43 protein-coding genes, 1 other RNA gene, 2 pseudogenes and 3 CRISPR repeat arrays are annotated in these 53,016 nt (G+C 40.5%); of the genes and pseudogenes, 37 read left to right on the forward strand and 9 right to left on the reverse strand.

Annotation, left to right across the window (positions count from 1 at the left end; all coding sequences use genetic code 11):
* The first annotated feature begins 185 nt into the window (after positions 1-185).
* The 4 genes from ssrS to L1765_RS08380 all read left to right on the forward strand — a co-directional run bounded on the left by ssrS (position 186) and on the right by L1765_RS08380 (position 2,566).
* Positions 186-365: non-coding RNA, 6S RNA (gene ssrS, locus L1765_RS08365), on the forward strand.
* 123 nt (positions 366-488) lie between these two features.
* Positions 489-1,265 carry an alpha/beta hydrolase gene (locus L1765_RS08370; protein ID WP_236406285.1) on the forward strand — a complete coding sequence of 259 codons (777 nt, stop codon included), beginning with the start codon at positions 489-491 and terminating at the stop codon, positions 1,263-1,265.
* A 158-nt stretch (positions 1,266-1,423) separates the two neighbouring features.
* Positions 1,424-2,197, forward strand: coding sequence for a tRNA threonylcarbamoyladenosine dehydratase (locus tag L1765_RS08375; protein WP_236406286.1), 774 nt, complete (start codon positions 1,424-1,426; stop codon positions 2,195-2,197).
* A gap of 144 nt (positions 2,198-2,341) precedes the next feature.
* Positions 2,342-2,566 carry a hypothetical protein gene (locus L1765_RS08380; protein ID WP_236406287.1) on the forward strand — a complete coding sequence of 75 codons (225 nt, stop codon included), beginning with the start codon at positions 2,342-2,344 and terminating at the stop codon, positions 2,564-2,566.
* Between the two features lie 65 nt (positions 2,567-2,631).
* Here the strand turns inward: L1765_RS08380 and L1765_RS08385 are convergent, their stop codons facing one another.
* Both L1765_RS08385 and L1765_RS08390 read right to left on the reverse strand, forming a co-directional pair.
* On the reverse strand, positions 2,632-3,288 hold the full coding sequence (locus tag L1765_RS08385) for an SdpI family protein (RefSeq protein WP_236406288.1): 657 nt from the start codon (positions 3,286-3,288) through the stop codon (positions 2,632-2,634).
* Entirely contained in the window at positions 3,285-3,563 is a 279-nt protein-coding gene (locus tag L1765_RS08390) for an autorepressor SdpR family transcription factor (RefSeq protein WP_236406346.1), read from the reverse strand. The genes L1765_RS08385 and L1765_RS08390 overlap by 4 nt, the downstream gene beginning before the upstream one ends.
* A 162-nt stretch (positions 3,564-3,725) precedes the next feature.
* On the opposite strand from L1765_RS08390, the gene L1765_RS08395 reads away from it, so the two are divergent.
* The 19 genes from L1765_RS08395 to L1765_RS08480 all read left to right on the forward strand — a co-directional run bounded on the left by L1765_RS08395 (position 3,726) and on the right by L1765_RS08480 (position 22,456).
* Complete coding sequence (locus tag L1765_RS08395; RefSeq protein ID WP_236406289.1) at positions 3,726-4,289, forward strand: 5' nucleotidase, NT5C type; 564 nt, start codon at positions 3,726-3,728, stop codon at positions 4,287-4,289.
* 190 nt (positions 4,290-4,479) lie between these two features.
* Positions 4,480-5,817: an AAA family ATPase gene (locus L1765_RS08400; protein ID WP_236406291.1), complete on the forward strand. Its 1,338-nt coding sequence runs from the start codon at positions 4,480-4,482 to the stop codon at positions 5,815-5,817.
* A gap of 15 nt (positions 5,818-5,832) precedes the next feature.
* Positions 5,833-6,246, forward strand: coding sequence for a cysteine metabolism transcriptional regulator CymR (gene cymR / locus L1765_RS08405; protein WP_236406293.1), 414 nt, complete (start codon positions 5,833-5,835; stop codon positions 6,244-6,246).
* A 31-nt stretch (positions 6,247-6,277) separates the two neighbouring features.
* On the forward strand, positions 6,278-7,438 hold the full coding sequence (locus tag L1765_RS08410) for a cysteine desulfurase family protein (RefSeq protein ID WP_236406295.1): 1,161 nt from the start codon (positions 6,278-6,280) through the stop codon (positions 7,436-7,438).
* 64 nt (positions 7,439-7,502) lie between these two features.
* Entirely contained in the window at positions 7,503-9,749 is a 2,247-nt protein-coding gene (recD2, locus tag L1765_RS08415) for an SF1B family DNA helicase RecD2 (RefSeq protein WP_236406296.1), read from the forward strand.
* A gap of 49 nt (positions 9,750-9,798) precedes the next feature.
* On the forward strand, positions 9,799-10,287 hold the full coding sequence (locus tag L1765_RS08420; protein WP_236406297.1) for a PRC-barrel domain-containing protein: 489 nt from the start codon (positions 9,799-9,801) through the stop codon (positions 10,285-10,287).
* A 14-nt stretch (positions 10,288-10,301) separates the two neighbouring features.
* The gene (locus L1765_RS08425) at positions 10,302-10,505 is read left to right on the forward strand and encodes a hypothetical protein (RefSeq protein WP_236406299.1); all 204 of its coding nucleotides are present in this window, start codon (positions 10,302-10,304) and stop codon (positions 10,503-10,505) included.
* 13 nt (positions 10,506-10,518) lie between these two features.
* On the forward strand, positions 10,519-10,707 hold the full coding sequence (locus L1765_RS08430; protein WP_236406301.1) for a hypothetical protein: 189 nt from the start codon (positions 10,519-10,521) through the stop codon (positions 10,705-10,707).
* A gap of 89 nt (positions 10,708-10,796) precedes the next feature.
* The gene (locus L1765_RS08435) at positions 10,797-11,861 is read left to right on the forward strand and encodes an AI-2E family transporter (protein WP_236406303.1); all 1,065 of its coding nucleotides are present in this window, start codon (positions 10,797-10,799) and stop codon (positions 11,859-11,861) included.
* A gap of 35 nt (positions 11,862-11,896) precedes the next feature.
* Positions 11,897-12,076, forward strand: coding sequence for a hypothetical protein (locus L1765_RS16260; protein ID WP_456238229.1), 180 nt, complete (start codon positions 11,897-11,899; stop codon positions 12,074-12,076).
* 156 nt (positions 12,077-12,232) lie between these two features.
* On the forward strand, positions 12,233-14,881 hold the full coding sequence (alaS, locus tag L1765_RS08440) for an alanine--tRNA ligase (protein WP_236406305.1): 2,649 nt from the start codon (positions 12,233-12,235) through the stop codon (positions 14,879-14,881).
* A 52-nt stretch (positions 14,882-14,933) separates the two neighbouring features.
* Complete coding sequence (locus L1765_RS08445; protein WP_236406306.1) at positions 14,934-15,197, forward strand: IreB family regulatory phosphoprotein; 264 nt, start codon at positions 14,934-14,936, stop codon at positions 15,195-15,197.
* Between the two features lie 38 nt (positions 15,198-15,235).
* Positions 15,236-15,652 carry a Holliday junction resolvase RuvX gene (gene ruvX, locus L1765_RS08450; RefSeq protein ID WP_236406308.1) on the forward strand — a complete coding sequence of 139 codons (417 nt, stop codon included), beginning with the start codon at positions 15,236-15,238 and terminating at the stop codon, positions 15,650-15,652.
* Positions 15,653-15,654: 2 nt separating this feature from the next.
* Entirely contained in the window at positions 15,655-15,939 is a 285-nt protein-coding gene (locus L1765_RS08455; RefSeq protein WP_236406310.1) for a DUF1292 domain-containing protein, read from the forward strand.
* 298 nt (positions 15,940-16,237) lie between these two features.
* Positions 16,238-17,293, forward strand: coding sequence for an endolytic transglycosylase MltG (gene mltG, locus L1765_RS08460; protein WP_236406312.1), 1,056 nt, complete (start codon positions 16,238-16,240; stop codon positions 17,291-17,293).
* A gap of 372 nt (positions 17,294-17,665) precedes the next feature.
* Complete coding sequence (locus L1765_RS08465; protein WP_236406314.1) at positions 17,666-18,340, forward strand: O-methyltransferase; 675 nt, start codon at positions 17,666-17,668, stop codon at positions 18,338-18,340.
* Positions 18,321-19,253: a peptidase U32 family protein gene (locus L1765_RS08470; RefSeq protein WP_236406316.1), complete on the forward strand. Its 933-nt coding sequence runs from the start codon at positions 18,321-18,323 to the stop codon at positions 19,251-19,253. The genes L1765_RS08465 and L1765_RS08470 overlap by 20 nt, the downstream gene beginning before the upstream one ends.
* 86 nt (positions 19,254-19,339) lie before the next feature.
* Positions 19,340-20,596: a peptidase U32 family protein gene (locus tag L1765_RS08475; protein ID WP_236406318.1), complete on the forward strand. Its 1,257-nt coding sequence runs from the start codon at positions 19,340-19,342 to the stop codon at positions 20,594-20,596.
* A gap of 66 nt (positions 20,597-20,662) precedes the next feature.
* Positions 20,663-22,456, forward strand: a complete 1,794-nt coding sequence (locus tag L1765_RS08480; protein WP_236406319.1) for a peptidoglycan D,D-transpeptidase FtsI family protein — start codon at positions 20,663-20,665, stop codon at positions 22,454-22,456.
* 70 nt (positions 22,457-22,526) lie between these two features.
* On the opposite strand, the gene gerQ is transcribed toward L1765_RS08480, so the two are convergent.
* A complete protein-coding gene (gerQ, locus tag L1765_RS08485; RefSeq protein WP_236406320.1) occupies positions 22,527-22,997 on the reverse strand; it encodes a spore coat protein GerQ in 471 nt (156 codons plus the stop codon).
* Between the two features lie 40 nt (positions 22,998-23,037).
* Complete coding sequence (locus tag L1765_RS08490) at positions 23,038-23,469, reverse strand: cell wall hydrolase (RefSeq protein WP_236406321.1); 432 nt, start codon at positions 23,467-23,469, stop codon at positions 23,038-23,040.
* A 185-nt stretch (positions 23,470-23,654) separates the two neighbouring features.
* Here L1765_RS08490 and L1765_RS08495 point away from each other — a divergent pair, with 185 nt between their 5' ends.
* The 12 genes and pseudogenes from L1765_RS08495 (at position 23,655) to L1765_RS08550 (ending at position 41,975) form a co-directional block, all read left to right on the forward strand.
* On the forward strand, positions 23,655-25,691 hold the full coding sequence (locus L1765_RS08495; RefSeq protein ID WP_236406322.1) for a molybdopterin-containing oxidoreductase family protein: 2,037 nt from the start codon (positions 23,655-23,657) through the stop codon (positions 25,689-25,691).
* 554 nt (positions 25,692-26,245) lie between these two features.
* Positions 26,246-26,647 carry a secondary thiamine-phosphate synthase enzyme YjbQ gene (locus tag L1765_RS08500; protein ID WP_236406323.1) on the forward strand — a complete coding sequence of 134 codons (402 nt, stop codon included), beginning with the start codon at positions 26,246-26,248 and terminating at the stop codon, positions 26,645-26,647.
* 138 nt (positions 26,648-26,785) lie between these two features.
* A pseudogene (locus L1765_RS08505) lies at positions 26,786-27,160 on the forward strand (RNA-guided endonuclease InsQ/TnpB family protein).
* A 362-nt stretch (positions 27,161-27,522) separates the two neighbouring features.
* Complete coding sequence (cas6, locus tag L1765_RS08510) at positions 27,523-28,266, forward strand: CRISPR-associated endoribonuclease Cas6 (protein ID WP_236406324.1); 744 nt, start codon at positions 27,523-27,525, stop codon at positions 28,264-28,266.
* 9 nt (positions 28,267-28,275) lie between these two features.
* Positions 28,276-30,330, forward strand: coding sequence for a TM1802 family CRISPR-associated protein (locus tag L1765_RS08515; protein ID WP_236406325.1), 2,055 nt, complete (start codon positions 28,276-28,278; stop codon positions 30,328-30,330).
* Positions 30,331-30,353: 23 nt separating this feature from the next.
* A complete protein-coding gene (locus tag L1765_RS08520) occupies positions 30,354-31,421 on the forward strand; it encodes a CRISPR-associated protein (RefSeq protein WP_236406326.1) in 1,068 nt (355 codons plus the stop codon).
* Between the two features lie 33 nt (positions 31,422-31,454).
* Positions 31,455-32,195, forward strand: a complete 741-nt coding sequence (gene cas5 / locus L1765_RS08525) for a CRISPR-associated protein Cas5 (protein ID WP_236406327.1) — start codon at positions 31,455-31,457, stop codon at positions 32,193-32,195.
* A 43-nt stretch (positions 32,196-32,238) separates the two neighbouring features.
* Positions 32,239-34,725 (forward strand): CRISPR-associated helicase Cas3', encoded by a 2,487-nt coding sequence (gene cas3 / locus L1765_RS08530; protein WP_236406329.1) that lies wholly within the window; start codon positions 32,239-32,241, stop codon positions 34,723-34,725.
* Between the two features lie 159 nt (positions 34,726-34,884).
* Positions 34,885-35,400 (forward strand): CRISPR-associated protein Cas4, encoded by a 516-nt coding sequence (gene cas4, locus L1765_RS08535; protein WP_236406330.1) that lies wholly within the window; start codon positions 34,885-34,887, stop codon positions 35,398-35,400.
* Positions 35,397-36,404 carry a type I-B CRISPR-associated endonuclease Cas1b gene (gene cas1b / locus L1765_RS08540; protein ID WP_236406331.1) on the forward strand — a complete coding sequence of 336 codons (1,008 nt, stop codon included), beginning with the start codon at positions 35,397-35,399 and terminating at the stop codon, positions 36,402-36,404. The genes cas4 and cas1b overlap by 4 nt, the downstream gene beginning before the upstream one ends.
* A gap of 13 nt (positions 36,405-36,417) precedes the next feature.
* On the forward strand, positions 36,418-36,681 hold the full coding sequence (gene cas2 / locus L1765_RS08545; protein ID WP_236406333.1) for a CRISPR-associated endonuclease Cas2: 264 nt from the start codon (positions 36,418-36,420) through the stop codon (positions 36,679-36,681).
* 197 nt (positions 36,682-36,878) lie between these two features.
* Positions 36,879-40,365: direct repeats of the CRISPR family, unit length 30 nt; unit sequence GTTTTGATCGTACCTATAAGGAATTGAAAC.
* Positions 40,366-40,499: 134 nt separating this feature from the next.
* Positions 40,500-41,975, forward strand: a complete 1,476-nt coding sequence (locus L1765_RS08550; protein ID WP_236406335.1) for an IS5 family transposase — start codon at positions 40,500-40,502, stop codon at positions 41,973-41,975.
* A 50-nt stretch (positions 41,976-42,025) separates the two neighbouring features.
* Positions 42,026-43,649: direct repeats of the CRISPR family, unit length 30 nt; unit sequence GTTTTGATCGTACCTATAAGGAATTGAAAC.
* A 287-nt stretch (positions 43,650-43,936) separates the two neighbouring features.
* On the opposite strand, the gene L1765_RS08555 is transcribed toward L1765_RS08550, so the two are convergent.
* From L1765_RS08555 to L1765_RS08570, 4 genes are all read right to left on the reverse strand, one after another.
* Complete coding sequence (locus L1765_RS08555; RefSeq protein WP_236406337.1) at positions 43,937-44,179, reverse strand: DUF5348 domain-containing protein; 243 nt, start codon at positions 44,177-44,179, stop codon at positions 43,937-43,939.
* 30 nt (positions 44,180-44,209) lie between these two features.
* On the reverse strand, positions 44,210-45,010 hold the full coding sequence (locus L1765_RS08560) for an ExeA family protein (protein WP_236406338.1): 801 nt from the start codon (positions 45,008-45,010) through the stop codon (positions 44,210-44,212).
* The gene (locus L1765_RS08565) at positions 45,003-46,262 is read right to left on the reverse strand and encodes a helix-turn-helix domain-containing protein (protein WP_236406340.1); all 1,260 of its coding nucleotides are present in this window, start codon (positions 46,260-46,262) and stop codon (positions 45,003-45,005) included. Before L1765_RS08565 ends, L1765_RS08560 begins: the two co-directional genes overlap by 8 nt.
* A gap of 164 nt (positions 46,263-46,426) precedes the next feature.
* A complete protein-coding gene (locus L1765_RS08570) occupies positions 46,427-46,960 on the reverse strand; it encodes a DUF6431 domain-containing protein (protein ID WP_236406342.1) in 534 nt (177 codons plus the stop codon).
* A 213-nt stretch (positions 46,961-47,173) separates the two neighbouring features.
* Positions 47,174-48,258: direct repeats of the CRISPR family, unit length 30 nt; unit sequence GTTTACGGATTACCTATGAGGAATTGAAAC.
* Between the two features lie 350 nt (positions 48,259-48,608).
* On the opposite strand from L1765_RS08570, the gene L1765_RS08575 reads away from it, so the two are divergent.
* Positions 48,609-50,045 carry a DDE-type integrase/transposase/recombinase gene (locus L1765_RS08575; RefSeq protein WP_236406344.1) on the forward strand — a complete coding sequence of 479 codons (1,437 nt, stop codon included), beginning with the start codon at positions 48,609-48,611 and terminating at the stop codon, positions 50,043-50,045.
* Positions 50,046-50,946: 901 nt separating this feature from the next.
* Positions 50,947-51,348, forward strand: a pseudogene (locus L1765_RS08580) (transposase); the annotation flags it as partial.
* Positions 51,349-51,568: 220 nt separating this feature from the next.
* On the opposite strand, the gene L1765_RS08585 reads toward L1765_RS08580, so the two are convergent.
* Complete coding sequence (locus tag L1765_RS08585; RefSeq protein WP_236406345.1) at positions 51,569-52,264, reverse strand: hypothetical protein; 696 nt, start codon at positions 52,262-52,264, stop codon at positions 51,569-51,571.
* Positions 52,265-53,016 lie beyond the last annotated feature (752 nt).

Raw genomic sequence — 53,016 nt, forward strand, 5'->3', positions numbered from 1 at the left:
TTGGGGAGATCGCGTTCAGTGGGAAAATACCGGCTTAAAAATCTGAAAATGATGCAGTTTTTCCCTTAGACATTGAGGAGATATTGTGGCGGCAGCCCACGGAAAAAAGCACATCGCAAAAAGCTCTTGTAGAGTAAATCTTGATATCTTTTTATCAGTGTGCTAACATAGAGTCAGAAAGATTAAGAGCCCTGGGATGCACGTGATGGACCGAGAGTTTATAACCAACACCATCACATAGGGAGTTCGGAGTCTTGACAGGGATTAGATGCCGTGCAGGAGCGGAACTATGAACTGGCGAGCAGAACACCCACCTGCTACGAGGCAGGTTTATAACTTAGGGAACACGACATGTTGGGGCTCTTAAATGATAACGCTTGCACTACCGACCTTTTGGGTCGGTTTTTTGTTCGTAAAAGAGCGGGAAAAAATTGACAATCGGTAAATAGTTTCGGTATTGTAGAATGGACGAAAGGGGGCTAGAAAAAATGAAGCAATATATCAAGAATAAAAAGGGTTTAATGATACATCTCATTGAAAACATCTTCGGTTCAAAGGAGCTTTTTATACTCTGTCATGGATTCACTGGAAGCGTTGAAAGTCATGTTATTTTGAAAATACGGGAATTATTATCCGAGTTAAAGCTAGACAATGTTTCTATTGATTTCACCAATAACATAAATGATTCGGGAGGTGACTTCTCCTTACATACCATTTCCGGGGAAATAGAAGATCTGCAAACGGTTTATGACAAATATCAGGCCCTTTACGAAAAAATATATTTAGTTGGCCATAGCATGGGTTGTTTTGTTACTACCCGTTTTGCCATCGGGCGTCCGCTAGATGGGTTAATTCTCGTTGCACCTCCTTATTCAATGAAAGAAACCATACAAAGGGCAGCAATGGCTCAGAATGAAAATCTTGATGAAGCTTTGGCTAAATGGAAGGAAAAGGGTTATACAATGATTTACAAGGAAAGCTTGCAGAAATCTTTCCCATTAAACTATTCTTTTTATGAAGATTTAACTCAATGGGAAGATATGGATCTTGCTAGTTATTATCAGAAGCTGGAATGCCCGGCTTTTGTTGTACTGTCATCGGACGACCTGGTTGTACCTCCTTGGCAGTCAAAAAAATTATTTTATTCTTTGGGTTCAAAGGAAAAAATATTGGTTGAAATCGCCGGGGCAACCCATTCCTTTGATAATGGTACAGACGGGAAATTAACGGAGGCCATAAGAGAATACTTGTCCGCCAAAATTTAGAGATAGAACTAAACGCTCGTGACTCTTCGGGTCACAAATTGATATGAAAATGTATTATTTTCATATCAATTTGCTAAGTGTAGCTTTAGATTCGTATTTAGCCAAGACCTATGAATGGAAATAAGCTAGATAACACTTGAACAACAGGGAGGAAATATATGCTACATCAATTTTCCCGCACTGAGTTAGCCATTGGACCGGAAGGTCTGGAAGCATTAAAAAAATCAACGGTTGCTGTTCTGGGGATTGGGGGAGTGGGTTCTTTTACTGTAGAAGCCCTGGCAAGAACTGCTGTAGGAAAACTTATTTTAATCGATAAAGACGTTGTTGATATCACCAATATTAATCGGCAAATCCATGCTAATTTAAACACTATTGGGCAGTCTAAAGCCGAGCTAATGAAAGAAAGAGTTAAAGCGATTAACCCGGAGTGTGATGTCATCACGATGAATATGTTTTACACCCCTGAGACAGCTTATCAGCTTTTTGGCCATTTTCTTGATTATGTGGCAGATGCCTCCGATACCATTTCGGGAAAAATCCATCTGATAAAGGAATGCTACTCAAGGAAGATCCCCATTATTTCCAGTATGGGAGCAGCCAATAAGACGGATCCTACTAAATTTAAAGTAGCGGATATATCGGAAACATCTTATGATCCTATTGCAAAGGTGATCAGACAAAAGCTAAGAAAGGATTATGGTATCCGAAAAGGGGTTAAGGTGGTATACTCCAAGGAAATACCTGTTAAGCAGCGTGAAGATGTGCTACAAAAAGTGGTTACCAATCCGGATTCACCGATTCGCAAAGCAAAAATGCCCCCTTCCAGCAATGCATTTGTTCCATCTGTGGCAGGATTGATCATGGCCTCGGTGATTATCAATGATTTGCTGGTCAAGGCGGGGATAGAAATTCCAAGGGTTAACCACTGAAAGGGAAGGATCATCTAAAGAAAATTTATATGATCATCGGTCACAATTTGATATGAAAATGTTTTTTCATATCAAATTTATTGTGTTTGGAGAATAGATTGTTAATATTTTGAGAAAATAAGGGGGTTAAGGAGGGATTGGTTGATGTTTTTAACACGTAGAGGATTTGTTAAGTGGCTGACTGCATCCATTCTAACCTTTCTCCTATACCCTTGGATCGGGGAATTTAATACCACTAAAGTATCTGCATTACCTTCTAATCCTTATACCGATCATCTTAGAAAGGGGATGGTTTGTCTAGGTGAGTTCAATCCAACTAAAGGGGAAAGATGGATGATTCAGTCAAATTGGCAACATGAAATTTACTAAAAAAATTCAGGCCTCTTTATGGTGGGGAGAGCGCCATTAAAGCCCATTGTCAAAAATGGAACTGGTTAAATCTTTTTATATAGAAGATACGAATATACAGTTATCATGATTACGCTGATCATGAGAGGAGTAAATAGAAGAATTGCTTTTACGGCCGGATCAAAGAATATGCCTGACAGGCCGATAATCCCTGTTAAAACAAATAATTTTCCGCCCAGCCGATGGGTTTTTTGCCAAACGGATTCATTTGCCAGGGTCCATGGAGTACGGATTCCAATAAAATAATTGTGGCGAAACCTTCCCATGTAGTTTCCTATAATGATAAATAAGAAGGATACGGCAATAGGAACGAACAGTGAGGCGTCCAGTGAAGCCTCTCCCCTCCCCACCCTTACTCCGTTCAAGACGGTGAAAAGCTGAAGAAAAATTAAAAGGACATGAATGGACCATCTCACAATGGTATAGCTGCCGATGAAAAGAGAATAATTATTTTTGCTCGGATCAATCTTGGGTAATAACAGAAATAGAAAAAACATCCCTAAATTAATTCCGGGAATCAAAAACAACAGAGTGTCTTTTGATAAATAATCATCAACCTCTCCACTTAAATTCCAATGGGAGGGAATTTGATCAGGCAATTGTTTGTACAGGAGAAAACCGGGAAGAAAACTGACTATAATCAACACAAACAGGACGAAATTACTCCCCTTAAAAATCTTCATAACTTTTTCTTCCTTTCTTTTGGATCTTTAAATTGAAGGAACCAGGCAACCAATTCCTGAAATACGGTGGTATTTAATGAATAGTAAATAAATTGCCCTTTTCTTTGATCAATTACGATATTGGCCTGTTTCAGTAAATTAAGATGATGAGATATACTTGGCTTTGTCATTTCAAAATGTTCCGCAATATCTCCTGCCGTCATATTCCTTTCCTTCAAGAGCTGGATAATTTGTCGCCGCGTTGGATCTGAAAGGGCCTTGAAGGTGTCATTCATTTGCATCACTCGCTTCATAATTTAGAGATTTAGATAAACTTCTAAATAAAATATATGCCAGATGCAAGCTCAAAGTCAATAAAGGCGTTTGCTTAATTTTACTCGTTAATTCCATTTCTCTTGGTGTAAAATATGTAATGAGAAAGAAAAGGAGGGGTTCCCTTGAAACTAGGAGTGGATATTGATGGCACAATCAAAAAAACGCAACAGGCGGCCATTCAGGTTTTTAATGAAGAATTGGGAAAAAATTTGACGGAGGAAGATATAGACAGTTTCTACTTGGACGAACCTTATGGATTAACCCAAAAAGAGGGAAAAAGGCTTTGGAGAAAATTGGAGCATCGAATCTATTCCCTTGGAGTTCCCATCGAGCAGGCGGCTGAAACGTTATCCCAATTGGTAAAGGATGGTCATGAAGTTTATTTTATTACAGCAAGGCCAGGAATGAAGCATATTCGAGAGGTAACCGTCAACTGGTTGAAAAAGCACGGATTTCCCTACAACGGTGATAACCTTTACATGAATTCCCAGGATAAGGCAAAGGTTGCACAGGAATTAGGAATTGATCTTTTTTTTGAGGATGCCCCTGATCATTTAGATCGACTTATTCATGCTAAAATTCCAACGGTTGTGGTGGATGCCGTGTATAACAGAGAATATACCGATATACCCCGTTTAACCCATTGGCAGGATGCCTATGGAATTATTTCTGATTTGCAGGACTAGCTTGATAAGTGGAACTAAAGATTTATACGTCCGCTAGTCGAGTTCGAGCAAAGAAGTGATTAAAGTTCGCTTCATAGCTAAAAAACGGAGCCCTCTAAAACATCTGGGGATTTCGTTTATGGAGTCAGTTTTCCCACCTTTACACTAGGAATTTAAAAACGTATAATGAACGGGAAAAGGTGGTAAGAAAATGGATTTATTCACATATTCTGAGGAACAGCAACGAGAAGCAAAAGGACCTTTGGCTGCCCGAATGAGACCCAGCAGCTTGGATGAGTTTGTCGGACAGCAACATATTGTAGGTCCGGGGAAATTGCTTCGGAGGGCTATTGAAGCTGACCAACTATCATCTGTTATTTTCTATGGGCCCCCCGGGACAGGGAAAACGACATTGGCCAGGGTGATCGCGAACACAACGAAAAGCACTTTTACCCAATTAAATGCCGTAACGGCAGGGGTCAGTGATATCCGGCAGATTATAACTGAGGCAAAGCAACGATTGGGTATGTACCAACAAAAAACGATATTGTTTGTAGATGAAATTCACCGGTTCAATAAAGCCCAACAGGATGCCCTACTTCCCTTTGTGGAAGACGGGGTAGTTATTCTAATTGGTGCCACGACGGAGAATCCCTTTTTTGAAGTGAATCCGGCCCTCCTTTCCAGATCACAAATTTTTTCCCTTACGCTGCTCTCAGAAGAGGATTTGCGACAGGTAGCAATAAGAGCATTAAATGATAGGGAAAAGGGATTGGGAAACTGGCAGGTACATATGGAAGAAGATGCCCTTCTTCATCTCATTCGTTATGCCGAGGGAGATGCAAGAAGAATGTTAAATGCATTGGAATTGGCTGTGGTTACAACCCCTCCCGATTATGAAGGAACCATTCATGTCACGTTAGATGTGGCAGTGGATTCAATTCAGCGACGGGCTGTCCGCTATGATAAATCAGGTGATAACCATTATGATACCATTTCTGCATTTATTAAATCGATTCGGGGGTCTGATCCTGATGCGGCCCTTTACTGGTTAGCCAGAATGATTGATGCCGGGGAAGACCCTAAATTTATCGCCAGGAGAATGATTATAGCAGCATCCGAGGATGTTGGAAATGCGGACCCGAGGGGATTGCAGGTAGCAGTTTCAGCCTTCCAGGCCCTAGATATCATTGGAATGCCGGAAGGAAGGATTCCATTGGCACAGGCGGTAACCTATCTTGCCTGTGCTCCGAAAAGCAATGCAGCCTATAACGGAATCAATCAAGCCTTGCGCTACATAAACGAGAAAGGCCATGGCGAGGTTCCATCCCATTTGAAGGATGCATCTTATAAGGGTGCCAAGAAATTGGGGCATGGAGTTGGATATTTGTATCCCCATGATTATCCGGGCGGTTATGTCAATCAATCCTACTTTCCGGATGGTGTGCATCAACAATTTTACCACCCGGTTAACCGAGGTTATGAGAAACAAATAGGATTATATCTCAATTGGATTCAAGAGCAAAAGAAAAAGGAAAAACTGGAATAGGGGGAGAAACTTTTTATGAAAGTTTCGACGAAAGGAAGATATGGATTAACCTTAATGATCGATTTGGCCAGCCATTTTGGAGAAGGACCCATTTCTTTAAAAAGCATTGCCCAGCGGAATGATTTGTCTGAGCATTATTTAGAACAACTGATCGCACCACTTAGAAATGCCGGGCTGGTGAAGAGCATGAGGGGGGCATATGGCGGGTACATTTTATCAAGGCCACCTGAAGAAATAACTGCCGGAGATGTGATTCGCGTGCTGGAAGGCCCTATTTCTCCGGTGGAATTTATTGACGAAGAAGAACCTGCCAAAAGGGAGCTGTGGATCAGAATCCGCGACAGCATTACAGAAGTATTGGATTCGACTACTCTGGCCGATTTGGCATCCCATGGTGATAAGGGAGATAATTATATGTTTTACATTTAATCTAGGATCTAGTGAAAAGTGGTGAACACATATGCAGCAGATATACTTGGACCATGCCGCAACAACGCCCGTTCATCCATTGGTATATGAAGCGATGGAGCCTTTTTTTAAGAAGATATACGGAAATCCATCCAGCATTCATGGGTTCGGAAGAACAGTTCGCCTCCATATCGATGAGGCCAGGGAAAAGATTGCCCGTTCCATTCACGCTGAACCCGGACAAATTGTGTTTACCAGCGGTGGAACGGAAGCGGATAATATGGCCATTATTGGTGTAGCTTTGGCTAACCGGCAAAAAGGCAATCATATTATTACATCACAGATTGAACATCATGCCGTTCTTCATGCCTGCGAATATTTAGAAAAAATGGGATTTGAAGTAACTTATCTTCCAGTAGACTTATCAGGAAAGGTAAACTTGAAAGATGTGGCAAAGGCCATCAAAGATCAAACGATCTTAATTAGTATCATGTATGGAAACAATGAGGTGGGGACTCTACAGCCCGTTTCAGAGATTGGTCATTTGGCTCGGGAAAAGGGGATTTATGTTCATAGTGATGCCGTACAAGCCTTCGGCACGATTCCCATTGATGTAAGCACATTACCGGTTGATCTATTATCCTTCTCTGCCCACAAAATGAACGGCCCAAAAGGAATCGGTGCTTTATATATTTCCAAAAAAGTTCTTATCTTACCCCATATCTTGGGTGGTTCCCAGGAGAAAAAACGAAGGGCCGGAACGGAAAATGTTCCTGGTATTATCGGGTTTTCCAAGGCTGTAGAAATTGCCATGGGAACCATGGAAGAAAAACGGGAGAAATATATCCGGTTCCGCAAGATCATGACAGATACATTTAGTAAAGAAGAAATCGTTTATCATGTAAACGGACATTCAGAAGAGTATCTTCCTCATATTTTAAATGTCAGTTTTCCGGGAACCAAAACAGAAACCTTGTTGATGGCACTGGATATGGAAGGAATTGCTGCCGCCAGCGGATCTGCCTGCTCATCCGGTTCCTTGGAGGTTTCCCATGTACTGCGTTCCATGTGTTTAAAGGAAGAATTGACCCAATCAGCCGTCCGTTTTAGCTTTGGATATGGCTTGACAGAAGAAGATATACAGCTTGCTGCTAAAAAAACTGCCCAGATAGTAAAGAGATTAATCATGAAAAAAGGAAAAACTCCTAAATAATACCATGGTTTATCACGTATATGTTATAATAAGTTTGGATAAATGGTAGCGGAGGACGGAGGAAATGAATGAAAGTGTCAAGGGCCAAATAATCCATGAAATATTTCACAATGAGGAGAATTGGTACACCATTACTAAAGTTAAGGTTCTAGAAACCTCCACTCCCATTGAGGATAAAGAAATTGTTGTTGTTGGCACTTTTCCTTCTGTCTATCCCGAAGATGTTTTTATCTTTACCGGTTATTGGAAGGATCATCCCAGGTTTGGCCGGCAATTTCATGCGGAAAGCTATGAGAAGGATTGGCCAAAAACCAGGGAAGGAATCATCAAGTATTTATCCAGCGATTTATTTCATGGGGTAGGGAAAAAGACGGCGGAAAAAATCGTTGACCACTTGGGGGAAAATGCTTTAACCGTCATCGCAGAAAATCCCGATTCACTTCATGAGATTCCCGGCATGCATCCTTCCCGTGCCAATGAGATATATCAGGTGATTATTGAGCATAAGGCCCTGGAACAGGCGATGGTTTTTCTTTATCGCTTTGGTATTGGTCCCAATCTGGCAGTCCGGATATATCAAGTATATTTGCAGGATACGTTGAGGATTCTTCAGGAGAATCCCTATCAGCTGATTGAAGACGTTCAAGGGATTGGCTTTAAAAGGGCCGATGAAATTGGACGGGGAGTAGGTATAGGAGCAGATTCTCCGCAAAGGTTAAAGGCAGCTATTTACCATTTGCTCAGTGAAGCCGCCCATGGTAGCGGTCATGTTTATCTTCCTCAAGATGTTTTGATTGAAAAATCCATTCAGCTTCTTTATGAAATTAATAATAGCTATCTTTTTGAGACATCACAGGTGGAAACTGGTCTGCTTCAATTAATTGAAGAGGGTAAAGTGGTCTTGGATGAAGAGAGGTGTTACCTACCTTCCCTTTATTATGCCGAGGTTGGTTTTGCCAGAAAGGTGTTGGATTTGTTACAAACGAAATTGGAGAGCAACCTATCAATGGCTGAGTTTTTCCAGGGTTTAGGAGAAGTGGAGGAACAGTTGGGAATCGAATTTGCTCCTACTCAAAGGGAAGCCATTGAAAAGGCAATGACCACACCGTTTATGATCTTAACCGGAGGTCCCGGTACGGGAAAAACAACGGTGATCAAAGGAATATGTCATTTGTTTTCCATTATACAGCAAATTTCCATCAACCCGGAGGACTACAGGGATCCTGAAGGAGATCCTTTCCCAATTTTGCTGGTGGCACCTACGGGAAGAGCTGCAAAACGGATGTCTGAAGCAACAGGACTTCCTGCGATGACCATCCACCGTCTTTTAGGGTGGAAAGGGGATTTTTTTGAGCGGGACGGGGATCACCCCATTGATGGAAAACTGTTAATTGTGGACGAGTCTTCCATGATGGATATGTGGTTGGCCAATCAATTATTTCGAAGTATTCCGGAGGGGATGCGGGTCATATTAGTGGGGGATGCAGACCAGCTTCCTTCCGTAGGCCCGGGGAATGTGTTGCACGACTTGATTCGTTCAGGACAGGTTCCCGTCATCCAATTAACGGATATTTATCGTCAGGCTGAAGGTTCATCCATCATTGAACTTGCCCATTACATTGGAAAAGGAGAAATTCCTCCTGATTTGGAATATCCAAAGAAAGACCGTCGTTTTTTTTCATGTACTCCATCAGAGACCGTTGAGTTAATTAAGCGGGTTTGCCAGGGAGCCATTGAGAAGGGATATGCTGTCCGAGATATTCAAGTTTTAGCTCCTATGTACAAGGGAAAAGCCGGTATTAATGAATTAAATAAAGAATTGCAGGAATTATTTAATCCCCATTCTGGGAAAAAGAGGGAAATCACATATGGAGAGACGACTTTTCGGGTGGGAGACAAAGTATTGCAATTATCCAACAATCCCGACCAGCATGTGTTTAACGGTGATATTGGAGAAGTGATGGCCGTTATTACTCCTGAGGAATCCAATGAAAAGGAACCGATGCTTGTTGTTCATTTTGACGGATTGGAAGTTATTTATGGCAGAAGTCAGCTTCATCAACTAACGTTAGCCTATTGTTGTTCGATACATAAGTCCCAGGGAAGTGAATTCCCCATCGTCGTGATTCCCGTTCTGTTAAGTTATTATCGGATGTTGAGAAGAAAATTGATTTATACAGCTGTCACCCGTGGAAAAACATATCTTATCCTGTGTGGACAAAGGGAAGCCTTGGAAAAAGCAGTGAAGGAATCTGGAGAAGAATTGAGATACTCCTTTTTGATACAACGCTTACACCAAATGCCTGATTAATTCTCCCTCTTTCCTAGAATACTAAGGATAGCGGAAGGAGGGTTTTTCCTTGCGCAAAGCCGAAGAAATCGTGGGTCTTCCGGTAATCAATCGTGAGACAGGTCAGCAACTTGGTGTTGTTCGGGATATTTATTTTGACGAAAAATGGACGATCCGGGGAGTAGCGATGGAAACAAAAACCTTCATTAGAAGGAATCGCTTTATCCCGTCTGAACAAATTGGGGCAATTGGGGAAGATTGTCTGGTTGTGGAAAATGAAGACCAGATAAAACCCATGGATTATGCCACCGGGTTTCACTCCATTTTTACCGGGAAAAAGAAGTTAAAAGGAATACCTGCGATCTTAGGAACCGGGATGGAACTGGGACTTGTGGAAGATGTTTACTTTATGGAAGAAATGGGCACAATTATAGGGTACGAATTGTCAGATGGATTGATATCTGATTTGACTGAAGGCCGGAGAGTAATAAAACGTCCCCGGCATGTGATGTTTGGGGACGATGCACTCGTGGTGGAACAAGAGAAGGATTCTTATTGATGGAGGTTCGCGGCATGGTTTTGTATTGCCCCAATTGTAAAGGAAAGGATATTGGCAAAATAGGAACTCACCAATATTATTGCTGGACCTGTTTTATTGAATTTAGCTTAGTTGGTGATGAGGTCAATGTTTTTCAGGTGGAAGAAGATGGAAGTCTTAGTTCCCTAAATGATCTCTTTGCCGATGACAATGGGAAGGTCACTTACAATCAACTGTAAGGGGGGACTTACCTTGTTAAATCGTGGTTGGTTCGGAACCATATTAACAGGTGGCGTTCTGGCTCTTATTACCGGAATAGTCGTAAAGCGCCGCAATATGAGGACGAATTTCTTCACCCGTAATTTGGGACAAATGTTACCGTTTTTGATGATGACAAGACAACGGCTGGGGAGAGTAATGGCAAAAATCGGTAGATCATAATCTTGTTGCCCTTTGAACCGGATACGGTTTAAAGGGCTTATTTTTCAGATCATTGAATGCATGAAGAGGACAAAGGATGGATAAGTAGGATGGAGAGATTTCTGAAGGAAAAATGGATCCTCTTTTTGATATATACGATTCTCATCTTAATCATTCTCTATTTTCTGATGCAGGTACAAGATATATTGATTTTTGTATGGGAATTTATTAAAAAGATGGTGGTTCCATTTTTTGCAGCTCTTATTATTTCTTATTTGTTATATCCCATTGTTGAAATGATCTATCGAAGGGGAGTCCCCCGGGCAATAGCTGTATTACTCATCTATGTCATTTTTCTTCTTCTTTTTATTGTTGTTTTATTGAATACGATTCCAGCCTTTTGGGGACAGTTTAAAGAACTGGTTTCTACCCTTCCACAGTTAGCTATTCAATATCAGAATTTTATTCATTCCTGGAGTCGAAATATTTATGCTCTTCCTGAGGGAATCCAAATGGGTTTAATTCAGGCTTTTTCCCAATTAGAGATAAAATTGGGGCAAATGGTTACTCATGTTGTGGACGGCGCTGGTAATTTTTTAGAGAAATTTTTTACCATACTCATTCTTCCGTTTCTTGTTTTTTATATTGTGAAAGATATGGGAAAGATCCAGAAAAATTTTTACTTCTTATTTCCATCAAGACATCGAAAAAAATTGGCCAGGATGCTACGGGATATAGATGACGCCCTGGGTCAGTACATAAGGGGTCAGTTGATTGTTTGTTTTTTCGTTGGCATTCTCTCCTATATTGGCTATAAATTAATAGGACTGCCATATCCTATTTTTCTTTCGTTTATCGTAGGATTAACCAACATTATTCCCTTTTTTGGTCCCATTTTGGGTGCAGCTCCTGCCATTTTTATCGGATTAACCATTTCTGTCAAAATGATGCTTTTGGTTCTTGCCGTCAATTTTATCATTCAAATGATTGAGGGGAATATCATATCTCCTCAGGTGATGGGTAAACAGCTACATATCCATCCATTAACGATTATTGCAGCTCTTCTTGTAGGCGGTGAAATGGGGGGAGTCATTGGATTAATATTAGCGGTTCCCATATTTGTGGTATCAAAGGTAATTGTCCAACACCTTTTTATCCATGTCGTGAAACGTTGACAGGAACGAAGGCTGTATATATAATATGGAACATAATGAAGATTGAAATCGATGAGGGAACGAGTACATCAACATTTTTCACCCAGAGAGGAAATCCTTGGCTGAAAGATTTCTGTAGAATGATGATGGAAGGCTACTCCCGAGTGCAGGCAAACCCTGCCGGATTAACCCGTTATCGTGATAAGCGACCAGGAAAGAAGGATAAAACAGACTAATAATATCAAAATCGACTTTTTCGCCGATATGAACCAGTCTGACCTCTTACTTCTGTCTTGGTAAGCAGGGTGGTACCGCGAAAGTAAAACTTTCGTCCCTGAGGGGGATGGAAGTTTTTTTATTTGGAAAAAATAGGTGATATGGAGGTAGGAGAAATGAAACATTTAACGTCTGCAGAAATCAGACAAAAATTTTTGGATTTTTTTGTGGAAAAGGGTCATTCCATTGAACCCAGTGCTTCCTTAATTCCAGTGGATGATCCATCTCTATTGTGGATTAATTCTGGGGTGGCCACTTTAAAAAAATATTTTGACGGTCGGTTGATCCCTGATAATCCCAGAATTTGTAATGCTCAAAAATCAATTCGCACCAATGATATTGAAAATGTGGGAAAAACCGCCAGACACCACACCTTCTTCGAAATGTTAGGCAATTTTTCCATAGGCGATTATTTTAAGGAAGAAGCAATTTTGTGGGCATGGGAATTTTTAACGGACCCCAAATGGATTGGATTTGATCCGGACAAGTTATACGTAACCATTCATCCGGAAGATGATGAAGCATTCACCATTTGGCATGAAAGGGTGGGGCTTTCGAAAGATCGGATTTATCGCTTGGAAGGAAACTTCTGGGATATTGGGGAAGGACCAAGCGGCCCCAATTCCGAGATTTTTTACGACAGGGGACCTGGCTTTGGCAATGATCCCAATGATCCCGAATTATATCCAGGGGGAGAGAATGAAAGGTATTTGGAAATTTGGAATCTGGTTTTCTCTCAATTTAATCATAATCCGGATGGCACTTATACTCCACTTCCAAAGAAAAATATTGATACCGGAATGGGATTGGAGAGAATGGCATCCATTTTGCAGAATGGAGAAACCAACTTTGATACCGATTTGTTCCTTCCCATCATTAAAGCCACATGTGAACTGGCTGGTATTGATTATCGGCAAAAGAAAGAATGGGATGTTGCTTTGAGGGTGATTGCCGACCATTCGCGAATGGTTACTTTTGCAGTAGGTGACGGTGCCCTTCCTTCCAATGAAGGAAGGGGTTATGTCATCCGCCGGTTACTTCGACGTGCATCCCGCTACGGAAAAGTGATTGGCATTGATAAACCTTTTCTCTATCAATTGGCTCCCGTTGTTGGTGAAATCATGAAGGATTACTATCCCGAAGTGTTGGGGAAAGCGGATTTTATTCAACGGGTGATCAAAAATGAAGAAGAAAGATTCCACGAAACCTTAACGGAGGGGATGGCAATTCTTGAAGAGATGATTTTAAATACCAAAAAAGAAGGCCGTAAAACCCTGTCAGGACCGGACGCTTTCAAACTATATGATACTTTCGGATTCCCTTTGGATTTAACAGAAGATTACTGTATGGAACACGGCCTTGACGTTGACCACCAAGGATTTGAAGCTGCCATGGAAGAACAGCGGATGAGAGCCAGAATGGCTAGACAGGAAGTGGACAGTATGCAGGTTCAAGGAGGAGTTCTTGGAGAAATCAAGGATAAAAGTGAGTTTGTCGGTTATGATGAACTGGTAACTATGGCTAAAGTGATTGCCATTGTTCATCAAGACCAACTGGTAGATATGATTTCCGAGGGAGAAGCCTGCCAGGTAATATTAGATCGGACGCCCTTCTACGCCGAGAGCGGAGGACAGGTTGCAGACAAAGGTTATTTGACTTCGGGCAGGACCCAGGTCCAGGTTGAGGATGTCCAAAAGGGTCCAAACGGACAGCATATTCATCAAGTGGTGATCAAAGAAGGAACCTTGAAAAAAGGGGATACCGTGGAGGCGGTCGTCAGACGGGATTCACGCACCGATATCATTAAAAACCATACGGCCACACATTTACTTCATCAGGCACTTAAAGACGTTCTGGGTGATCATGTAAATCAGGCCGGATCTCTTGTTGCCCCTGACCGTCTGCGCTTTGACTTTACCCATTTTGGTGGAATGACGGAAGATGAAATACAAAAGATTGAGTCCATCATCAATGAACAGATTTGGAGAAACTTAAATGTAGAAGCGATGTTCAAAACCTTGGATGAAGCAAAGACCATGGGAGCCATGGCACTGTTTGGCGAAAAGTATGGTGAAATTGTTCGTGTCATTAAGGTAGGGGATTACAGTTTGGAATTATGTGGTGGATGTCATGTGAGGAACACTGCGGAAATCGGTTTGTTTAAAATTCTCTCGGAAACGGGAATTGGGGCAGGAATCAGAAGGATTGAAGCAGTAACAGGAAGACAAGCCTTTCATTACTTGAATCAACAGGTGGAAACTTTAAAGGAAATTGCGGATAAAGTTAAAGCGAATCTTCCTGATGTATCCAAGCGTGTTTCCGGCCTTTTGGAGCAAATGAAAGAACTCCAGAGGGAAAACGAATCCCTAAAGGGTAAGTTAAGCCATATGGAAGCATCCTCCCTTCTTGAACAAATCCAGGAGGAGAATGGGGTTAAATTTATAGCCGCCAAGGTGGCGGCCGCCGACATGGATAACCTGCGAAACATGGTGGATGATTTGAAATCGAAACTTCCCAGTGGGGTTATTGTCCTTTCATCCATTCAAGGGAATAGAGTAAATATTGTGACCGGAGTTTCGCCAGACTTGGTGAAACAAGGATATCATGCTGGAAAACTGGTGAAGGAAGTCGCTGCCTGCTGCGGAGGCGGTGGAGGTGGACGTCCGGATATGGCCCAGGCTGGAGGAAAAAATCCAAATAAATTGGATGAAGCTCTTGATATGGTAAGGGAATTTATTAGGGAAAAAAGAGGAATTTCTAATTAAAAAGAGAAGTAAGTTAGGAAAGAAAGAATCAAGGGGAGTGAGGTGTGAAAGGATGAGTTCTATGGATAAAACCGTGAAATTTAACGTGAAGGGCGAATGGGTGGATACTTCTCCCAAAGAGGTTTTGTTTCAAGTGTATCAGGCTTTGGAGGAAAAAGGATACAATCCGATTAATCAAATCGTTGGGTATTTATTATCTGGAGATCCTGCGTATATTCCCAGACATAACAATGCTCGTACCTTGATTCGGAGATTGGAAAGGGATGAACTCATCGAAGAACTGGTCAAGTCCTATCTGGCCCAGCACCGCAGCTGAATCCTTGATTGATTGAATGCATATAGGAAGGTGAATCTGTGCGTCTTTTAGGATTGGATATTGGGGATAAAACCATTGGAGTAGCGGTAAGTGATGAATTGGGGTGGACGGCCCAGGGAATTGAAGTGATCCGCAGGAAGTCGGAAAAGGAGGATCTTCTTCATTTGCAACAAATCATTGACTCCTACCATGTTTCACAAATTGTGGTGGGACTACCAAAAAATATGAACGGAACGATTGGGCCCCGCGGGGAATTATGTATGCAGTTTGCTGACAAACTAAAAGAAACCACGTCGCTTCCCGTTCATCTTTGGGATGAAAGATTAACCACGATGGCTGCGGAACGAACCCTTATTTCTGCAGATGTCAGCCGAAAGAAAAGGAAACAAGTAATTGATAAAATGGCAGCGGTACTTATTTTACAAAGTTATCTGAATGCCAGAAGGGGGAATTGAAAATGTCCGAACAACCCATTGATGTGGGTGAAGTGATTACTTTAACGGATGAGCAGTCAGGAGATGAAAGGGATTTTCAGGTATATTATCAATTTGATATGGAGGGAAGATCCTATTTGGTTCTTGTTCCCCAAGATCAAGTGGATAATAACGAGGAAGAATATGAAGTCCATATTTTCCGTTATGATGGTTCTGATGTTCTGGAAGCCATCGAGGACGAAGAGGAATGGAATATGGTCAGCGAAACTTTTAATACTCTAATGGAAGAAGTACAGGAAGGGTATTAAGTGCCAATTGTTCGCCCGATGGCTAACCGCCACTAAGTCTCTCGCTTCTTGATTAGAGAAGTGGAACTAAAGAATTTACACGTCCGCAAGTCGAGTTCGGCGAAGAAGTTTTTAAAGTCCGCTTCGAGGCTAAAGAACGCAAATCTTTAGTTCCTCTCATATAGAGGTAGTGGCGCTATGCCCTTGGATAAGTTCAACTAAACTTCAGATGTCATAGTAATAAGGATGGGGTCGTATCTCCATCTTTTTTTCTTGTCTGCAGATTGTGTATAATGGACAGGATGAGAGGAGGAGGAGTATGGCTGAAGAGAAATCCTCACCTATAAAAAGGGGTCTATCCTTTATCTTTGTATTGGTGGTTATCATTGTGATTGGACTAGGCGGGGGAGCTTACTATGTTTACAACAATTTGCAGCCAGTTGACAGAGGGGAACCTATTCTTGTAACGATTCCCAAAGGAGCTGCTTCTTCAGATATAGGACAAATCCTATATAATCATGGATTGATTCGAAATGCTCTTGTTTTTAAATATTACATTAGAATGAAGGGCGTGGATAATCAACTACAAGCTGGACAATATCAATTTACCCCTGGAGAGTCGATGGATGATCTAATTAGAAAATTGAAGAATGGAGACATCTATGTGGAAACCATCACCTTTACGATTCCTGAGGGATTAAAGGTGGATGAGATTGCCGATTTATTGGCAAACAAGGGACTTGTGAACCGGGAGAAGTTTTTGGAATTGGTGAATACGGGTTCCTTTGATTATGAATTTATCAATAATATTCCAAAGAATAAAAACAGAAAATACCGTTTGGAAGGATATCTTTTCCCTGAGACCTATGAGTTGGAAAAAGGAGCTACGGAATACGACATCATCAACCGGATGCTGGCCCAGTTTGAAAAGGAATTTAAACCTGAATGGCTAGAAGAACTTAAAAAACGGAAGATAACCCTTGACGAGGCTGTTACCTTGTCTTCCATTGTGGAACGGGAAGTGAAAGTAGATAAAGAAAGGGAACGTGTCGCTGGGCTATTTTTTAACCGCTTAGAAATTGGCATGGCCCTTCAGTCTGATGCAACGGTACAATATGCACTGGGAAAACAAAAAGAAATTGTAACCTATGCGGATTTAGAAATTGATAGTTTGTACAATACGTATAAGTATCCTGGTTTGCCCCCGGGCCCCATTTCCTCTCCCGGCAGGAATTCATTAAAGGCAGTCGTTTATCCCGAAAAAAACGATTTCTTATACTTTGTCACCAAAAAAGATGGTAGCGGTGAACATTATTTTGCCAAAACCTTTGCCGAGCATCGCAAAAATATTGCAAAGAGTAAAGAGGAACAATAAATATATGGACGGAACTAAAGATTTACACGTCCGCAAGTTGAGTTCGGCATAGGAAACTTACTTCAGTTGGAGTTTATACTCTATCTGAAGTTTAGTTGAACTTGTCCAGGGGCTTACCGCCACTTATCTCCTTAAGAAGAAGGAACCTTAGTGGCGGTTAGCTACAGGGCGAAGAAGTTATTAAAGTCCGCTTTGAAGCTAAAGAACGGAGCCCTCAAAAACATCTGGGCATTTCGAAGATGGAGTCAGTTTGCAGGCTAACTTCCGTTCTTCAGCCCCTCCGCTAAGCACGAACTCAAATGCTGTCCTTAGCAAATTCTTTAGTTCCATTTCTACGGATGCTAAAAATTTTGAGACAGGTGTGTTTTTACTATGGAAGCAGGAAATGAAATCATTTATCATTATCTAAAGCAATTGATTCCTACAAGGGATGCTCTGTTAAGCCAAATGGAAGAGGAATCAGAGAAAAAAAATATTCCGATTATCCAGTTGCCCAGTATTCAATTGATTTCGGTTCTCCTTCAATGGAAAGCTCCCAAACATATCTTGGAAGTTGGAACTGCTGAAGGTTACTCCACCATTTGGATGGCCAGAAGTGCCCCTGCTGCCCAGATTACTACCATAGAGTTAAATGAAGAACGGGCCAGGGTAGCGATTGACAATTTTAAAGCCGCTCAGTTGGATGACCGTATCCATCTGATCATTGGAGATGCCACAGAGGGAATTAACCCTGAGGAATTGTTGGGAAAGCCCCCCATAGATTTTTTGTTTATTGATGCAGCTAAGGGGCAATACCAACGTTTTTTTGATCATTTTTTTCCGTGGGTTGAAGAGGGAGGCCTTATTGTTAGTGACAACGTCCTGTTACGAGGATTGGTAGCCAAGGAAAGGGTAAGGCACAAAATTCGAACCATGGTCACCAATATGAAAGGATATAATGATATGTTGGCCCGTCATCCCCAGTTATCAACTGCTTTTGTCCCTTTGGGTGATGGATTAGCGTTAAGTGTGAAACGAGGTGGAGAAGATGGCTTTAAAAAAGCCTGAATTATTAACAACAGCAAGGAATATTGATGAATTGATAAAAGTGATTGAGGCAGGTGCCGATGCAGTAAATATCGGTCATGAAAGATATGGATTAAGGTTACCGGGGAATTTTTCCCTTAATGATATTGAACAGGCTGTACCATTGGCTCATGATAAAGGAGCAAAGGTGTATGTCTCAGTAAACAATCTGATGCACCATGAAATTTTGGCAGAGCTTCCCCAATACATTTCATCCCTTGATCAAGTGGGGGTTGACGCTATTGTGTTTGGAGATCCTGCCGTTTTAGTAACGGCAGCGGAAGTTGCTCCCCATCTTTCCCTTCACTGGAATACGGAGACCACTTCCACCAATTATGAAACCGTTAACTATTGGGCACAAAAGGGAGCCAGCAGGGCGATCCTGGCCAGAGAATTATCCCTTGAGGCGGTGCTGGAGATTAAAAAGCGAGTAAATATAGAAATCCAGGCCCAGATTCATGGTATGACATGTATCTTCCATTCCAAAAGGGAATTGGTATCCAATTACATGAGATATCAAGGAAAGGAAGCGGGTGATATCCCTTCAAAAGGACGAAATCTTTTTCTGAAAGAAGCAAAAAGAAGTGATGAAAGGTATCCTGTTTTTGAGGATAGCAGCGGTACTCATATTATGAGCATGGATGATATCTGCATGCTGGAGCATCTTCCTGCCTTTATAGATGGAGGAATTGATTCCTTAAAAATTGAGGGAATTTTAAAACCAATGGATGATCATGTTCAAATCGTTGGTATTTATAGGCAGGCCATCGATCGATATGTGGAAGACTCTGAAGGTTATCAAATAGATGATCGTTGGATGCAAGTCATACGGGAACTTCAACCAGAAAACAGACCTTTAAGTACTGGATTTTATTTCAAGGATTTAATTTATTGATAGAAATGGACGAACTCGAAGGCGGGCCTTAGTAAATTCTTTAGTTCCGGTCAAATGGTATAAATTAATGAATGGAGAGATAAGTGATGTTAAAAACGAAAATAAAGAAACCTGAACTATTGGCACCGGCTGGTAATTTGGAAAAATTGGAGTTTGCCATTCGCTATGGTGCCGATGCTGTATATATTGGGGGCCAACAATTTGGATTAAGAGCAAAAGCAGGTAATTTTACCTTTGATGATATGAGAAAAGGGGTTCAATTTGCCCATAAACGGGGGGCTAAGGTTTTTGTAGCCGCAAATATTATTGCTCATAATGAGGATCTTAATGGGTTGGAAGAATATTTAAAAAACCTGGAAGATATCGGGATTGACGCAATTATCGTGGCAGATCCTGCCATTATTGCCACAGCAAAAAGGGTAACGCCTGATATGGAGATTCATTTAAGTACTCAGGCTTCCACCACCAATTGGCAAGCGGTGAAATTCTGGAAGGATGAAGGGGTTGCAAGAGTCGTATTGGCTAGAGAAGTATCCATGGAGGAAATTCGCGAGATTAAAAGACATGTCGATGTGGAAATTGAAGCCTTTATTCATGGAGCCATGTGTATTTCCTACTCCGGCCGTTGCGTATTATCCAATCATATGACGGCAAGGGATGCCAATCGTGGAGGCTGTGCCCAGTCTTGTCGGTGGAAGTATGATCTGTTCGAGGAGTTGCCGGAAGAGGAGATCCCATCACAGGATACGACTAAAGAGATTCCCCTTTTCACTGAAGGGGAGGAACAGTATACCATGAGTTCAAAGGATCTGTGTATGATTGAGAATATTCCCGACATGATCGAGGCTGGGGTGGACAGCTTAAAGATTGAAGGCCGGATGAAAAGTGTTCACTATGTAGCGACGGTGGTTAACGCCTATCGGCACGCCATAGATGCCTACTGCGAAGATCCTGAAAAATATCAGTTGAAGCAGGAATGGCTGAATGAAATATTAAAAGCAGCCCATCGACCTCTTACTTCTGCGTTTTATTATGGGAATCCCACCCATGAGGATCAGATTTTCGGGACGGGGCCCCGAATGAAAAAATATGATTTTGCCGCTTTGGTGTTGGGTTATGATCCGGATACGGGAATTGCTACCATACAACAGCGAAATCACTTTCAAATTGGCCAGGAAGTTGAATTTTTTGGGCCGAATACCCATTTTGAGCAAACCATCGATTCCATGTGGGATGAAGAAGGGAACGAATTGGAAGTGGCCCGTCATCCACTTCAGGTGGTGAAAGTAAAAGTAAAGCAACCAGTTGCATCTTACGATATGATGAGGAAAGAGAATACTTGATAAATGAATACATCATCCCTTTGAAAGGTAACACTGATAATAAAGTGACTTTCAGGGGATGATTTTTTGTTTCATCTGCGCTTTAAACAAAGAACGTTTCGGCTCTTAATGGGTATATTCTTTTCTTGGTTGTTGCTTTGGGGACGCCTATTCTGGATACAGATCGCATCTGAAGAACATTTTGGTCCCCACGATGTGGATCTCACCTTTCATGCCGTTCAGCAAAGGAAGGTTGGAGCAGTCTTTGATTCTGGACGGGGGGACATTACTGACAGAAATGGAGTTCCGCTGACCGGAGAGATTAAACATGTGATTTACCTGTTTCCAAAAATAGAAGATGAGAATAAACAGGATAGGGACTTAAATCTTCGAATAAAAGTCTTTGAGAAATTAACGGGCACTTCCTATGGTTCGATTTCTAAAATGATTGATAAGGCTGTCTCTCCAATTCCATTAACCAAAGAGGATGGATCCCTTTTTACGATAAACGACAAAGTCAAGAGTGAGATCAACAAGCTGCATATCCCCGGAATTGTTTCGATATCTGTGATTGACAGATATCAGTTCAACGGAATGGCCAGACACCTAATCGGATATATCGGACAAAATCCGGAATTGGTAAAAAGAAAATATGGTGCAGAAATCATCCAAGGGTGGATTACCCCTGATACTCCCGTTGGTGTAGCCGGATTGGAATATTCCTTTCAACCTTTCCTGAAGGGAATGGGTTCCTCTTCCTTATCCTATTTTGTCGATGGGCAAGGGAGGCCGCTTTTTGGTTTGGATGGAGGAATCAAAAAATCCTCCAATCCATTTTATCCTCTTTCCGTTGTTACAACCATTGATTCTGTCATTCAACGTGTTGTGGAAAAGGAAATGGATAGATTGGGAATCACGGATGGAGCCGCTGTCATTCTGGATGCTTCAACAAGGGAAGTATTAGCTATGGCCAGCCGTCCCAATTTTAACCCCAATCAAGTGGATCCCAAAAGCGATACTTGGCAGAATAAGGGGATAAAACAAACATCACCAGGTTCCGTGTTTAAAATTGTGGTTGCTGCCGCTGCCTTAGATACGGGAACCTTTTCATTAAACGATCGGTTTTTCTGTAACGGAAGTTACGGGAAATATAATTTCACCTGCTGGAAGAAGGAGGGCCATGGATGGCTCACACTTGCAGAGGCCTTTGCCCAGTCATGCAACGTTACCTTTGCCCAGGTGGCCTACCGCCTTGGAGGAAAAACCATTGAAGAGTACGCTGAGAAGCTTGGGGTAACCACTCCTGTCGGTTGGGAGGATGCAGATTTCTTTCATAAGGGGGAATTTACCCAATTGGCAGGTGAAGAAGCCGGGCAAATTTTTGCGGATTCCACCCCGAAGGATGATGAAGGGGTTTTGATCCAAACGGCCATTGGTCAACGGGACGTTCAGATAACTCCCCTGCAGGCAGCCAACATGGTGGCTTCCATATTAGACAGAGGAAGAAAAGAGGAAGTGAGAGTGGTGAAAGAAATCCGTTATCAAAATGGGGTTTCTTTTTACACCTTTTCTGGGAAAAAAATAAAAGGCGAATCTATTACTCCCTACACCGCTTATCAGTTGCAAAAAATGATGCAGCTGGTGGTGGAAGAAGGAACTGCTACCTCATTAAAAAACAGCCTGATTTCAGTAGCTGGAAAAACGGGTACTGCCCAGGTGTTTATTCGTAATCGGGAAAGAAATAACCAATGGTTCGTCGGATACGGTCCAACTGAAAAACCCAAATATGTCATGGCTGTGGTCGCCAAAAACAGAAATCCCCAAAGTTCCAATGCCGCAGTTCATCTATTCCACCGGATCATGGATGAAATCGCCCGTTAGATTTAAAACCCACATCCAACTTCTGTCATGAAGGGGAATGTGGGTCTTTTCTGATAGCTGCTAGAGGTGTTTAGTACTCTTTTTTTGATTTTCTCCTTGGTTGGGGAGCTCCGGCAGGAGGATAAAAATAATTTAATTCTTCATCAAAGGTAATGTAATCTAGATTCACCATCAACAGCAGATAACGGGTTCCTGTTTTTGGGTCACTAATAATGATGTGGTCCCTTCCTGCTGCTTCAAGTACTCCTTTGAACACTTTGGCATTCCATTGGGAATTGTTTTCAAAGGTCATATAAATGGTGGCCATTTTCCCAAGATTTAAGCGCAGGATATTCTCAATATAGGACTCTTCCATAGGTAACTGTCCAGGGATTGTTGGAGCAACTGGTGGAGTGGGTATGACCGCACCTGATGGCGGTATTGGAGGGGGCACTTGAACAGGGACTTGACCAGTAAAAGGATAACCTGGATATGGAAACGGGTATGGATATCCATAATATGGGAATTGCCTATTTACTTTTGAAAAAGGGCTTTGATTCACAATTTCGGACCTCCTTTAGTTCATATTCCAGCAGCAAAGACTAAAAGGTACCATAAACATTGGGACAATTGGCCGAAGTAGGCGCAAAGAAACAGTGGGATTTGTAACGTCCTGTATTGGGTTGGTTATACCAAGCGGTTGGACAAGCACCTGATGGCTTAAAAAACCATAAGGCATAGCTGGCCGGGTGGTATCGATTCCCATTAATCACCTGACGGGCTAACTCGATTTCCGATTGACGGGCCCGCTGATAAAAATAGGATTTCTGCGTGGCTTCAAATCCACCGGGGGATTGAAAAACCATTTGTCGAATCGTTCGTATTCCTCGAAAGTCTAAACAATTTGACCGTACCCGATTGACACCGACATTACCAACCATCAGCATTCCCAGCTTTCCTTCTCCTTCTGCTTCTGCCCTGATTAAACGGGCAAGGAGTTCCACATCATTTGCAGTTGCCTTTACGACAGCCATTGATTCACCTCACATCCTAGGCTATTTTCACAGTTACAATATATTTGTAAAAGGAAATTTGGTGACATTTTTTTCGAACTTTCACATGGATTTTTGGTATGATAACCATAATGGAATAATCGTATTAAATTTTAACGAATTTTCGTATTGTAAAATTAAAAGAATAGAAATAAGGGGGATACAAAGTGAGACAGACCCATATCAATGTATGTCCCCACGACTGCTGGGATACTTGCAGTATGCAGGTGACTGTAGAAAATGGGAAAGCGGTAAAGTTAAGGGGAAATCCGGAACATCCGGTGACCAAAGGGTTTCTCTGTGTGAAAGTCAACCATTATTTAGACCGGGTCTACCATAAAGACAGGGTTTTATACCCGATGAAGCGAATAGGAGCGAAGGGTGAAGGAATATTTGAAAGAATCACCTGGAATGAGGCCCTACAAGTGGTTACCGACCGATTCAAACAAATCATTGCTGAAGAGGGTCCGGAAGCGATTTTGCCTTACAGCTATGCCGGAACGTTGGGGCTTCTTAATTTTGCCAGTATGGATCGCCGTTTTTTTAACAAAATGGGAGCCTCCCAACTGGAAAGGACTATTTGTTCTGCAGCAGGTTCTGTAGCCCTTGATGTCACATATGGAACCAGAATGGGGATTGACCCTGAAGATATGGTTTATTCCAAGCTAATTATTGTTTGGGGAGTAAATCCTCTTACCTCTAATGTCCATCAGTTCCCAATCATTGAAGAGGCAAGAAAAAGGGGAGCAACGTTTGTTGTGATTGATCCCTATAGACATGAAACGGCGGAAAAAGCAGATATCCATATTCAGCCTCTGCCGGGAACAGATAGCGCCTTGGCCCTGGGCATCATGCATCTGCTGATCAAAGGAGATCATGTGGACCATTCATTCATCAAGAAATATGTCCAAGGCTATGATGAGCTAAAAGTAAGGGTGGAAGAATATACACCGGAAAGAACCGCGAAAATTACGGGGCTTCGGGAGGAAGAGATTGTTCAGTTGGCCCAGTTGTATGCTACCGTTAGGCCTTCTGTGATTCGTGCCGGCTATGGTATTCAGCGTCATACAAATGGCGGAGAAATTATTCGAAACATGTCTATTCTTCCTGCCTTGATCGGTGCCTGGGAGGAAAGGGGCGGAGGATTTTTGTTAAGCAACAGCAAGGCCTATCCCACCAATTCTGACCGTCTAACGAGACCTGACCTGCTTCAGGGGAACCCCCGGATGATCAATATGAATCAAATTGGTGAGGCTTTACTCAATGCGGAACCGCCCATTAAATCCATGTACGTGTACAACAGCAATCCGGCATGTGTCGCACCCAATCAAAATAAGGTTATCAAGGGTCTTATGAGGGAAGATCTGTTCCTTGTTGTCCATGAACAGTTGATGACAGATACGGCTAAGTATGCCGACATTCTTCTGCCGGCAACAACACAGCTGGAGCATTGGGATATCCATCCCTCTTATTGGCATTTATATATCCAGTTAAATGAACCGGCCATACAGCCTTTAGGGGAAGCCAAACCCAATACCGAGGTGTTTCGTTTATTGGCCAAAGGAATGGGCTATACAGATCCTTGCTTTAACGATAGTGATCTTGATTTAATCCGGCAGGCTTTAGAGACAGACCATCCCCACTATCGGGGAATCACTTTGGAATCATTGCTGGAGAAGAAATATATCAAATTAAATGTTGAGGATGAGTATTTTCAACCCTATAAGAAGGGATTCCCTACTTCAAGCGGAAAGATTGAAGTGAAATCAGAGAAAGTGAAGGAATTGGGTCTCGAGGATATTCCAAATTACCATCCATTAAAAGAAAGCAGGGAAGGAAATCCTGAGTTATACAGGAAATATCCATTAGCCTTTATTACGCCTGCTGCTAAACACTTTCTAAATTCTACCTTCGGCAATATTGACGTATTAAAAAGAAGGGAAAAGGAACCTACGGTATTTCTCCATCCCCTGGATGCATCCGCAAGAGGGATTGAAGACGGAGATCAGGTGAGAGTCTATAACGACCGGGGAGAATGTATCCTGACCGCCCGTGTCGGAAACAAAACCCGTCCCGGCGTAGCCATCAGCCCAAGTTTGTGGTGGGGGAAAAATGTGAACCAGACAACCTCTGACGCATTAACGGATATGGGGCGAGGAGCCACTTTTCATACCAATTTGGTACAGGTAGAAAAAATAGATTAATGAACGCTCACCTACGTGAAACATATCATGTAGGTGGGCTTTTTTATTGTTTATGATTTGTGTCCAGAACACTCGTGTTTTCAACCATGAAATGAATGGACGCTTTTGTCGAAATTCCCTTATGGAATTGTATGCTAAAACATGATATACTGTAATTGGGAACGTATGTTCTTTGACAACTGAATGATATGGGGTTAGTACAGGGAATCATCTGTACTGTAAAATCATTCGTGTACGAAGCCGAAGTCCAGTAGGCATAATAAAGTATGCGTAGGGTAGGAACTACCCGAAGTTACGCATGTGGAGATATGAACACTCGTTGGAGGTTCAGCCCAGGAATCTCGTGACTTCAGTCATGAGAGGTTCAAACGAAGGAATGCCTTCCTAATCATGATATCCAACATCGGATCTATCAGGTCAGGTATCTGGAAGAACAGTTAATTCATGCAGGAATACTCGTTGTAAGACAGGAGGAATTTCATAAATTGTTACGAATTTTTTGGAGAAAGCTTATTTTACAAATGTTTTCTATAGATAAAGAGGAGTGTCCAAAAATGATTCATCAATTTAGAATTGCTTCATCCAAACGTGACGAAATGATTGAAATCACCAATCAAGTAAAGGAAATTGTTTACCGGGTAGAGGTGGAGGAAGGATTGGCCATTGTTTATTGTCCCCATACGACTGCCGGGATTACGATCAATGAAAACGCAGATCCAGATGTGGTTCACGATTTACTGATGAGGTGGGATGAAATCTTTCCTTGGAAGCATGAAAAATATCGTCACTTCGAAGGGAACTCTGCCGCCCATATGAAGGCAAGTATGGTGGGAAGTTCACAAACTGTTCTGATCCAGAAGGGGAGGCTTCTATTGGGAAGATGGCAGGGAATTTACTTTTGTGAATTTGACGGACCAAGGGAAAGAACTTTTTTTGTCAAGGTGATGAAGGGTTAACAATTGTGGTTATCTGCAAAACCTACTGTCGCACCAACGGATATTGTGCGAACACTAAAAAGCATTTCAGCTATTGAATTGTTCAAATTTGCGAAATTTAAATAAAGCGTTTAAGAACTTCTTTAAAGGATTAGCGGAATACATGACTTTTTACACCAAGTCAGTACGATGATTGTCAAAAACCACGATATCATCTGTATGGAAGACTTGCATGAGAAAGGCATGGTCAAAAATCGTAAATTAGGCAAGTCGATTGCTGATGCGGGATGGAGCATGTTTAAAAATATGATTGCGTATAAAGCAAGTTGGGCAAACAAGACATTGGTTCAAGTAGAGCGTTTCTACCCATCGAGTCAAGAATGCTCTGCTTGCGGTAGTCGTTAACTTATGCCTTTACACTTGCGAACTTACATCTGTGAATCGTGCAATACTGCGATGGACAGGGACTACAATGCTTCCCTTAACATTGAACGAAGAGACCCCGTGTGGGCGTCAACTTTAGTCATGGAGTAAGTAAGTAAATAAATGGGCAAAGAAAGAGAAAAGAAAGAGATTGGTAATCGGAAAAATAATAAATAATCTGTTTAATTGAAGGGGGCAAATTCTCTTGTTGATTTTAAGGGGATCCCCTTTTTTTGTAATCCGTGATTTATAGAAGTAAAAAAAGGAAAAAAATTTAAATAAAATGGAAGGAGATTCCTCATTTTTTGGAGAATTATGTATGTGTATTTGATGTTAAAAATAAATTCTTCCGTAAGACAACTGATCTGTGAAATATACAATCAGATTTGAAATTAAGGATACATTTTGTTTTCAATAAGTGTTATGGACTTTTGCGATTTACTAGTCTTAATAAAAGGAGAAAATGTTACCAAATGCAATTTACATTAACGCTTATCAATCCATCATCAACTCATATTGTTCTGCCTCTCCACTACAATTATTTGATTCAATCGGCAATTTATCGTAGCCTAAGTCCTGATTTTGCTTCTTTTTTACACTCAACTGGCTATATGATCGATAAACGAAGATTTCCCCTTTTTGTATTTTCAAGGATTATTGGTTCTTTTCAAATTAATAAGGAACAAAAATGGATACGATTTTCCAATCCGGTACAGCTAATCATCTCTTCACCAATCTCTCAATTTATGCAAGATACCGCTCAACTATTATTATCTGAAGGGATTCAAATAGGTCAAAACAGATTAGAGGTAGATAAGCTGGAAATGTTGCAACCGAAAGTAACGAAAGAAGAAATCACAGTTGTGACGCAATCTCCAATAGTGGCCTATTCAACGTTCGTTCGGGGTGACGGGAAAAAGTACACATTGTATTACTCTCCAGGGGATAAGGAGTTTAAACGAATAGTCAGTGAGAATTTAATGCGAAAGGCTCGTCTGCTATATGGAGAAGACATTGATGTGTCGGGAATCGATATTCATTGTTACGGAAGGTATCGACGAGAAGTGGTCTTATACAAAGGAATCGTGATCAAAGGTTATAGCGGGAGGTTTATATTGAAAGGGGATCCTTGTTTATTGCAGACAGCCATAGATGCGGGGATAGGTAGTAAAAATTCGATGGGATTTGGATTGATTCAAACGATTCCTGAAAAGTGAGGTGGGAAAATGAATTTGCCACAAATTACGGCCTATATCGGTTCTAAGCAGCAGAAAAACCAACAACCATTGGAGAAATTAGTAAAAAGGCCAAAGGTGAAGTTGAAAGAGAATGAGCAACCCTATATTCTCTTTATGACTTTTGATCTGAATCATGATCAGATATATTTTGAACAGCCTTTACCCTATAATGAATTACAACCGACAGAGTTTCAATATTTCGGGAATAACTCTGCCGCAGCCCTCCAAAGTTATCTCGTTAGAGAAGTCGATTCACTTCACTATTTGTTGACAAGTGTCTGGAATGATCTCTACTTAGCGTTAAAGCAACAAGGTATGGAAGAATCTCAACTTAGCCAATTCATTCTTGAACTTCAAGAGCACTCGCTAATCACATTGGGTTCTAAAAAAGGGAATGGAACTCTTTCTCTCAATCGAATTCGTTTTCCTTCTTCTGATGTAACTTCGGTAGAATTGAAAAAAAAGAATAAGAGCCTGATCATAGACGGCAAAGAATATAAATATGAGTCGTTTATTCGTTGGGTTCAAGGAAATGAGAACAAATTTAACCGCTTTATCCTCCTCATTCCTCAAATTCGTAGAGGTGAAGAGGAAATTATTCTTTCGCAGCATCCAGACTACATACAATTTGTCATGAAATTAAATAATTTAGTATCAACCAACAAAGAGGAAGAGAGTTCTGCTCAGGGAGAACGTGTGTGTTATCTCTGTCAACAAAGAAAAGGTGATGTCTCAAGTCAATATTCAACCAAATTTAGTCGTGCGGGGATTAATAAGATTTTTACTACTACAACGATTAATTCCTCCCGCTATTACCCTAAAGGTGCTGATTATGATGATGCTTATTCATTGTGCAGGAAATGTTACCAGGATTTATTGGCTGGAGAAAAGGTGGTAGAACAACGGTTTCGGGGTACAATTGCTCGAGAAAGCGCCTTTATTCTTCCAGAGGGGGTAATGGAGTCTTTTGATTATGATTCTTTAGGAAAAATCAAAGACCAAATGGATTTTGCATTTCACAGTAGCGATGCGAATGAGTGGTTTAATGCGGTAGAAGCAGATGCCAGTTGGATGGAACAAAATCAATTTGTAGTAAATTTTATAATCTATAGAACTGATGGGAATTCTGTCACCGTTTTGGACTCGTTTGAAGATGTTCCTGTATTGCGCTTCATTCAAGTGATGGATCTATTTAGACACTATTCCAGGTTAATTAAACCCCATGTTAAAGGAATATCATTGGGAAGCATCTACCACATGGTTCCTGTCCGGGAAACAGATAAAGGGCAGATCGATGTGGGGCGTGTTCTTTCACTATACAAAGCTATCTTGTCCGGGCATCAGATCGATCGGGAAACCATCTATGCCTATGTGTCTGAAGCTTTGGACAAAGGCTTGAGGCAATTAATGAAGAGTAAGATGGATAATTATAAAAACCTCAATCTATACCAATATCAAAAAAGAGAAGATTTTTACATTAAGAGAATAACGATGAGTTATCTGGTTCTTATGCAAACGATACAGGCACTAAACTTGCCGAACAAACCATTTTTTCTACATATAGCTGAGGAGGGAGAAAGGATGAATGTGGATGATTCAAGAAAAGGATATCAGAAAAGCATTGAAGAGATGGAGAGTTTCCTAGGCCGTCAAGGATTTACAGATGAGGCAAAGGCATTATTCTATTTAGGAGCATTGGTACATCGGGTTGCAGTTGCCCAATATCTTAAAGAACATAAAACGAAGCCGATTTTAAAAAAGATTCAATTTCAAGGTATGAATCAGATTGGTATCTTACGGCTTTACGAAGAGGTGGTAGAGAAGCTAAGGCAGTATAATAAAATGACACTTTTTGCCGAAAATCTTATGAATCGATTTCATTATTATCACGGACCAATTCAAATGAAATGGCCACTTAGCGATCATGCTAATGTATTCTACATGATGGCAGGTTACTCGTATATGGTTGGAACGAAAGCTCCTGATCTGTCAAAAGAAGAGGAAATCTCATTGCAAGAAATGAATAAAGAGGGCAATGAATAATAGAATTGGAGGAGGATTTAAAAATGGTATTAACGCAGAATAGTGATTTTATCTTTGGTTTTGAAGCAACGATGACCAATCCGAATGGGGATCCTGACCAAGAGAATAAGCCCCGGATGGATTATGAAACGTCGACGGTCTTGGTCAGCGATGTACGCAGGAAACGGGATATTCGAGACTTTCTGAAGCAAAAAGGTTATCCCATTTTTGTCGATACTTTAGCCGACAAAAAAGTCCCAATGGATAAGATGTTTGAAACAATTCGGGATCAGTGGTTGGAAGACAAAGAAGCTTTTGAGAAGCTCTTTCAACAAAACGAGGAACTGCTTCGAGCATGGAACAGTTTAGCGGAATCGGATGGAACGAACTATAAAGAAATCTATTTGAAATTAATAAATGACAAAGAGAAAGTGAGAAAGAAAAAGTCAATGATTTCCGATTTTAACAATTTATTTCTAACCGATATAATTAAGAAATCCTTAATTGATATTCGCCTTTTTGGAAGTGCGATGGCTATAGAGGGAATTACACGAACATATACTGGTCCCGTTCAGGTTACATGGGGATACTCTCTTCATCCGGCGGAATTGGTTAAATCCAATACCATTACAACCATTATGAACGATGATGCTTCTAACTTTGGGAAAAAGCATAAGCTTTACTATGCCCTGATCGCTCATTACGGAACGATCAATAAATATAGTGCCAAATTAACAGGTATGACGGAAACGGATCGTCAATTATTTCGCAAATCATTGGTTCAAGGGATGATGAGTAACCAGACCGATAGCAAACAAGGGCAAACTCCGCTCTTTTATTTAGAGGTTATCTATCAACCGGAATTTGATGGTTATTTGGGAGATCTTCGACGCTTCTTAACAGTAACTTATGATGAACAGAAATCAATTCGCGGTTTACATGATTTGCAGGTGGATTTCACCCAATTATCCAAAACAATAGAGGAAATGAAGAAGAAAGACTATATAGACATGGTGGTTGGTTGGGTTCATCCGTTTGCCGATATGAATCATATAAAAAATTTGCCTAAGTATGAAATGGTGGATCTATGGGCTCCTATAAACAATGGATAAGGGGGCTAAGGGATGAAACTTCTGTCCTTTCGATTGCAAGGTAAGATGGCGCACTTTCGCCGTTATTATTCCAATTCCTCAGCGCTGTCCTATTCGATTCCCCCAAGAACCACTATTATAGGGATTCTAGCAGGTTTGTTAGGATATAAGCGAGATTCATATTATGATCTATTTGCTCTTGATCAATGTAAAATCGCGATGGCAAATTGTTCACCTATTAAAAAGCAGATGCAAAAAATGAATCTACTCAAAATTGAAAGGCCAAACGAATTTAATGGTTCGAACGAATATCACAGTCAAACCCCAACTGAATTGATTTTGCCGCAGAATATTCGTACGGGTATCATCGATTACCATATCTGGGTGTATCATAAGGATCCTAAGGTTATGGAAATATTGGAACAGTTGTTTCGCTCGACTTCATATGGATTTTCAAGTTATGGAATCTCATTGGCACTTGGCACGGCTTGCCATCTTGGGTGGTTGAAGTTTGAGAGTGAATGGGAAGGAGAATACAAAAATATTCCTGAATCTGTACATGTTGAATCCGTTATTCCCGCAAAATATGTGGAAAGATTGGAAGTGGAGGTTGATAAACAGCATGAATATCGTTTAGTCAAAGAGGATTTGCCTTTGGAATTTGATCAAGGACGCCGTCTTACCGAACATGGTAAAGGGAATATGATTATCAACCTCATCCCGTACCCAATCAAAGCAATTGTTACTTCTCATGTGAAACTTAATAATGGTCAAGCGATTACTTGGATGGAATAAGGATCTATATCATGTGGGTTCCTTTACTAGGGTGGTGTATGTAGTGTCTTATTATGCACATTATAGTCAGGAGAAGAACATTAAGCAGTCCTTGGCGGAACACCTGCATGCAGTATCAAAGATGGCGGTTGAAGCAATTCCTCCAACTGTCCATTTTCCAGAGCTTTCTAATCAAGAGCTTAAGAAGTTGATCCAATTAGAAGGCATTTTCCATGATTTTGGAAAATACACTGATTTTTTTCAAACATATTTGTTGGAAGGAAAAATATCTGAGCTGAAAGGTCATGCCCATATTTCTGCGTGTTTCTTTTATCCGTTAGTTTTAGATCAGCTTCCTGAATCAATAGAGAAAACACATAAGTTTGCGTGGGCATTTTTATTTTATTTGGCGGTTCGTTTACACCATAGTCACTTAACTTTAAAAAGATTGTTTGATCGTGAAGAAATGTGGGAGGTTCTTAAAAAGCAGGCTGACCATTTATTATCAAAAGGGGTAGAGGTATATCAGGACATAGGATTATCTTCAATTATTGACTTTAATAGATTTTGTGAATTTTTACAGATCGATGAATTGAAAAAAGATAATAGGTTCTTTTTACATATGCCCAACCATTTGTCAGTTGGCAGATTAAGAGATGTACAATGGTATTTTGCTTTGATCTATCTTTTCTCTCTGCTAATTGATGCGGATAAATGGGATTCAGCCGGCTTAGGCCGGAATGAAATCAAACGGGTTGGGTATAATCGAGTTTCTGCCTATTTAAGCGATAAACATGGTTCAGAAAAAACGTCTGAGCTTATAGAGCGAAGAGAAAATGCACGAAAAGAAATAATGGGGGTTATCCACGGACTCACGAGTGAAGTGCTTAAATCACAGCATTTTTTCACTTTGACTGCCCCTACGGGAATCGGAAAGACCCTTGCTTCTCTCCAGTGTGCTTTAGCATTACAGGAACGGATTCACGCGACCAAAAACTATACTCCTCGAATTATTACAGCAATTCCGTTTATTAACATCATCGAACAGACCCAGAGTGATTATAAAAACGTATTTGGGGATCAAATACGGGTGAGAACACATCACCGTTTAACTGATTTTTCAGTTCGGAATGATAAAGCAGAAGAGGAAATTGCCTTAGATCAACGATTAATGGAAGTGGAGTCGTGGGAAGCCGATGTAATCGTCACCACTTTTGTCCAACTTTTTCAATCGTTATTATGCGGAGAAAATCGATTGTTAAAAAAGGTTAATAAATTGGCGGGAAGTATTGTGATTTTAGACGAGATTCAGGCAATCCCAGATAAATATATGCCCTTAATCGGTGCTTTACTGCGAAAGCTATCTCATTATTATGGAACCCGCTTTATTCTAATGACAGCTACCCAGCCAAAACTGCTTGAATTGGGAGATCAATTATTAGGAAATAATGAACAAAAGCCTATTGAATTGTTACCTAACCATGAGCATTACTTCCAAAAATTAAATCGAACACAATTTGTTCCTCTTTTGGAAGAACGATACGATAACGAACAATTTATTTCTCTTTTTTTAAATTTGTGGAATCAGCAGCAATCTGCGCTAATTGTTGTCAACACAGTTAAACGGAGTATTGACCTTTTTCATTTATTAAAAATGAGGAAAGAAAATGGAGATATTTCTCCTGATGTACATTTGCACTACTTATCCACAAATATTGTTCCAAAGGATCGAAAAAAAGTGATTTTCTCAGTTAAAGAGAAACTTAGGAATAAACTGCCAGTTATCTTGGTGTCTACGCAAACCATTGAAGCAGGTGTTGATCTTGATTTTGATATTGGATTTCGTGATCTTGCTCCGATCGAATCCTTGGTACAAACAGCGGGGCGAATTAACCGGGAAGGGCGAAAGGGTGAATATTCACCACTATATATTGTTCAATTGGAAGAAGATCACCAACGTATCTACAAGTTGCATCATTTAGATCGGACGAAACGATTGTTAAAAAATAAGAAACAGATTTTAGAACCGGAATATAGAAAAATTATAGAGTCTTATTATAAAGAGATGATAAAGGCTGGAATTCCCGATGAATCTCGAACATTATGGAATGAAGGTGTAGTAGGATTAGATTTCGACAAGTTAAAGGAGTTCCAACTAATTGAAAAACTTGGTGAAGTAGTGGATGTCTTTGTTGAGTTTGAAGATGATCATGAGTCTACGCTGCTTGCCGATGCCTATGAGGAACTAATGCAGAACGATTGGAAGCCCAATGCGATTTATCATGTAGTCGACGACTCAATTTTGAACGTGATTGGTGATACGCCATCCCCTTATGACCGAAAGGCACTTCTTCATCTAATATTGGCAAAGATGAGTAATTATATGGTACAAATTAGAGTAAAACGAATCATTCATAATCGACCATTAAATTTATCTGCACGCAATGATGTTGAGGCGAAATTTTTTTGGATCCCGCCAAGCGAGGTTGGGCGCTATTACGACAGGGAAACAGGTTTTAAAGATGAGTCAGGAGAGGCATTTGTTTTGTAACAGTCTATAAATGGCAATCCAGTTTTTGATCTATTCCAGTGAAGTTTAATTATCCGTTAACAGAATGGCAACCATCTGTTCTACTTCCTGTATTATATGGTAATTCGATACAGTGATAAGGATTTTGGAATCATTTATTAGTCTGGAGGAATCTAATGCATGGATTATGAGATGGAAGTAACAGGAACGCACATTTGGTATTACTATATCTGTCACCGTGAGGTATGGATGATTGTTCATCAGCTTGCACCTGATCAGGAAGATGACAATATTGAAATTGGCCGGTTTTTATCTGAACATACTTATCAGCGAAACAAAAAAGAGGTTGTGATAGGTAATATAAAAGTTGATCGGATACGAAAAGAAGGGGAGCAATTAATCATCGGTGAGGTAAAAAAGTCATCACGCTATAAACAGAGTGCACGTTTCCAACTGCTTTATTATTTGGATACTTTGCGAAATATGGGGATTCAGGCTAAAGGGGAGCTCCTTTTTCCTGAAGAGAAAAAGAAAGAAATCCTCGAATGGACAGCTCAAGATAAAGAAGAATTGGACAAAGCCATTGGGGATATTCAAAGGATTGCTCGACTTCCAGTACCTCCCTCACCTAAGAAAATCTCCTTCTGTAGCAACTGTGCTTATCGCGAATACTGTTGGGCGGAGGGAACGGAATGAAAAAAACATTGTACATTTTTCAAAGTGGTGAACTCAGACGGAAAAACAATAGTCTTTATTTTGAAACGGATGGGAGAAAAAAATACATTCCGGTTGAAGATATTGGAGATATCTACATTTTTGGTGAAGTTGATGTTTCTAAAAAGTTTTTGGAATTCGCTTCTCAGAAGGGAATTTGTCTTCATTATTTTAATCGCTACGGCTATTATATGGGGACGTTTTATCCGCGTGAACATCTAAATGCCGGGCATATAATTTTAAAACAGGCTGAACATTATCTCGATACGACAAAAAGAATACTATTGGCGAGATCATTTATTACGGGGGCATTGAGACAGATGTGCCAAGTGTTGAAATATTACCGAGGACGTCTTCAGAAGGGAAAAGGAGAAATAGAAGATATACTGGTTCAACTTCAATCCGAAAAGGAAACAGCAAATGAACGGGGAGAAAGCGTAGAGGAGTTAATGGCATTTGAGGGGCATGCTAGGGAAAAGTATTACAAGGCATTCGATTACATTCTGAATCATCCCGATTTTGTATTTGAAAAAAGATCGCGAAGACCTCCATTAAACAGATTAAATGCCTTAATTAGTTTTGGAAATTCCATCTGCTATACAATGGTATTAAGTGAAATTTATAAAACTTATTTAGACCCAAGAATTGGGTATTTACATGCCACAAATTTTCGAAGATTTTCTCTAAATTTAGATGTGGCGGAAATCTTTAAGCCGATTATGGTTGATCGTTTAATATTCACACTGATAAACAAAAAAATGATTACAAAAAAAGATTTCGACAAACATACGGATGGAATTTTGCTGTCAGAAGAGGGAAGGAAAAAATTTATTGTTGAGCTAGATAACCGTATGAAAACTACGGTTAATCACCGACACCTTGGAAAATCAGTATCCTATCGAAGATTAATAAGATTAGAGATTTATAAAATCCAGAAGCACATTCTAGATGAAAAAATTTACGAACCTTACCAGTCTTTATGGTAGGCAGGTGATGCGAATGTTTGTTATCCTAGTTTACGATTTTAATGAGAAAAGGGTATCAAAAGCTCTTAAAATCGCAAGGAAATATTTATATTGGGTTCAGAACTCGGTGCTAGAAGGAGAAATTTCAGATGCGAATTACTTCAAATTAAAGATGGAATTAACTAAAATTATGCATCCTGACGAAGATTCAGTTATATTTTACACTTTCCGAACACAAAAATACTCAAAGAGAGAAGAAATCGGCCTGAGAAAAGGCGGAGATGAGAATATCCTATAATGGGCTTGTCGTCGACTCCCAATAGCGTAGTAGTCCAAGGGAATCGACGACATCTTTATTGTTCAAGATAGACGTTCTGGTAGCAAGAAAATGTAAGAAAAATGGAGATTGTTCCATTGTAACATTATTAAGGGAAATGTGATTGTTGTAAGATGAATTATATAGTAAAATTACCATAAGAACAGGATTCTTTTGGGGTTTTGATCGTACCTATAAGGAATTGAAACTGGTGGATACCCTAAAGGAGGAATAAAAATGCAAAGTTTTGATCGTACCTATAAGGAATTGAAACTATAATAATATGTAATAATATATATATTGGAGGTCTGTTTTGATCGTACCTATAAGGAATTGAAACAAAACAATAACAGCCAAGGTGTTGGTCAAGGATACGGTTTTGATCGTACCTATAAGGAATTGAAACGATATGTTGGCTGCATATTGGATAGCAATAGACACAGTTTTGATCGTACCTATAAGGAATTGAAACATTTTCGCCACAATAGAAACGGGTAAATTCATTGGGGTTTTGATCGTACCTATAAGGAATTGAAACCAGGAGTAAGGACATTAAAACGGATTAAGAAACTACGTTTTGATCGTACCTATAAGGAATTGAAACTACGTGTATCCGAAACTCCAAAAGTAAGATTCCCTAAAGTTTTGATCGTACCTATAAGGAATTGAAACTGACTTTATAATGAAGGAAAGGGAAAAGGAGGATTTGTTTTGATCGTACCTATAAGGAATTGAAACACGGAAAAGAAGCATAAAATCCTGGTGACAAGAAAAGTTTTGATCGTACCTATAAGGAATTGAAACCGACCTTTGCTTCCTTTTCGTTCACGATAAATTGCCGTTTTGATCGTACCTATAAGGAATTGAAACCTGGAATGCTTTGTTGTGGATACCCTTGAAAATTGTAGTTTTGATCGTACCTATAAGGAATTGAAACCAAAGGATAGCGATTGTATATTAGGCTTCCTCTTTGGTTTTGATCGTACCTATAAGGAATTGAAACTCGATTAAAAGATTTGGCCACAAAATATTTAAAAGAGCGTTTTGATCGTACCTATAAGGAATTGAAACCTATTATTTTCACTATTCCACCTCCCTTACGCTTTTGAGTTTTGATCGTACCTATAAGGAATTGAAACTCGAAAAGCATTACGAGCGAGTGATCGGCGAAAATCCAGTTTTGATCGTACCTATAAGGAATTGAAACAATCCTCCTTAACACGGATAAAATCGAATATGTCCGGGTTTTGATCGTACCTATAAGGAATTGAAACCACGATCGATCGTATCTTGACGAAGGTAAAACATTTTCGTTTTGATCGTACCTATAAGGAATTGAAACACGATATGCCACATAGCAGATACCCATATCTGCTCGTTTTGATCGTACCTATAAGGAATTGAAACTGTTTCTCCTTTCAGTGGAAGGTTGATGCCTCATGTGTTTTGATCGTACCTATAAGGAATTGAAACCTTTTGGAGTTTCGGATACACGTATAAATGTTGGATGTTTTGATCGTACCTATAAGGAATTGAAACCAATACATGACGAGGTCGGTGTGTACGTGCCGAAAACGGTTTTGATCGTACCTATAAGGAATTGAAACAAGTCAATTCTTCGCTGATCACTGGAACATCTTATACGTTTTGATCGTACCTATAAGGAATTGAAACATTGACATCTATTCCCTATCCTTTCGGCTTCCAACGTTTTGATCGTACCTATAAGGAATTGAAACTTTGGAAAGTATTTCCTTCTTTCCATTGACTGCACTAGTTTTGATCGTACCTATAAGGAATTGAAACATACTCACCTTTCCTGACAACAAACAATATATGAAAGTTTTGATCGTACCTATAAGGAATTGAAACACATTCATGAAGGATGTTGTTCACCATGGCTGTCAAAGTTTTGATCGTACCTATAAGGAATTGAAACTATGAATAAAATACAAAGTAAGCGATATAGAAATAACCTAGTTTTGATCGTACCTATAAGGAATTGAAACCCTTCATTGTTAAAATTTCCATCATTTGGAAAGCCAAGTTTTGATCGTACCTATAAGGAATTGAAACATAGCAGATTTTAATAGCACAAAAAGACTTGGACATAGTTTTGATCGTACCTATAAGGAATTGAAACTTCCAATTCCTCCATCCCGGCGAGCCTCCGACCCCGTTTTGATCGTACCTATAAGGAATTGAAACCCCATATCTGCTATATCAAAAAGGGTACTATGTGAAGTTTTGATCGTACCTATAAGGAATTGAAACCGCCATATACATATGGTGTAAGCTATGGAAGGATGGGTTTTGATCGTACCTATAAGGAATTGAAACACAATTCTAGAAAAGATATTTAACAATGTCATGAAGGAGTTTTGATCGTACCTATAAGGAATTGAAACCGGAAACCCCTTCTCAGTTGGCGGCAGCCCCTTTTCCGTTTTGATCGTACCTATAAGGAATTGAAACTGCCACTGCCTGCACCTGCGACTACTGCCATATCTTCAGTTTTGATCGTACCTATAAGGAATTGAAACAACATAACCCGTTCATCTGGTGTTAAGCGAAAATGGGAGGTTTTGATCGTACCTATAAGGAATTGAAACAATGTAAAAATGGTATTTTTCCTTGTTCTTCTATTCGTTTTGATCGTACCTATAAGGAATTGAAACACTTTTCTCCGTATGCAGAGGACAAGCAATATGGGGGTTTTGATCGTACCTATAAGGAATTGAAACTTCCAGGAATCGCTCAAATCAGCGAAAGATTGCATCGGTTTTGATCGTACCTATAAGGAATTGAAACCTATGGGCTTTTTTAAATTAAACACTTCTGGAACAAGTTTTGATCGTACCTATAAGGAATTGAAACTTGATTTTCACGAAGCCGACGGATCAATAGGAATTTAGTTTTGATCGTACCTATAAGGAATTGAAACAACATTGTTGCAAATAAATTCGTATATGGATAATGGTTTTGATCGTACCTATAAGGAATTGAAACAAGACTTTCCTTTCTTTGACACAAACGGTCTAACCGTTTTGATCGTACCTATAAGGAATTGAAACCACGATCGATCGTATCTTGACGAAGGTAAAACATTGTTTTGATCGTACCTATAAGGAATTGAAACTTGTGAAATACAAGGTCATCACTATGTGGGATTTTCCGTTTTGATCGTACCTATAAGGAATTGAAACATTGACGCGTTTGAAACGGGAAAAGACATTCACTCAGTTTTGATCGTACCTATAAGGAATTGAAACCTCTTTAAATAAGGCCCGCCTTCGCCAAACGCCTCCGTTTTGATCGTACCTAAAAGGAATTGAAACTGTCGCTGGTACGAACGGATTCTCTAGTGGACCGGTGTTTTGATCGTACCTATAAGGAATTGAAACCGATGTATCCAATTGGGTTTCCATCTCCCCATTTGAGTTTTGATCGTACCTATAAGGAATTGAAACCACGCTAAGTATCTATATAAAAGCAGACAAGACCCTGTTTTGATCGTACCTATAAGGAATTGAAACCTGAAATCGGATGAGTATCGAGAAAAGGTGGCTCGGTTTTGATCGTACCTATAAGGAATTGAAACCACTTTTTGCAATCCCTTGGATTGCTAATTCCTTTGTTTTGATCGTACCTATAAGGAATTGAAACAAGGGTATACTTGGGGTTTGCTGAAATATCAATAAATCCAGTATTAACAAGGATTTTAGGCATGTTATATCGAATTTATGTGTAAGGATTTTTACAGAAATGATGAAAAAACCTTGCACATGGAGTGAGTGAATATGTATAAAATGACCGAACATCAAATGATCATGCCGGATGACTTTTTCCTCCCCTTTGGCGGGAAATTAAACAAAGAAAATCGGTGGGTCCAATTGTCTCATCTCATACCTTGGTGGAAGGTGGAAAAAGTCTACGCCAAACGGTTTGAGAAGAAAATTAAAGGCAGACAGGCTGTATCTGTCCGTGTAGCCCTCGGCGCCCTGATCATTCAAGAACGATTGGGAACGACTGACCGGGAAACCGTACAGCAGATCACGGAAAATCCCTATTTGCAGTACTTCATCGGACTGCCCGGTTTTCAGGAAAAAGCCCCTTTTCATCACTCACTCATGACGCATTTTCGTAAAAGACTCAATAAAAAAGCGATCAACCAGATCAATGAATGGATTGCCCTAGAAGCACAGCATCAAGATGAAGATGATCATCATGATGATCATGATGATGACGAACCCGATCAAGAAACCATGGAAGAAACTGAATCGAATGAGGAATCATCCGAATCAACGCCCAACCAGGGAAAGTTATTGCTGGATGCGACCTGTGCACCTGCCGACATTGCTTATCCGACCGACTTGTCCTTGCTCAATGAAGCCCGTGAAAAGCTGGAAGAGATGATAGATGTCCTGCATGCTCCCCACCAGGGAAAAAAGATGAAACCACGGACGTATCGCAGGAAAGCACGTCAAGCTTACTTGTCCGTAGCGAAACAAAAACAGGTGAGTGGACGTAAACTCCGTAAGGCTATCGGTCAGCAACTGAGGTTCATTGAGCGGGACTTGAAACACATTGCCAGACTTCAAGAGAATAGCAGTCTAACGTTATTGAACAAGCAACAATACAAACAGCTTCTGGTGATTAACGAATTGTACCGGCAACAGAAGGTCATGTATATGAACCGATCTCATCGCATCGAGGATCGGATCGTCAGCATCAGCCAGCCCCATGTACGCCCCATCGTACGTGGAAAGGCCAAAGCCAATGTGGAGTTCGGGGCCAAAATAGCCGTCAGTCTTGTAGACGGTTACGCTTTTATGGAAAAACTGGATTGGAATAACTACAACGAGGCGAACACTTTGCAGCAATCCGTTGAAGCCTACCGAAAACGGCATGGTTGCTACCCGGAAGCTGTTCTCGCAGATAAGATTTATCGAAACCGTGAGAACCTTCGGTATTGTAAGGAACGAAACATCCGGCTCAGCGGACCAAAACTGGGACGACCGCCTAAACAGGAACAAGCCGAACAGAAACAACTCGCTCAAAGAGATGCGTCAGAGCGTAATGCCATTGAAAGTAAATTTGGTGAAGGCAAGCGCAGATATGGTCTGGGGCTTATTCAAGCACGCCTTCAACAGACCAGTGAGACCGTGATTGCTCTACAATTCCTGGTGATGAACCTGGAACACAAGTTACGGCTTCTTTTTTACTCATTTTTTAAATGGTTAATACACGGTTCAAAACGTCCTGTAGCAGTTTAGGTCATTTGTTCAGCAAGCCCTACTTGATCCCAAGTAGCAGTTATAGGTGAGTTTTGATCGTACCTATAAGGAATTGAAACAAAACTTTCCGCTTTGCCGAAGTTCCACATCAAAAACAGTTTTGATCGTACCTATAAGGAATTGAAACCAATAACGTTCACAATTTGAGATGGTAAAAAGCTAAGTTTTGATCGTACCTATAAGGAATTGAAACACCAATCCGCACATTGCATCATAGCGTCTCGATCAAGTTTTGATCGTACCTATAAGGAATTGAAACAAGAAATTTCGGCCAGTCAAATGCAGATTGCGTATTTGTTTTGATCGTACCTATAAGGAATTGAAACTTTCTATGGTTAGTCAAGTAGGCTTTCCTATTGTTGGTTTTGATCGTACCTATAAGGAATTGAAACTAGTATGTCGTTCCATTATCTAATCCTTGGACTTGAGTTTTGATCGTACCTATAAGGAATTGAAACATTTTAACAATTTTAGTTGATCAATAACTGTTTTAAGTTTTGATCGTACCTATAAGGAATTGAAACCAAAAATTGTATTTGAAGGTGAAAAACGTTGCGAACGTTTTGATCGTACCTATAAGGAATTGAAACTGAATACGAAAGAACTCCTCCAATAAATGAGGGAAAGTTTTGATCGTACCTATAAGGAATTGAAACATCAAATACTCCGTAGGCTTGATTGGCTTTTTAGGCGTTTTGATCGTACCTATAAGGAATTGAAACTTAATAACGAAAATGCTAAAAGCATTAAAAGAAAAGTTTTGATCGTACCTATAAGGAATTGAAACTGATGAAATACTTACATATAGGGATTCCATTTCAAAGTTTTGATCGTACCTATAAGGAATTGAAACACCCTCTCCCCTTCTTTAGGTGGTGGTTCTTTTGTGTTTTGATCGTACCTATAAGGAATTGAAACGAAGGTGGATGTAGCAGGCGACCGCCCGTAGGGCGGGTTTTGATCGTACCTATAAGGAATTGAAACCTATTTCAGCCAATACTTATCAAATCACCGGACTGTGTTTTGATCGTACCTATAAGGAATTGAAACTTTAATCAATCGCTTTGCACCTCATTTCAAAGTGTAGTTTTGATCGTACCTATAAGGAATTGAAACGGTTGCATCATTTGTTGCATGATCATGTTTTCATCCGTTTTGATCGTACCTATAAGGAATTGAAACCAAAAAATACAATTGAATTTTTTTCAGCCTCGACAGTTTTGATCGTACCTATAAGGAATTGAAACAAACTAAAGTAAGCGATTTTAAATATACCATTCATGGGTTTTGATCGTACCTATAAGGAATTGAAACCAAATTGTGTAACTCTCCGCAAAGGAACAGCCACGTCTCGGTTTTGATCGTACCTATAAGGAATTGAAACTTGTGCCATTTGAAAAATACCTTACATAGTCATAGGAAAGTTTTGATCGTACCTATAAGGAATTGAAACTGAAATTTTCTGCTGTCGGTCGTCTTTTTGATGTTCGGTTTTGATCGTACCTATAAGGAATTGAAACTTGGCTTTCCAGATGACGGGAATTTTAATGGCGATGGGTTTTGATCGTACCTATAAGGAATTGAAACACAAATACCAGCTTGTAATACCATAATCATGAACAGGTTTTGATCGTACCTATAAGGAATTGAAACCCGTGTAAATATCCCGGATTTCCGCATTCACTACAGGTTTTGATCGTACCTATAAGTGTAAACTTGCAGATTAATTAGGACGGTCTTTTTCACATTGCTTAAGTGTTGTCATTCTTTCTAAACTGAAAATCATCTTCCGTTTTCACAATCTTTGGTTGCGGTTTTGCACATTATTTTAGCGCAGAAAAGGAACCCGAAGATGTCTATTTTATGTTACAAGTAAGTAGAATAGAGGAAACGGTTATAACAAAAAAGAAAAGCCCATGAAGGGCTGGGGAGTGATTGGTTCAATCTATAATCACTGTATATCTTTCATTGGGGTGCAAATAAAATTTAGTAAATTCAAATGTCGTATGGCCAAATAACACATACCATTGGGTGTCTAATTCCAATCGGCAAGAAAGAAAATCTTCTCCGATACGAATGGATAAAAGTTCGCCACAATACATATCAAAACAATACTCATTTTGCGAATAAGCCTCCCAACGATCCGTTTCCTCACAGTAGATTAAATCATGGGTGATATCCATTGCATCTGACCCTCCCATTATGATTGATCGTTACATCGCTAACTCTTCTGCAGCCATACGGACGACTTCCGAATCAATTTGTTCTTTTTTTAATTGACATCCATACATTAATGCATGCGTAGCGAGATTATTGATTAAACGAGGCCAACCTCTTGATCGTGAGGCCATCGCTTCTATGCCATCTTCGGTAAAGATGGCATGATGGGCACCCGCCATCTCCATATGATGTTGCACATAGCCAGCGACCTCTTCTCTCGTTAGTGCTTCCAATTTGTAACGCATGATTATCCGTTGGGCTAACGGACGATTTTGGTTTAACGCGAGACGGTGCAGGAGATGGGGTAAACCCGTAAAAACAAGCACAAAAGGATTTTTTGAATCCATATAAAAGTTAAACAGGATACTCACATCATGGAGAAATTGGTCTTTGGCCATCTGCATTTCATCCAAAATAAACACGGGGGTTATCTTACGTTCGGAATAGAAACGTTGCACTGCGAGTTGAATCTGGCGAAAAAGATCCACTTTCCGGTATTTCGGTTCTTCGCCCAGTTCATAAGCCAGTCCCCGGTAAAAATCGATCACCGAGCCGGTGGAAAGCGGAAAATACATCACCTTGTACAAAGATGGATTCAAACTTTTTGCAAAAGAGCGTAAAGCGAATGTTTTACCCACACCGGGCTCACCGACCAAGACACCCATGCCACGTGTGTTCTTCAAATAGTTCAATGCCGCGGTCGCTTCCTTAAAAGCGGTAGAAGCGAAAGCATCCATTTCTTTTATTTCTTTTCCAAAAGGCGTACGAGTAAGGGAATAAAAGGACTTATACATGCTCTCCCTCCTCGGTCAACGATTGAAAGGACATTTGGGGACGATCCCGTTTGACATGAGCATTATCCGTAAAATTGACCGGTTTCGCTTCTATGATCGCTTGTCCATCTTCATAGACCCAAATGTTGCTTTCATCATAGCGCACCTCGATGCGTTGGCCGATAAACCGGGGAGGGACTTCATAAAGCTGTCCATGCAAGGAAAAGGTTGCGTCGTGTTTGACTTTTCGATGGTCGCGTTTAAGAAACAATGGATCGAGTAGAGCCGGATCCCCTAACATACGCACACGATCCACCTGAGAGAGATACACCTCTAGCGGGGTTTTACCCTCTAGGGAAGCATGCGGCTTTCGATGGTAATCTTCCTCTAGCCATTGCCAGAACCGCTCGTTCAATTCCTGCAAAGAAGTCGCTGGACGTACCCTAAGCCGGGTAAAGAAGCGCGTTTTCACGGTACGAAAAAACCGTTCAATTTTGCCTTTACTAGCCGCATCATAGGGCTGCGTATGCGTCAGGGTAATGCCAAGGCTGGCACAAGCCACATGTAATGTGTCGGCACGATATATCTTACCATTGTCTGCATAGACGATTTTAGGAAGCCCTCTGCGAATCAGTGCTTCTTTAAAGACGGTACGGAGTCCATCAAATTTCTCATTCGGGAAGAACTGTGCAAAAGGAACAATTCTACTGCAATCATCGATGAAAGCAATAAGATACGTTTTCAGCTTCTTCCCCGAATCCGTCGACAGATACACACCTTCACTCAGATCTCCTTGCCATAGCATATTGACAGTGTCGTAAGCAAAGCGTTTACGATCCGGACTTTGCAGCAGTTCTTTCCCGAGTAGGCCGTGTTTTTTTAATAAACGGTATATGGTTGTGTAGGAGACTTCCTTCGGAAGAATCTCTCCATCTTCGATTAATTGATCGTAAAACACGGATGCCGGTATTCCCGGATGCTTTTTCCTCAACGACAAAAGATGATCCTGGTCTTCCGAAGTTAAGGCGCGGGATGTCCCTCGATCTGATCGGTGTTTTGGTTTTAAGGCTTCAAATCCGTATCGTTGGTAGCAGCGAAGCCAAGATTGAATCGTTTTTGCAACAAATTCGCGTTCCCCATAATAAGGTACCTGGTGTTTCTGGCTGGCGAGTTTCTGTAGATACGCTTTTGGATCCTTCACCTGTCCGTTCATCAACGGGGCAATGAGCCCAAAACGGAACAAAGCGATGCTTTCGCGTGTTTTTTCATCCATATTGCTGCCTCCTCATCATCATTTGAAAGAGAGGCTAGCCGGCTAACCTAGTATATATACTGATTTCTATTGTAAGGGAGTCGAAGAATAGTCACTATGAAAAGGTTATGTGGAAGGGTGATTATTTTCTATTTGGACTCCCTGTGGTACAATGAATATGCAAGTTACTTGGCCATAAAGCTGCGTTGGAAGTGACCTCGTGACCTTCTTAAGAAGGGTGCTTCGCCAAAAGCTGAGATCATTTCAAGCAGGTTTATGGCTTTTGCTTTTTCATCATCCGGGATCTTCTCCTTCCATCCTTGATGACGAAAGAACATTATTACTTGAGTGAGCTGGCTACAAAACCGTTTGACATAGAACCTGATTAATTGCCGGATCCTCTCATTCATAGGCGTTTTAGCCTGAACCAATCTCTCCTTCAATCTCTTCATCACAAAGGATAAGGTGTACTGAAAATAGGGAATAAGGAAGTCGGGGAGAAGGGAAAAGGTTTGGTTACAAGAACGACATTTGAGACGACAGATGGGAATGCGGTAGGAAACACCGTCTTCCAAGGCATTCCGTTCATAGAAGCCATGTCTTTTGAGGCGATTTTGCGCTTTACAGGCAGGACATTGATGAAAGTCTGGGAAGTGGTTATTTCTACCCTGTTTCGCATAAGAGGCCAGTGTTTGTGCACATTCATAGATGAGGATCATGTCCATCCCTCATTCATGGAGCGTATCTACCGCGCTTACGCTTGCTCTCTTCTCATTCGCGTTTGCTTGCTTCGCAAACAAACGCTCATTACGAAGCTACGCCCCCCAGCAATGAATTTACTGAATCTGAAAAAATATTAGCACATTATTTGGTAGAAACAATCCTTTAAATTTGAAAAAATGCACTTTATCTTTGACAAGATAAAGTGCATTTTCACAGGATTACCTATGAGGAATTGAAACACGAAATTAACCAAAGGTACAAGGACGTCCAAAAACGTTTACGGATTACCTATGAGGAATTGAAACATAGATAAACTCGTCATCGATGGCGTAGATGTAAAAGTTTACGGATTACCTATGAGGAATTGAAACCAAAGAATTGAACATAAACTGAACGAACAGCTTGTGCGTTTACGGATTACCTATGAGGAATTGAAACTTTCCCGGATGGATTTATTTTGAAAGCAGGAGCAACGTTTACGGATTACCTATGAGGAATTGAAACTTCCTGCTCCCGCAAACAGTTCTCCGGTTCCTGCAGTGTTTACGGATTACCTATGAGGAATTGAAACAGGTGAAAAAGTAAGCCCTGTGCATCCGGTGGCAAGGTTTACGGATTACCTATGAGGAATTGAAACCACATTTAGATACCAAGGGGTTGAAAATATTGCAAGGTTTACGGATTACCTATGAGGAATTGAAACCCTCCTCAGAATACCAGCGATGATACCCAAACCAATGCGTTTACGGATTACCTATGAGGAATTGAAACATTTAATGAGCGAGATCTTAGTCATTATCGCTGCCGTTTACGGATTACCTATGAGGAATTGAAACACGGAACTTTTTAAATTCATAATTCGCTGTCTTTATGTTTACGGATTACCTATGAGGAATTGAAACAAGGAGGAAAATATTTTCCATCCTCATCAGGAATGGTTTACGGATTACCTATGAGGAATTGAAACTCGCTTATCCCCTTTCTTTCCATCTGGTGATGGGGGTTTACGGATTACCTATGAGGAATTGAAACACTTTTGATTAAGAGAGGTGAAATGACTATGCAATGTTTACGGATTACCTATGAGGAATTGAAACAATTGAATGAATTCGATAAAATAACTCGATGTTTGAGTTTACGGATTACCTATGAGGAATTGAAACCCACAATTTGAGGAAGGTAATCTGTCAAATTGGACGTTTACGGATTACCTATGAGGAATTGAAACTCGAATTGTAAAATCCAATGGTACATTGGTTCATAAGTTTACGGATTACCTATGAGGAATTGAAACTTGTAATATGGATTTTAAAAATAAACATACATGACTTTTTAGCCACACCCCTGACATGAAAATGGTTTAGCCATATACTTTATCTCCCATAATGTTAATAGCTTTGGGTAGCAGTAGTAATACGAGGCTTTTTATGGTGGTTCGACCCTGGAAAATAAACTGTGAGGAATTTGCTTGTGCACACCCCTATGTTGACATCCGTATTGTCAAAAATCTCTTTGTTTTAATTTGAATTTTTCTTGAAATAACAAGCTTTTTTAAAAAAAGGTTGCCACCCCCAAGTTTTAGGTTATTTGTTTAGGTGTCTACTCCAAACAAAAACCATAACCAAGGTGAGGTGGCATGCCTTTATGATAACACTTTTGTCGCACCTTTTGTCAGTGATTTTTGTTCAGCAAAAAATTATTGTATATCTGATCGGTCTTTTCTTGGGAAAATCGCTTACTCGTCATGTCTACGATGAACCGGTGAACAAACCGTATCGGCCCCTTCAGGTCAACGCCTTACCGGTGATTAAAATCCCCGAAAAGCTCGATTACAAAACGTTATTACTCGCTTATGAGGCCAAACACGAGAAACCGCTGAAGCTGGTAAAACGACATCAGGACAGCAAGGTGAAAGTACCCAATACCCTCACTTGCCCCAGATGCCAGGCCCCCCATGAGTATCTATACGATAACACCGGAGGAAGAGGCCAGTTTTGGTGCAAAGTCTGTGACTGCCGCTTTAATTTTCGCAATTACTATTCCAAAGCGGCCATCCTCAAATGCCCGCATTGCCTGAAGACTTTGGAAAAAATCAAAGAGCGCAAGGATTTTTGGATTTTCAAATGCAAGCATGACGATTGCCCTTTTTATCTGCGAAACCTTCAAGCGATGAATGCTGCACAAAAGCGCCGCTTCCAAGAAGTTCCTCATGAATTTAAAGTGCACTACCTCTACCGCCAATTTCAATTTAACTACAAGCCTTTGGATAACTCGTCACCCGTATTGCCAAAAGTCGATCTTTCCCGGATCCATGTGTCTGCGCATACTCTGGGGCTCATTATGACCTATCACGTCAATTACGGCATGTCTGCCCGAAAAACGGCGGCGCTGATGAAAAACGTTCATGGCCTTTCAATTTCTCATCAGACCGTCATCAATTATTCCAACGCTGTAGCTCTTATCCTCAAGCCCTTTGTCGATCGTTACCCTTATGAGCTCTCGGGCTCCTTTTGCGGCGACGAAACCTATATCCGCGTGGAAGGACAGTGGCATTATCTCTTCTTTTTCTTCGATACCGTCAAGAAAGTGATCTTATCCTACCCTGTCTCGCCGAAACGGGATACGCTGGCGGCGATCAAAGCCTTGGATCAGGTGCTGCAAAAGTTCAACGAGATTCCGCAGGATTTAACGTTTGTTGTAGACGGCAATCCCATCTACATCCTGGCTCAACACTATTTCGCTCAGCACGGGATTCATTTCGATATTCACAAAGTGATCGGCCTAACCAATGAGGATCCGGTCTCCACGGAATACCGCCCGCTTAAACAGATCATTGAGCGTCTCAACCGCACCTTTAAAGGCGATTACCGCCAAACGTACGGATTCGGCTCGCAGGAGGGTTCGGTTACCTTCGTCACCTTGTTTGTCACCTACTTTAACTTTCTGCGCCCTCATGCAGCATTGGAAGGGAAAGTTCCTGTCACAATTCCCGAACTTGCCGCTCTGCCGCATATGCCGGCACGATGGTGCAAACTGATCGATATGGCTCAAGGGTTGATTATTCAAGAGCAGTCAGCCTAGTTTTGATCTGTTTAGCTGAGCCCGAGTTTACCAGCTCTCGGCGGAGCGTACTCTTGACAAACCGAACCAGCCAAAGAGTACACTTGCAAAAGACGAGGGCTGTTTGGCATGCGCTTTGATCCGTTCCCTTCGCCCTCGTTCACAAAGAGCAGACTCTTTGGATGGTGTTTGTCAAGAGCGAGAGCACGGGTTTTCGCTAACTGGTGCTAGATGGATCCCTCCTAGCGGTAGTTCGAGCTATTTTTCATAAGATTTTTGACACTACCCAATGCCCATTTATTACCATATGAAGTTAAGCTATACGAAAGTCATCTACAACGTATTCTACAAAACTGTCGAAGAAATCCGTAAGGTTATCCAGGGATTTGTTTCCAAAATCAACAAGTCACCTCGGAAGGTAATTGATCGTCTTTGTATCCAATTGTAAATCTTTAGTGCCACTTATATAGATAGCTGGAATATCCGAGGTTAATCCTTTTTTTTTGAATATTAAATTAGTAATTGTCCCAATAATTAAACTCCAAAAGAATGCTGGAAAAAATGACGATAAATAAATAGATTCATCTCTATTTCCCACAATAAAGTTTATATTTAAGACTGTAATAACTACTATTAAATAAGTCAGGAAAAAAGTAATAATGTAATCTTTTTTTCTGAATTTCATGTTTTATCATCCCTCGTATAATATGTTTAACCGACTCGTATAATATGTTTAACCAACTAGATTTAAAGAATTTCCAGTTGAATTTTGCTCTTTGAAAACCAAAAAATATTCAAGTTATACATTCATGCTAGCCCGTTCACTTTACCCTTGATGGTGAGTAGTCCGCATGGTAGGCTGGTTCGCCATACAGACACCTTCCCTTTAGGGGGTGGCTGGCGGTCTGTATCAATCATGCGGACCGGAGTCTCCATACCTGGCATTGATCGTGTATATGCCGCCGGTATTCTCGCTGAAATCGGCGACATCGACCGCTTCAGCGATCAAGCCGCTGTGGCCAAATATGCGGGCCTGACATGGCGTAAACACCAGTCCGGAGGCTTTGAGGCCGAAAACACGAAACGCATTCGTTCCGGCAACCGATTCCTTCGCTATTACCTTGTTGAAGCTGCCAACTCGGTGAAAAACCGCGAACCGGAATTCGGTGAATATTACCGGAAGAAGTATAATGAAGTGCCTAAGTATCAACACAAACGCGCCCTCGTCTTAACGGCAAGAAAACTTGTGCGTCTGGTCGATGCGCTGCTACGCAACGTCCAACTCTACACGCCTGGAAGGAAGGTGAAAGCGGCGAACCATTAATCGCCCCCTTAACATCCTTCGGTAATATTTCCAGTTTCAGTAAATGATCTGGACTGGATTTTTTTGGTATTGCCTTTTTCCCTGAGTCATTGTGTTCTGAGCCAAAATAATTTCCAATTTTCACGATTCAGGGGCTTGACATATTACCGCTGGACTTATAGTTTATATTACCCAAGAAACTTAAGTAATAGCCTCTTGGGTAATAACTAAAAATTTGATATTAAATACTTTCCTTCCAACCAGTCACGTATCCGGGCTTAGTCTTAACAATAATTGCTACAGAAGCCGATACAAATCCAAAACTTGCTGTTCCATAAATTGTAAAAGGACCGTTTCCATATGCATAGTCACCACTCTTCCAATGACTAGAAACACCGTCTGTTACAATAATTAATGGATCATAGTTTGAATGAGAATTAATCGCATTATCAGATCTAATTACTTTGTTAGTAGATCCATCATAAGTATAGTAAACTTTGGTTTGTAATGAAGTAACAGGAATACCTAGAACTGTCATAGTCCATTTATAAGAGCCCCATCCGCTTTGCTCCGTTGAAAGAACTTGTACTCCCGATTTTTTATTAGTGATAAAAGAGTCTTCATATTCAGCCTTAACGATAACATCACCGTTAGCGAGTTTTACTTCATCCCCAATTCCTATATCGGTTAAAGCTTTAATAGCTTTCTCCTTAATTTCCTTGTTATATATTAACTCAACAAATTTACCCTTTTCCTTTTTTGATAATTTATCAAACTTTTCAAGATTATTTGCAGTAAATTTATCGTTCTTAGCTTTTTCTACTAAGTATCCCCTAAAGTTATCAATCTTCTGATCTGTATTAGATGCAGCAAAAACACTAACATTTACAGAAGAGATAACCATTAGCATAACAAGAAAGAAAATAAATTTTTTCAAAACAAACACCCCTTTTTTAATTAATGAATCACTGATTTAGTCACACAGTATCGATTACTAAACACGCTCGTCTTTGTTCATCGTTTTTAATTCTGCCTACTTATTCTGCATTTCCACCTTCCTTGGCGGATTAACCCGTTTACAATTCGCATCTCAGTATTTTACAATACATACTAAGATCCTTTTTATAAAAGGGTCGTGCCTTGCCACCACCAAGTGATTCGGCGAAAATCAGGTCTTGGTGGTGGCTGTTTCTTTTATCATAAACTAGAAAAAATTTCTTGCAATAGTTTTCGGATAACTCAGAATAAAATCGGGATATTTCCCCGTTTTAACAGGATAAATCCCATTTAAGAACTTCCTTCAATATTTCATCCTCATAAACACCTAATTTATCCTCATTTTCCAGTGAATTATCCCAACCCTCTGTCAAGCGTTAGTGAAAATGTCATATTAAAACGTCAGTGATTCTGTCTCTTTTTTAGATGTTCTTCATCCCTTGAGGGATGTTAGCTTGTATCGCTCATTTCATCAAGGGTAAAGGCAAAGCCCTCGCTGTCCCTCGCCCTTGATTTCATTCACGATACAAGCTATTAGGGCCATTAAGGGATGAAGGATGACCTATCTGTTGTAACAGCAGGTAGAAATTTTACGCCCGATGTGGTATCCTTGACGTACGTTGTAGGTGTCTATATTGACGCCAAGGGTGATTAAATGCGGGCTTGTGAGATTTTTTCTCCGAGCTCGCCTTT

Origin of the sequence: Microaerobacter geothermalis (genome assembly GCF_021608135.1) — a bacterium.
In the GTDB taxonomy this organism is placed as follows: domain Bacteria; phylum Bacillota; class Bacilli; order DSM-22679; family DSM-22679; genus Microaerobacter; species Microaerobacter geothermalis.

Coding starts and splice junctions, on each gene's coding strand:
- L1765_RS08370 (WP_236406285.1), top strand. CDS start 489: ATGAAGCAATATATCAAGAATAAAAAGGGTTTAATGATACATCTCATT.
- L1765_RS08375 (WP_236406286.1), top strand. CDS start 1,424: ATGCTACATCAATTTTCCCGCACTGAGTTAGCCATTGGACCGGAAGGT.
- L1765_RS08380 (WP_236406287.1), top strand. CDS start 2,342: ATGTTTTTAACACGTAGAGGATTTGTTAAGTGGCTGACTGCATCCATT.
- L1765_RS08385 (WP_236406288.1), bottom strand. CDS start 3,288: ATGAAGATTTTTAAGGGGAGTAATTTCGTCCTGTTTGTGTTGATTATA.
- L1765_RS08390 (WP_236406346.1), bottom strand. CDS start 3,563: ATGAATGACACCTTCAAGGCCCTTTCAGATCCAACGCGGCGACAAATT.
- L1765_RS08400 (WP_236406291.1), top strand. CDS start 4,480: ATGGATTTATTCACATATTCTGAGGAACAGCAACGAGAAGCAAAAGGA.
- cymR (WP_236406293.1), top strand. CDS start 5,833: ATGAAAGTTTCGACGAAAGGAAGATATGGATTAACCTTAATGATCGAT.
- L1765_RS08410 (WP_236406295.1), top strand. CDS start 6,278: ATGCAGCAGATATACTTGGACCATGCCGCAACAACGCCCGTTCATCCA.
- recD2 (WP_236406296.1), top strand. CDS start 7,503: ATGAATGAAAGTGTCAAGGGCCAAATAATCCATGAAATATTTCACAAT.
- L1765_RS08425 (WP_236406299.1), top strand. CDS start 10,302: ATGGTTTTGTATTGCCCCAATTGTAAAGGAAAGGATATTGGCAAAATA.
- L1765_RS08435 (WP_236406303.1), top strand. CDS start 10,797: ATGGAGAGATTTCTGAAGGAAAAATGGATCCTCTTTTTGATATATACG.
- L1765_RS16260 (WP_456238229.1), top strand. CDS start 11,897: ATGAAGATTGAAATCGATGAGGGAACGAGTACATCAACATTTTTCACC.
- alaS (WP_236406305.1), top strand. CDS start 12,233: ATGAAACATTTAACGTCTGCAGAAATCAGACAAAAATTTTTGGATTTT.
- L1765_RS08445 (WP_236406306.1), top strand. CDS start 14,934: ATGAGTTCTATGGATAAAACCGTGAAATTTAACGTGAAGGGCGAATGG.
- L1765_RS08455 (WP_236406310.1), top strand. CDS start 15,655: ATGTCCGAACAACCCATTGATGTGGGTGAAGTGATTACTTTAACGGAT.
- mltG (WP_236406312.1), top strand. CDS start 16,238: ATGGCTGAAGAGAAATCCTCACCTATAAAAAGGGGTCTATCCTTTATC.
- L1765_RS08465 (WP_236406314.1), top strand. CDS start 17,666: ATGGAAGCAGGAAATGAAATCATTTATCATTATCTAAAGCAATTGATT.
- L1765_RS08470 (WP_236406316.1), top strand. CDS start 18,321: ATGGCTTTAAAAAAGCCTGAATTATTAACAACAGCAAGGAATATTGAT.
- L1765_RS08475 (WP_236406318.1), top strand. CDS start 19,340: ATGTTAAAAACGAAAATAAAGAAACCTGAACTATTGGCACCGGCTGGT.
- L1765_RS08490 (WP_236406321.1), bottom strand. CDS start 23,469: ATGGCTGTCGTAAAGGCAACTGCAAATGATGTGGAACTCCTTGCCCGT.
- L1765_RS08500 (WP_236406323.1), top strand. CDS start 26,246: ATGATTCATCAATTTAGAATTGCTTCATCCAAACGTGACGAAATGATT.
- cas6 (WP_236406324.1), top strand. CDS start 27,523: ATGCAATTTACATTAACGCTTATCAATCCATCATCAACTCATATTGTT.
- L1765_RS08515 (WP_236406325.1), top strand. CDS start 28,276: ATGAATTTGCCACAAATTACGGCCTATATCGGTTCTAAGCAGCAGAAA.
- L1765_RS08520 (WP_236406326.1), top strand. CDS start 30,354: ATGGTATTAACGCAGAATAGTGATTTTATCTTTGGTTTTGAAGCAACG.
- cas4 (WP_236406330.1), top strand. CDS start 34,885: ATGGATTATGAGATGGAAGTAACAGGAACGCACATTTGGTATTACTAT.
- cas1b (WP_236406331.1), top strand. CDS start 35,397: ATGAAAAAAACATTGTACATTTTTCAAAGTGGTGAACTCAGACGGAAA.
- cas2 (WP_236406333.1), top strand. CDS start 36,418: ATGTTTGTTATCCTAGTTTACGATTTTAATGAGAAAAGGGTATCAAAA.
- L1765_RS08550 (WP_236406335.1), top strand. CDS start 40,500: ATGTATAAAATGACCGAACATCAAATGATCATGCCGGATGACTTTTTC.
- L1765_RS08555 (WP_236406337.1), bottom strand. CDS start 44,179: ATGGATATCACCCATGATTTAATCTACTGTGAGGAAACGGATCGTTGG.
- L1765_RS08560 (WP_236406338.1), bottom strand. CDS start 45,010: ATGTATAAGTCCTTTTATTCCCTTACTCGTACGCCTTTTGGAAAAGAA.
- L1765_RS08565 (WP_236406340.1), bottom strand. CDS start 46,262: ATGGATGAAAAAACACGCGAAAGCATCGCTTTGTTCCGTTTTGGGCTC.
- L1765_RS08570 (WP_236406342.1), bottom strand. CDS start 46,960: ATGATCCTCATCTATGAATGTGCACAAACACTGGCCTCTTATGCGAAA.
- L1765_RS08575 (WP_236406344.1), top strand. CDS start 48,609: ATGATAACACTTTTGTCGCACCTTTTGTCAGTGATTTTTGTTCAGCAA.